We start from the raw sequence: 57,288 nt of genomic DNA on the forward strand, positions 1-57,288 counted from the left end.
ATTACGTTTCATCCGCGTTTCAGATTACTCCTGCGGCTTCCCTGCTCATCATCGTGGCGCCCTGCACTGGCTGCCATTTTCGCCAGTATGCTGTTGCCGGCGTTCATTAAGTGCGAGTGGATGGGATCCGCGACCTGTCAAGTGGCTGGCGGTTGCGGATGGATCCTGCCAGTAACTACGCGATCCCTGCCTACGCTCTAGTCTGGTTCTTGGGCCTCGGAGATATTCCCAACCTACGACATTTCTTGAGCGCGCTCGCCTGACCCTTAATGCTGCAGGCTAGTGCGAATGTATCGGTCATTGTTGCAGCGTTCTTTTTCCATCCACACTCGTCAAGCGGTTACGATGGTCTTCAGTGGCGAGGAAATCGGCCTGGCGCGCGGATTCCTCGTCCCTGAGTTGACCAATGGGTTGGATTTCGCAACGCCAGCCTGCTCAGCGGAATGCTTTGGGCAGTATAACACCGGAGAGTCCTTTCCGTTGGTTATGGTGCCATGGGCACGCCGCACCAATAGTACCGACTGGTGTGTTTTACAACTATGGTCATTACAACGGGTGTTGTGATGGCATGGCTGCGGATGAAATCAGACAGTATCTGGCCGGTTGTTGTGATGCATGCCTTGCACAATGGTTTGATCGGACATTTTGGGATCGTATCACCATTTTTTAAGGGAGGACTTCTTATTTTGCTGTTGAGTTTGGCGCTGCCATGCTCCCTTTCCTATTCGTGCGGCACGGTATTTTGCAGGCGTCCGCTGCAAGTGGAAGATGATGAAAAGAAGTCATTGGGCTAAGGATGTTTCAAAATGTTAAACGTATCCATTAATGTGTATGAAAATTGATCGAACTACTGGATCGTGAAAAGCTGAGTATCGTATCGTCGAACATGAGCCCGAGGGACAGACGGAATGGGTCAGCCAGATTCGCGGAATCATCTGTCTCAGGCAATTAAGTCGCTGGTTGTGTTGGTGAAGATTGGCAAGAAGGAAAGCCGTTATTATTTGGCCAACGTTCCGGGGGATTGCCGCGTGAATTTGAACGCCATCAAGACGCTTTGTAATGGAACGCACGCCATGTTTGCGCCCTCTCAGCGTGTGGCGGAGCTTACGGGCTGTGTATCTGGTGCCATTCCACCTTTTTCATTTCACGAAGATCTGTTCGTGTTGGCAGCCCCGTCTCTTTTTGAAAACGAGGAACTTGTTTTCAATGCGGGCAGACTGGACCGTTCTATTTTATAAATAAAATTCATACTTCGAAATTGCCCGCCATCCCTAATGGCAATTGCTGTAAAAGAAAACAAGGAGACTATTTAATGGCACAACATGAAATTTCCGCTTCAGCGTTGATCCAATCGCCAGCAGAACTGGTCTATGCGATCATTGCTGATTACCATAATGGGCATCCATTGATCCTGCCGAAACCGTATTTTGTTTCAATGCAGGTGGAGCAGGGCGGTATTGGCAGTGGTACGGTGGTTAGTTGGGAAATGAAGTTGATGGGCACGCTGCGGGAATTTCGGGCGGTTATCACCGAGCCGGAGCCCGGTCGTGTTTTAGTTGAGACAAATGATGGCGGCGGCGCTGTTACGAAGTTTGTTGTCGACCCTCGTAATGGTGGTCAGGCCGCAGTTGTGACGATCTCTACGTCAGTGGTCATCCGCGACGGAATCCTGGGCAAATTGGAAGGCTGGATGACTACCCATCTGTTGCACCCGATCTACGTGAAGGAATTAGAGCAATTGAACATGGTTGCTGCAAATGGGAAGATAAAAAAATAACCTCATTCCAGAAGCAACGCGGCCAAAGTGCGCTGCTTCTGGAATCTGCTCTCTTTGACGGTTGGGGGATGCCAGTCGCTTTCTGTCAGTACTCTAAATTTTGAAAAAGAGTCTGTTCGGTCAAAGCATTGTCACAATGCTCGACATGTGACATTTGTCACTTGTTTTTAATCTACCCATTGTCTATACTAGGGTTAACAAATTTGCAAGGTTTTTTAAAGGTTGGCGGGTTGATTTTTCCTGGCAAGTGGGTCGGGGGACAGCATTTACTGGTAAAGAAAAGTAACAGTTTTTTACTTCGATTTTCAAATAGATTTCCAAATTTATTACAAATAACGGATATGACGAGAAAATCGTTATTCGGTTCGAAACTCGTATTTTTCAGGAGCAAGTATGAGCAGCAGAGTGCAGGAGCTTGCAGAGAAAATTAACATGACCTTTGACGAATTCATTGGTGAGATGCGAAAACGAGGGTGCAGCGAGCCGACGGCGATCAAGATATGGAATGGTGTATATGAGGATTTTTCCAAGTTTAGAGACAACGACATGTTCCTCAGTAATTTACGAAAAGCGGCGGATGTTTTACGGGTAACGACAGGTTCACTTTTATCAAAGTAAACGCCCTATTGGAAGATTTGTTTAAGCACGGATGGTACTTTGAAGGTCAAAAATGGAACTTAGACGATATTTCGACATTCTCTGGCGCAGGAAATGGATTGTTCTACTCACCCTTGTTGTAACCATGGCGGCGGTGGTCATCGGTACGAATCAAGTTACACCGATCTATCAAGCCTCCACAACCTTGCGTATTGCCGCTTCTGCGGGCGGGAATTTGAATTACTCCGAGTATGTCTATGCTGCCCAGTTAATGAACACGTACGTAGAGATCGTTACCAGCGGGCCAGTGTTGAACGAACTTGGGACAAAACTAAGCTTGAAAGAACTTCCAGTCATTACTGCTGTGGTGATTCCCAATACTGAGCTAGTAATGATTACGGTCAAGCTCGAACCCAAAAACAGCGGCAAAAGCGGCGAATACTCTGGCGGAGATATTGATCTCCGAAAGCAAGGATTTGTATACAGGCGGCGGCAAAACCTCACAGGAGGTGCTTGGTGAGGAGCTAATTAAGGCGCAGGTGGCCCTCGATCAGACGCGCGATGCATATGCCAGGCTTATTATCCAGACCCCAGCCGCGACGGGTGAGATTGAAACAACCAAACAACTGCTTCAATTGAATCAAAGTAATTACACGACTCTTCTGGGGCAGTTTACACAAGCAAGCCTTCGCGAGGAAATTCGATCAAGCATGATCACCGTGATCGAGCCAGCCGTGGCTCCGCAAACCCCATCTACGCCGCGTGTTTCCTTGAATTACGCCATGGGCTTCGTCGTTGGGTTGGTGGGTGGGTTGGGATTGGCGCTTATCTTTGAAAGTCAGGATACTGCCCTGTACAGGTCAGAGGATATTGAAGCCGTTACTGAATTAAATGCGATTGCAAGGATTCCAAAAGCGAATCGAAAACAATTGGGCAATCTCAGCAGCGATTTTTCCTCTTTTTCCGATGCCTTTGAGAATTTGGCCCTCAATCTCCAACCTGCCAAAGGCCAGCCTCCCAAAAAAGTTCTGCTTGTAATGAGCGCGGAACCCAATCAGGAAAATCGATGATCGCTCATCGTTTGGCGCTTGCGCTTGCAGAACTCAGGAACAAAGTCGTTGCCATTGATTGTGATGTACGCCTGCCGAAGTTGCATTCCCTGTTCGAACTTCCCAATGACCGTGGCCTTACCAATTTGTTGGATGGGGATGCAAAGTTACAGGATGTGTTGCAGGCCAGTTCGGTGGAAGGTGTCAAACTGCTCGCAAGCGGACCGCCATCGGCTCATCCGCCCAAGTTGCTTGGTTCACCTCAAATGGTGAATCTCATCGACGGTTTGAAGCGTGATTTCGATTTTGTTATTCTGGATACGCCTGCAATGTTGGCCGTGGCAGACATAACGGCTGTCATCCCCAATGTTGACAGTGTACTGCTTGTCGCAAGAAGATGCCATACACGCCGTGAGAGTTTGCGATCTGTAAAAAGGTGTTGCCCGGTTTTCGATTTCGCGACAAATCTGTTGACCTGATCGTAAATCAGGCGGAAACCGGCGGCAGGTATGCCGCCTATCGATATCATAAAAAATGGATTCGGCCTCGACCCCAGCTGAAATAAAACCAGCGTAGTTGCTTGAAACCTGTAGGAAGCTGAATGGTCAGGAGTAGACACAAATGCAGAACGATATTCTCTTAAGTTCAATCCAAAAAGCGACCCAAACGCCCTTGGTGTGGCCGCCAATGGCCAGGCTGTTTATTATGCCGTCAAACGCACCATGGATATTGCTATTGCCTTTATATTGCTGGTTCTGTTTTCACCCGTGATGCTGATTGTAGCCGCGTTGATATTTGTTTACTCCCCTGGACCGGTGTTCTTCGTGCAGGAGCGTGTGGGGGCAAAGAGACAGGGGTATGGGCAATATTCCTATTGGAAGAAATACAACTTCCGTTGCTATAAATTCAGAACAATGAAAATCAATGCCGACCCGTCCATCCATCAGGCTTATGTCAAGGCTTTGATCGAGAATAATCTGGAGCAGATGACGGCTTTACAAGGCGCTCCGACACAACCCCGCAAACTCGTAAATGACTCAAGGATTATCCGCCCCGGAAAACTCCTGCGCAAACTAAGCCTGGATGAATTACCTCAATTATGGAACGTTCTGATCGGTGATATGAGCCTGATCGGCCCCAGACCTGCGATCCCTTATGAAGTGGATATGTACCAACCCTGGCATCTTCGTCGTTTGGAGGCGAAGCCAGGCCTCTCGGGGCTTCAGCAGGTTACGGCGCGGTGTGTTGTCGATTTCGACACACAGGTTCAATGGGATATTGATTACGTCGAGAAACAATCGCTTTGGCTGGATTTGATCATCATGTTGAGAACCCCCCTGGCAGTGTTTTCCACATCCGGGGCCTATTAATTTTCAATCAAGGAGGATTTCATGACCGCTGTAAAAGTTGGAATAATTGGATATGGATATTGGGGCCGAACTTGACTCGGAATTTTTATGAGCTTCCCAATGCAGAGCTCACGGCCATTTCAGACCTGAGTGACGAGAGATTGAAGCAGGCTGCCATGAAGTATCCCCATGTAGCCGTCAGACACGATCACCATGAGTTATTCGATCTGGGATTGGATGCAGTTGTGATCGCAACCCCCCCGATAACTCATTACAGCATTGCCAAGGAGTGTCTGGAGCATAACCTGCATGTCTTTGTTGAAAAGCCAATCACGCTCAAAAGCGAACATGCCAGGGAATTAATCGAATTGGCCGATTCCAAGGATTGATTCTGATGGTGGGCCATATCTTCGAGTACAACTCGGCAGTCCACGCGTTGAAGAAATATATTGACAGTGGGGAACTTGGCGATATTTATTACCTGGATACTGCCCGATTAAGTCTGGGCCTGTTCCAGCGCGATTCGAACGTGATCTGGGATCTGGCTCCGCATGACATTTCGATTCTGCTGTATTTGTTGGGGAAAAAGCCGATCTCTGTCAGCGCGCAAGGTACCCCTTGTGTCTTTGAGAATATTTTCGACGTAGCCTACCTGAATATGGTTTTCCCGGGAAATATCCCAGCTTATATTCATGTAAGCTGGCTTGATCCATGCAAGGTGCGGCGCATTACCGTCGTTGGAAGCAAGAAGATGGCAGTTTATAACGATGTCGAAAATGAACAGAAAATAAAGATCTACGATAAGGGTGTTGACCGCCCCGAATACACCAATGGCGGATTCGGTGAATTTCATTGCAACTATCACTCCGGCGACATCACCATTCCAACCATCCGATTCGTTGAGCCCTTGAAGCAGGAGTGCCAGCATTTTATCGATTGTATTGTGAACCACACCAAACCGACCAGCTCCGGGCGCGAAGGCATGGATGTCGTCAAAATTCTGGAGACCGCCCAGCTTTCCATGAGTAACGGCCACGGTCATGAGGTGATCACATGGTAACGCCCGAATTTGCAAGAATTTCTGCAGATGTTAAATTGGGCGCGGATGTAAAGATCTATGCATTTGTGAATTTGTATGGCTGCGAGATCGGCGACGAAAGCAGGGTGGGAACCTTCGTCGAAATCCAAAGGGGGCAAAAATTGGCAGGCGGGTGAAGATCTCCAGCCATACGTTCATTTGCGAGGGTGTAACGATTGAAGATGAAGTCTTCATCGGACATGGGGTGATGTTTATCAACGATAAATATCCCCGCGCCGCAACTGTTTCAGGTCAACCCCAGACCGAGGCCGATTGGGTATGCGTTCCCACCCCTGATCAAGAAGGGGGCTTCAATTGGCAGCAATGCCACAATCTTGTGCGGCGTGACCATTGGCGAACGAGCCATTGTCGGAGCGGGAAGTGTCGTAACTCATGATGTGCCGCCGGATATGGTGGTCGCAGGCAACCCCGCCCGTCCCGTTAAATCTATCATTCCAGAAAGGGAGTAGAAATGAACATTCCGTTGATTGACCTGAAAGCCCATCATCAGGCGCTTCATGCCGAGATCACTTCCGCCATTCAAAACATATTGGAACGCACTGACTTCATTTTGGGTCAGGATGTTGCCAAATTTGAGGAAGAGTTTGCGGCATTTTGCGGCACCAAACATGCAGTGGGCGTGAGCAGCGGCGTTGCCGCTTTGGAATTGAGTCTGCTGGCATTTGGCATTGGTCCCGGAGATGAAGTACTTGTTCCCGCGCATACCTTCACAGCAACTGCGGCTGCGGTCTCTTTTCCGGGGCCAAGCCTGTGTTCGTGGATGTAGACCCGGTCACTTGGACTCTGGATGCGACCAAACTCGAAGAAGCCATCACCCCGAACACAAAAGCGATGATCCCTGTTCATCTCTATGGCCTGCCAGCCGATATGGACCCGATTCGCGCGATCGCCAAAAAACATAATTTGATCATTGTGGAAGATGCCTGTCAGGGGCATGGTGCAACTTACAAAGGAACGCGAACGGGCAATCTGGGGGATGCGGCGGCCTTTAGCTTTTATCCGACGAAGAACCTCGGTGCGTGCGGCGACGCAGGCATGGTCACCACCAACGACGAAAAGGTGGCCGAAGCGGTACGTGCATTGCGCAATTGTGGGCAGCGCGTGAAAAATGTACACGAGTTGCCGCCGTTCAATCACCGCATGGACAGTATGCAGGCGGCCATCCTGCGCGTAAAACTACCGCATCTGGATGATTGGCTTGAGTCGAGGCGCAGTCTGGCTGGGTTGTATAACCAATTGTTGGCGGATACATCTGTTATTACGCCGGTGGAGCCGCATGGGTACAGGCATATTTATCATCTGTATGTCATCCGTGCGCAAGACCGTGATGGTTTACAGGCTATGTTGAAAGAAAATGGAATCGGAACTGCCATTCACTATCCCATCCCTGTTCACCAGCAGCCATTCTATATGAAAAATGGACAGGGGCAAGGCCCCTACCCGGTTGCTGAAAAGATCTGTAGCGAGATCCTTTCCTTACCCATGTACCCCGAACTGACCGAAGAACAAGTTGAAGTGGTTGCATCAACGATCACAAGAGTTTTGGTTCCTACAGCATAAATCATGGGACAGGGGAGTAGGCCATGCATGGATCTACTCCCCTGTCGCCTGAATTTCAGGAATATAGGCAATGGCTAAATCCCGAATTTTAGTCAGCGTACATCGTTTCATGGAAGAAGTACAACGATTTCGGAATTTGGAAAAAGACAGCCAGTTGATCTTTGGCATGGCCCGTGGTCTTGTTTACGATTATTACTCAAGTTCGCGGATCCTCATGACAAAAAGCCTGTTGGTGGATAAAGAGCCGTTGGAACCGATCGCATTCCCATCGAAGGGCTATGAACAATTCATCGTCAATACCCGACTTCTTTTTCCTGAAGCCAAAATCCTGCTTGCCATTCGTGACCCGCTCTCCACGATTTGGTCTATGCAGGCAAGGACTTGGGGTGAATCTCTGACGAGCGCAGGTGCCAGGAGATTTACGCTGGAAGAGTATGCCGAGAATTGGTCTTCGTGTGCGGAGTTGGTCGCGCGACACCAGTTCGAACCTAACACCTACATTGTTCAATTTGGCAGGTTGGTCAATGATCCCATGAACGAATCAAAAAGGATATTTGAATTTCTGCATATTCGCAATGGAATTCCATTTCAACCCCGTCCAACACATTCGGTCGGTTTTACGAAAGAGGATCAGGCGAATATCCTGCGGATTGTCAAGCCTCAGCTCGAGTTGTTGGCATCCAAAGGCATATCCGAATTGTGATCAGGAGCCGCGAAGGAGAAGATGTTAAGACAGCCTGCTTCAAGAATAATTGCCTCCAGCCATATATTTGTCCAGATATTGGCGGCTTGTGGCGCGGGGTTGCTCTTGGGCATCTCTACTGTGATTCTCCCTCAATTCTTTTCGCTGGGGATTCTGATCTCGATTTGTTCAGCCTATGTTGTACTCAAGAGGCCCGAGGTGGCACTCCTGGGAATCTTGGTCACAACATCAAGCATTGTATTTGAAGATTACCTGCCAGTGGTGTCTGTGGGCATTAGCCTGCATATACCGGATATTTTGCTTCTTGGTTTATTGGGGTTAATTGCGGTGCGCTGGATGGTCGAAACACAGTTCAAACTTGTTCGTACCCCGCTGGATGGGTGGCTTTTGCTTTTTTATGGGGTAATGCTATTGTCAGCCTTGATCGCGGTTTTGCAATCATCTGTGGAGGTTGAGCCAGCGAGAAGAGCGATTCGAGTTGTCTCTTATTATTTATCCTTTTTTGTCGTAACCAACCTCATTAGAGAATATCGCCAGTTAAAACTACTGTTGAATGGCCTTCTTGGCCTGGCAATCCTTGTCGCTGCTGCAATGTTTGGGCAGTTTCTGCTGGGGGATTCGGTACAAATTTTGCCGGGGCGTGTGGAGAGTTTGAACACCCAGGGGGTGGCTTACGAAGATATTACCCGCATCCTTCCGCCGGGTGTGTCGATCTTGATTGTTTCCTTTATTACGCTCCTTTGTGTCATGGCTTTTGAAAAACGCAGACCTGCCGGGCTTGCCTTTTTTATTCAATTCAGTTTGCTGGCATCTGCCATTCTGGTAACTTTTCTGCGCAGTTATTGGACGGCATTGATTGTAGCGACCCTTGTCCTTTTCTGGATCGTGGAAAGCAGCGCCCGCCGGAGATTGCTTGGCTGGAGCCTGATTGCTGTTGCATCGACAGCTGTCATTATTCCGCTTCTGTATGGCTATTCTGATTCTCGGGTGAACAGGCTGTTGAACGCCTCATTTGAAAGATTCACCACCGTGATTGATAGCAGCACCTACTCCGGACAGGATGGTTCCTTGAATTGGAGAATGATTGAAAACCAGCATGCCCTTTCCACGATCATTTCAAACCCTCTGATTGGAATTGGCATGGGTGTGAATTACAGACCTTGGGACCCGAGAATCGATGTCATTATCGAAGGCCGCGACTTTCGAGCGTTTATTCACAATGGACATCTCAAGATCATGTTGGATTCGGGGTTGATTGGATATATATGTCTCATGGGCTTGTCGTTCATATTCATGAAGAGGGGATTTAAATACTGGCACAGCATTCCGGATGATAGATTGAAAGCGATTGTGCTGGGCTTTACGCTGTCTCATTTGGTGATCTTGATCGCTGCGTTTGTTAACTCGACTTTTACACAATGGAATTGGGTGCCTGTAATCGGCATGATGATGGGGATCAATGAGGTTGTTTACAGAATGTTTGATCTCGATGGTAACAAGCTTGAGAGAACTTTTTAGCTTTTGAATAAATTTGCAAGGCAACCAGATAGGAGAATGCATGTGCGGTATTGCAGCAGTATGGCAGCGCGATGGACGACCTTGCCGCTCAGCGGATGTTCTGGCAATGCGGGATATCCAGATCCATCGAGGCCCGGACGACGCAGGTATCCATATTGATGGGCCAATTGGTCTGGGACATCGGCGGCTTTCCATTCTGGATCTATCAGCAGCTGGCCACCAACCGATGAGCAATGAAGATGGATCGATTTGGTTGGTGTTTAACGGGGAAATCTATAACTATATTGAACTGGCTTCAACTCTTCGCGAACACGGACATATATTTCGTTCGGCCACTGATAGTGAGGTTATTCTGCATCTTTATGAAGAAGAGGGGCCGCGTTGCTTGCAGTCATTGAATGGTATGTTCGCTTTTGTTCTATGGGATTCACGTACGCAGATAATGTTTGCGGCTCGTGATCGCATCGGCATCAAGCCGCTCTACTACTCCATAACGGATGATCTCTTTGCTTGTGCGTCTGAGGCAAAAGCTGTTCTTGCTCATCCAAACGTACCCACTACTGTTGATTATCAAGGTCTTGCTGATTATTTGTTTGCTGGTTCGCCGCTTGCCCATAAAACACTATTTGAAGGGTTCGACAACTACCGCCTGCCCACATGTTGACCGTGAGCGCTTCTGGCATAACAGTAGCGCGGTATTGGGATGTTGTATATCGTTATCAGAACGGACGCACAAGGGATCAGATCATTGCTGGTGCAAACGACCTTCTTGATGATGCTGTGCGTATCCACTGTCGTAGTGATGCGGCTGTTGGCTGCCATCTTAGCGGCGGACTTGATTCAAGTCTGGTGAGCAGTCTGGCGGTACGCCACCGGGGGAATATAGATGCGTTCTCCATTCGCTTTGGCGAATCTTCATTTTATGACGAGACTGAGTATGCCTGCGCAGTTGCAAAAGCCATTGGTGCCAAGCATCATGTTATCGCACCGGAGTCACAGGATCTCATGGCGCTGCTCGGACCTCTCACCTGGCACCAGGATTTTCCACTTCCCAGCGCTGGGGGATTCTCTTATTTCGCCGTGTCCCGGCTGGCGGCTGATCGTGTGAAAGTAGTATTGACCGGACATGGCGGTGACGAGGTCTTTGGCGGTTATCCGGCACAATTCCAGACTGCGTTTGGAACGACGGAAATGTTCAATCTGTCAAAATTCCCGGCGGCTGAGAAGATGACAGCTTTCCAGCGTTTTGCGCGCCTTGTGAGGCGTCAGGGATTGCCCGGTGTTGTGCGCCGCTTCTTGAAACGCCCCGGTAACCATTCCGATTCGATTGAATCGCGATGGATCGCACTGCATTGCGGCGTCGTTCCATCTCAAAACCCGCTTCTTCATTCGGCGTTGGTGCGTAAGATCGGCGATTACTCACCTGTGAATGATTATCTCCAACCATGGGTGGAAGCCCCCACAGACCAGATATTTGATCGATGCCTGTATCACGACCTGGTTGTCTATCTTCCTCATCTATTAATGAAGGAGGATCGTGCAAGCATGGCGGTATCGCTGGAATCCCGTGTGCCTTTGTTGGATTATCGGATCATAGAGTACATGGCAACATTATTGCCGGAAGATAAGGTGCCCCATCGTGTTCCGAAAGCCATTATGCGTGAAGCAGCAGAGGAATATTTGCCGCCAAACATCATAAGCAGAAATGATAAGACTCCTTTCCCTGTGCCGTTGCGTGAATGGGTTGCCGGGCCGCTTGCCGGGGAGATACGGGCATTGCTGATGTCCGAAGCCTCCATGGATCGCGGCATTTTCGACCCACGAGTTTTAAGCGACCCTTTGCTGTCACCTGGAGAAATGCTTGCCATGTTGAACGTGGAGGTTTGGTTTCGGGTCTTTATCGACCGCGACCCAAACTGGCTGCCTGCCGCACCGGGAGCGGGACGGGCGCCATTTGCGGGCCTTCCATCCCTGCCCGTATGGTAGGGAATGGTTTCATCATTTGATCTGGAATGAAGGATTATTCTTTAAAGGAAGATGGGAATGTCATCAAAGAGCTTTGTGAAAGATCTGGCAGTATATTCACCCTCGCAATTTCTGCCTGCTCTGACTGCTTTTGTCACGACCCCGATCCTGACCAGGTTATTCCTTCCTGCTGAGTACGGTCATTGGGCTGTAGCGGCCAGTATTTCCTCCTTTCTGGTCGCCTTGGCTGTTTCAGGAATGGGAAGCGCTGTGTTGCGCTATTATCCGTCATATAAGGAAAGGTCAGATCTAAAAACTTTTTTGCCACAATCAGCGTTTCCACGGTTATGGTCATAATTGGCGTAACCGGAGTAAGCCTTCTTTTGCTGATTCCGTTGAAGAAATTCCTGCCATCCGCGTTGTATCAGCTTATTCCTCTTATCTTATTGATCTTTATCGCCCAAAGCATTTTTACGGTGTTTATATCGGCGGTCCGTGCTCAGGAATTGGGCGGTTCATTTACAACTTATCAATTATTCGTGAATTATGGAAGTCTCGGGTTTGGACTTTTGCTGGTGCTTGCCTTTGGCCTCAGAATCGATGGGCTCTTGTGGGGGACGTTTCTGGCTTTGATCCTTGTATTGCCCATCCTGATCTCTCGGGTCGTTAGGCTGAATGGCATTCATCCTCAGCATTTTCATTTTGGAGATGCCCTTGAGATATGGCAATACGCCTGGCCGTTGACCTTGGGGAATGTAGCCATGTGGGGATTGCGGGTATCAGACCTCTTTATCATTGGCGCATCCCAGCCAGAACGGGATATTGGGTTGTATACGGTTTCATACAATATCTCTGCCAAGAGTATTGAGCTTTTAGTCACTTTATTTCTCTTGAGTGTATCTCCATTGATTTTTCGTACATGGGAAGTAAATGGCCGGAATGCGACTGAAGATGTATTGACCATGGTCACCCGTACTTACCTGATCCTGTGCCTGCCAGCCGCTGTTGGACTGACCATTCTGGCTCTCCCTTTTGTAATGTTGCTTGCCACCCCGGAATATTACGCAGGATATCGGATCGTTGGGTTCGTGGTCTTTTCCAGTTTCCTGTGGGGTCTGGCCAACATGGCCAATGCAGGCATGGCAATTCAGAAAAAAGCCATCCAGCTTGGCATCAATCAGATCATTGCTGCCGCCATCCATATTGGTTTGCAGCTGTTCCTGGTACCTCGCTTTGGTTATGTGGCTTCTGCAGTTTCCACTTTGATTGGTTATGCCACCCTGCTCACGCTGAACGCGGTATTCTCCCAACCTCATCTGACCTGGCGCTTTCCATTTCGCACATTGATCAATGTTGGAATGGCTTCGATTGCAATGGGTTTGGCCGCATGGGAAACCTACCATTTGTCTGAAGTTGAGAGCCTGCCGTTACCGATATCCATTTTCTTGAGCATTGCAGTTGCGATACCTGTTTATGGGGGCTGTCTATGGTTATTGGATGAAATAAAGGCAGATGAGAAGGATATGTTCCAGCATTTATGGAAAAGAATGACAGGCGGCCAGTATGTTTAATACTGCATCACGTTATACGCGGCGAGTTTGGGAATTGGGCCTCTTGGGCGCATTGCAGCATGCCTGGATGCGTTTTTATCATGAACTTTCATTATGGAGCCAATCTTTTTGGTGGGATTTGATGTCTCGCAAGGGAATGAGTGATGCTGATTTGTTGGCAAACACCACAAGGAAATGGAGTTCGGTGGATGCGCTGCTCGATCATTTGGCCGCCCGCCCATCATCATCTTTTTTGCTGCGACATGAATCGCCGCATGAGACCAACCGACTCCTGCATCGAGATTACCCCGAACATATCTCAGCCATGCTAGCCGCAGCGGATGCCATTTGTCATAATGAACTTTCCTTGCAAGGCCAGGTTTTTCATTTTCCCGGCGGCATTGATTGGAATAGTGATCCTGTGACAGGCCTGCGCTGGCCTCTCTTATATCGAGGTCGTTTCCTTCAATATATGTACTCTGCGAAACGCCCGACAGATATCAGGAAATTCTGGGAACTCAATCGACACCAACATTTTGTCACGCTGGGTATCGCCTATTGGTTGACCGGTGAATCAAAATATGTGCAGGCGTTCAACTCCCAGATCGAAAGCTGGATTCAAAACAATCCTTTACGTCGCGGTGCCAACTGGTGCCTGGGCATAGAGATATCTCTGCGCATGATCGCCTGGACCGTTGCTTTTCAATTCTTTCGAAATTCAGCAGAATTTCGTGAAAAGACTGCTAAAGCTTTTCTGAAGAGTCTATGGCAGCAGGCGGATTTTCTATGCAGTCATTTGCAATCCGCAAGGATGGGCGTTCCAAATAATCAAATGATTGCGGAATTGACAGGCCTAGTGATCGTCGGTACAGCATTCCCTGAATTTCGTGACTCTACTGTGTGGCGTGAAACTGGTTTACGCTTACTTAACGAACAAGCACTGGCACAAATCCATCCAGATGGGGTCAATAAAGAACAGGCAATGGGATATCTCCGTTTCGTCGCTGAGTTGCTGCTTATGGTCGTAGCATACAGCCGTCGGGGCGCTTTACCGAATAATCCCGATTTGGAACATGCGCTCGAAGGGATGTTGGATTATGTGTGCCGCAGCCTAAGCCCGATGGGAACTGTCCCAATGTGGGGTGACTCGGCTTCGGGGCGCGCATTGGGTTTGGGAAAAAATAAAAATTTTTGGGATTTCCGCCCGATCCTTTCAGCGGGCGCGGTCTTGTTTGGCCGACCCGAGTGGAAGTTTGCCGCTGGCCGTTTTGATGAAGAGGCGTTTTGGCTTTTGGGATTCGAAGGCTTGGATTTATGGAATCAACTTGAAGCCTGCCCGCCTGATGGGAATTCACTTGCCTTCACCGATGGAGGTATTTACGTAATTCGCGACTCATGGCTTGCGGATACGGATATGGCGATCCTTCGCGGCGGCATTTATGGGATGGGCGGGGAGGGACACTGTGCCCATTCGCATTGCGATCTGCTCAGTTTCGTTCTATGGGTAAACGGCCAATCTGTGCTTGTAGATTCAGGGACATATACCTATCACGGCCCATGGAGAGATCATTTCCGATTGACGGCTGCTCATAACACGGTCAAGGTGGATGACAGCGAACAGGCACTCGCAGATACTTACTTTAATTGGCGGCAGATCCCCGAAGCGCATTGCGTGAATTGGACTGGGAACCGTATCAAAGCAGCAATGACCTGTGTGGACCATGTTGGATTTACGCGCGATCTTTCTCACCCGCAGCCTGGTACCTGGAATCTGACAGATGAATTCACCGGAAAAGATCCACACAGCCTGGAATGGTTCTTTCATTTTTCTCCCGATCTGGAATTGGAATTGAATGTAGGTGAACACAAACTTACCGTGATCCGCAACGGACAGCCCTTTTTGACCATGCGTTTACCCGAAAATGGACTCCGTTTTCAAGTGAGAGACTCGTGGTATTCGGAACAATATGGCATTAAAAAAAGCAATTATGCATTGTATGCACAGTGGCACGGAATATTGAAAGAAGATGATGGTGTCTGTTTTAACTGGCAATTCCAGCTTGTGGATCAGAAATCCCTGCTGACAGGATAATGATATGTTGCAATCACGTGAAGAGAAAGCCAAAAAGGTGCTCATGGTCGCTCGCGCATTTCCGCCGTTTCTTCCGGTGGGGTATTCGATCCGCGTGATCAAGTTCATTAAATATCTGCCTGCCCTGGGCTGGCAGCCAGTCGTTCTCAGCGTGGATGATCAACAGGAATATGAGACCCTGCCAAAAGTAGGCAGTGAAGCGCTGCTTTCCGAGATCCAGCCAACTGTGAAGATCATTCGCACCATGCCCGGTGAACCATCTCTGCGTTATTTACAGAAGGAAAAAGAATTTGGTGGAAAAAATTTTGCCACACGGCTGCTTGTGAAAATATTCGGTGGCGCCCGTCGTTGGGTATTCAGAAATATTTTCCTGCCAGATCGCATGATCACGTGGCTTCCTTTCGCTGTTGGAAAGGGAAGGCAGGTTGTGAAAGATGAAGGCATTGATGTCATTTTTGCCACATGCCCGCCGCACTCCTCTGCCTTGACGGGTGCGGTACTCAAACTTTTCAGCGGCAAGCCACTCGTTCTCGATTTTCGCGATGATTGGATCGATACACCCTGGCATCTGGCGAAGCCTGCGATGGTTCGCATGATCGAGAAGCTTTTGGAAAAATGGGCCGTGAAGATGGCCGATAAAGTGATTCTGGTCACTGAATGGAGCCGAAAGGCATTTCAGGAACGTTACCCTGCACAGCCTCGCGATAAATTTATTCTTATTTCCAATGGCTGTGACCTTGGCGAGCTGGAAGCATTGAAATCGATTGTGCCGGTCCATCACACTGCCAAATTTACGGTCGTGCATGCGGGGTCACTGAATGTATCTACGGTGTGGGGACGCAGCCCGGCAGGACTCTTTCAGGCGATCCAAAAACTTCTGCGTGAAAACCCGCAGCTGAAAGGCAGCCTTGTCTTCAAATTTGCAGGCGACCTTCCCGACGAATTTCGAAAGCTGGCAGATGAAATGGGATTGACTGATGTGATTCGTGGGCTGGGCCATCTTCCACATGCTGAAGTGCTGCGTATGATCAAATCGGCAGATCTGCTGCTTGCCATGAATTATGAAGGCTGGGCTACGCTGATCCCCGGCAAGATCTATGAATATTGGGCGGTGGGCGGTCCGCCGATCCTTTTGCTTAGCTGCCCCGGCGCCGCTGCTGACTTTGTCTGTGAGCATGCCCTCGGGATTGCCGTGGAGCCCTACGATGCAGATGGGATTCAGCAAGCCATTTTGCAGGTGTATCGCCAAAGCAAAACATCCTCACCTTTGCGGATCAAACCCGATGGCGTTGAAGCCTTTGACCGCAAGACCCTGACCCATCAGCTTGCCCAGGTGCTTTTCACAGTGTCATAAATCGAGACCCTATGCGAATTCTGATGATCGCCAACTACCTGCCCTATCCACAAACTTCCGGTGGACGGATTCGCATTTACAACCTCCTGCGCCGTGTTGCGTGTCGACATGAGGTGTCACTCGCTGCGTTTTTGGAATCCGCAGGGGATGTGGAAGGAATAGCGCATTTGCAGCAATTCTGCGCAAAGGTGGAGACAGCCAATTTCAGCCAGCGCAGTCGCTTGGCAAAAGTCCCTGGCCTGTTGCGATATGCCCTCGAAGGGAAGCCCCCGGAACTCATGCTTCTGCATTCCGAAGAACTCAAGTGCAAGATCAACCAGCTTTGCTCCGAAATGGATTTCGATATTGTGCAGATCGAATCGGTCATGGGGCTGTACCTGGATATGCTTCCGCGCGGCAAACGCTTTAAGAGTGTTGAGATGTTCCAAAACTTTACGTCTCAACAATTTGAACGGGTCTCAAATGTCGAACAGCGTTGGGATAGAAAATTGAGAACGCGGATCAATGCCCTCACCATGGGATATTGGGAACCTCGTTACGCATCGAAATTCGACCGCTGTACGGTTGTATCTGAAATGGATCGGCAATTGTTACAGCGGTCCAATCCGCGCCTGAAAGTGGATGTAATTCCCAATGGCGTGGATGTTGAAAAATATCAGCCGTTGCCTTTGCCATCCGAAAAGGCAATTCCAGCACTTTTGTTCATCGGTCATATGGGTTACCCGCCTTGTGTGGATGCCGTGCTTTATTTTTGCAGTGAGGTCCTTCCGCTCATTCGCCAGCGCGTGAACAATGCCGAATTTTGGATCGTTGGCCGTGATCCTCGCCCCGAGGTCATTGCGCTTGATCGCGACGATGTGCATGTCACAGGCCAGGTGGACGAAGTGATTCCGTATTATCAGCGATGTCCCATTTGTGTTGTACCCCTGCGCGCTGGCGGCGGCACGCGCTTGAAGATACTGGAAGCCATGGCGCTTGGCCGCCCTGTTGTTTCAACCAGCATTGGTTGTGAAGGTCTCAATGTGATCGATGGCAAACATCTTTTGATCGCCGATACCCCTGCTCAATTTGCCGAGAAAACAATACGCCTGCTTCAAGACCGCCAACTCTACCATCATCTTGTCATCAATGGGCGCGAACTGGTTGAGTCTTGTTATGGCTGGGATCAGATCGCCAACAAGTTGATGACTGTGTATGACGAAATGACGGAGGACGAAAGATGAACGTCATCCCGGTCAGCGTCATTGTTTGCACATATAACCGCGCGGCATTTCTGCCGAACGTGATCAGCCAGCTTTGTGCTCAGGATTATCCGAAGGATTCGTTTGAGATCATCATAGTGGATAACCGCTCAAGTGACGATACTCCGCAAACGGTTCAACGCTTCATTCCAACCTGTGGGTTGACTCTGCGCTACGTGAGAGAGGATCGCCCCGGAGTGACGAACGCCCGCAACTGCGGCGCTGCGGAAGCCCGTTATCCGTATCTCGCTTATCTTGATGACGATTGCAGTGTCGGCGTGGATTGGCTGTCTCAGCTTGTATCAGGCTTCGGGTTGGCCGAGCAGGTGTCGGTTGTGGCTGGACGCGTCGCTTTGGATTATGACGGTCAAAAGGTTCCATCCTGGTTGGGGTCAAAATCAGAACGTTGGCTGGCAGATTTCAACTTCCCCGGTTCACAGCCGCGCCTGTTGGAAAATCCAGTGTATGTTTGCGAAGGGAATATGGCGATCACGCACGAAGCGTGGCGGGCGGTGGGTGGTTTTTTGGGAATGGATCAGTTTAGCAGCCCGCACGTGGCTTCACAGGAAATTGTGTATTTGCTCGAACAGGTGAAGCGGCGGGGCGGGAAAGTGGCTTTCATTCCTGCTGCAGTGGCTCATCATCACACGGCCATTCCGACCCAGGGACGAATGTTGATGCGTGCTTACTGGCACGGCGTTTCCGATGGGACTCTGGATTATTTGCTCAGGCGTTTTTCGCGCGTGTCAGCGATCTTTCGTTCTGCTCTTGATGCAGCAGCCATGTTTGTCTTTTTATTTTTGTCTTTCTTTTCTTTGCTTGTCTTCAATAAAGCAGACTCCATGTATCACCTGCTGCGCGCTGCCGCCCGACTTGGCAGGGTGTTGAGCGGGTTGCGTTTGGCTGGCGATTGGCGGCGCGCACGGTTGTGGTTGTTAACTCATGCAGTTCGGTTTTGATGAAATGGAAGATCAATTGGTAAGCGTTGTGATCCTGACCTGGGAACGTAAGGAGGATGTCCTTGCGGCGGTTCGATCTGTCTATGCTCAGGATTATAAAAATGTCGAGGTCATCGTCGTGGACAATGCATCCACAGATGGAACGGTAACTGCGCTGCGTTCCGCTTTTCCAGCGGTCAAGATCATCGTTCAGGAGCGTAATGTCGGCGCGGCGGCGGGGCGTAACCCCGGGATTGCCGCTGCCACTGGCGGGATCATTTTCCTTTTGGATAGCGATGCATCCCTGGGGAAAGACACCCTGAAGAATGTCGTGAGCCGATTTCAAAGCGCACCTAAAGCGGGTGCCATCACCTGCAAAATTCTCAATGCCACCACCTGTGAAATTGACCCTGCCACCTGGATATTTACGGAAAAAGATAAGGCAGATCAGGATGTGGAGTTTTCAAGTTTCAGCCTTTGCGAGTGCGGTACTGCATTCCGCAAAGAGGTTCTTGATGGGACTGGTCCTTTTTGGGATTTGCTATTTTTCGGCAGGGAAGGGGAGGAGTTGGGCTTGCGGGTTTTGAAGGCAGGTTATCAGATATTGTATTCCCCTCACTCAGTTGTCCATCATCGGGCGTCGCCGCTAAAACGCGTGACAGGCGGCAACTGGGAATACTATAACCTCAGGAATTGTTTGTATATCTACCTGATTCATTATCCCTGGTGGATGCTGGCAGGTTTTGTTCCTCTAAAGCTCGGTACGTCATTCCTGCGAGGGTTAAGGCGCGGTTATCTGCGCCAGATATTTCGGGCTCTGGCAGATGTTGGGCGGCAGTTTCCCATTCTCCTTAAAAAGAGAAACCCGATGACCACTGACACCGCGCGTCACTATTTGAAACTTCAGCGTGAACATGGGGTCTTGAGTTGGAATCTGACCTCCTGGCTGAAATATAAAACCTAAACTTTTTGGGAAGCAAATAATTCGGAGATCGAATGATATCCATTAAACCAGGTCAAAGATATGCGGATGTGTTTTTCGTCCTGATCCTCTTGATCATCTTTGGTTTTTCATCCCTGCTTTTTTTGGATCGATTCCCAAAGACCTGGATGGATGAAGCCTGGGATTCAACGACCGCTTACACATTTCAACTGGATGGGACCTTCCGCAACACTTCTCTGGTTGACCCTGCATTCGGGAATCAAGATGTCCACTTTTTGCAGCCGAGGATCTTCTCCAATGTGGTCATGGCTCCCTTCTTTGCATGGCTAGGAGTTGGTAATTTTCAAGGGCGGCTGGCCTCGGTATTTGTGGGCGCTCTCGCAGTTGTCGGGATCTATCTTTTGGCACGCAAGATGGGCGGCCCGATATTTGCCTCTGTCTGCGGCCTGCTTTTGATCTTCGATAACCTGTTTTTTGTCGTTACCAGAACGATCCGCCCAGAAATTTATGTGACCACGATCTCGATCTGGGCTTTGTATTTTATTTTGGGCGGGGAGAACTCATTCTGGAAGTTGTTTACTGGCGGGGTGTTGCTTGGTATTTCCTTATACACCCATCCGAATTCCTTTTTGGTCTTGACCGCGGTTTTTATTGCGGCTCTGTCTCAAGTGAAAATAAAACAATATGGAAAGATTCTCTTTCCCGTGATATTGGGAGTTATCCTCGGATTTCTTCCCTATGCATATTATGTCTGGGATCAGGACGGTGCCAATCAATTCCGTGACTTCTGGCTTCAAATTCAGCACAGGGCTGAAATGCTGAAAGACCCTGGTGCGTTCTTCTCCGGGGCGCTGACCGCTGAGCTGGAAAGATATGGCTCCTATATATTTTTCCCGTACCGTTTGCTGATTTTTCTTATCCAGTTCCTTGCTGTTGGATATGCATTCTACAAATGGACAGATGGGCTTAACAGAGCCATGTTGATCTTTATTTTTGTTCATGTCTTGCTGTTCCCGATCCTGATCAGCGCCAAAACATCGCGTTACTTAACTGTATTGATGCCTGTTGTGATCATTCTTGTGGTGCGGATGGTTTGGGAGATGGCTGGCTGGCCATACGATATCAATTTATCCGGGATGTCTGCCTCCATTATGAAGTTAAACCGATCTGTACTGATTCCTGTTGCGTTGATACTGGTTCTTTTTGCCAACCAGGTAGGCGGGGATGTCTGGGCGGTGTGGAAATCTCGCGATTGCTCCTTTGCCCCGTTTATTTCCCAACTGCGCCTGCTTATCCCATCAGGCGCAAAGGTGTGGGGCCCCATGACATTTTGGTTCGGCTTTTACGACCACCCATACCGCACACAATGGACCGTGAACACGGAAGAAGAGATGAACGATTTTCAACCTGAATATGTAATTCTTTACGACAATGTCGAGATATGGGCCAATCAAACGGGTGTTACCAAACGGCTGGATCCCAATTATGAAAAAATGGAAGCCATCCGCAATTTATTGGTTCAGCTTGCAAAGAGCAGAGGTGTTGTTGCTGGCTCGGTCCCAAACAGTTGTTATGGGAATATCGAAGTCTTCAAATTGACGTGGAAGTAGTGCGTTTTGATCTCGCAAAGGAGCATGGCTTTGAATGAAAAGTTGAACATCCTGATGGTTACACATCATCGTCGATTTAAGTCACGACCCAGGTCACATGCCATGGCAAAGCATTTGGTTCAAAGAGGGCACAAGGTTACGCTGATCGTTATTGCAGACCAGCGCAGGTTTGGCATTGTCAATTCGGAATGGGATGGCGTGCAGGTGATCGAAACCCCTGATCTTTTGTGGGGACAATTGCGCTCGGGTTGGGATCCGTGGGACTTGCTTAATCGGATCTTATATTTGAGTCACAATCACGAGCACTTTGACCTGATCCATTGTTTTGAAACCCGCCCGGCGACAATTTACCCAGCCCTGCTTTACAGCCGACGTCACGATATTCCGCTTGTCACCGATTGGAATGATTGGTGGGGGCGCGGCGGGCTTATCGACGAGGTTCGCCCAGCGTGGTATCGACTCCTATTCGGTACTGTTGAGACTTACTATGAAGAAGCGTTCCGCACACAAGGCGCAGGCCTCACCGTAATATCTTCGGCGTTGGGCAGGCGTGCCGAAGGCTTGGGGGTAAGTCCTGAGCGGATTCTGCATTTGCCCAGCGGTACCTTCCCCGAAATTTTCCGTCCGCGTGAGAAGATGATTTGTCGTGAACGCTTTGGCCTGCCCTTGTCAACACCTGTCATCGGCTTTTCCAGTTTGGATTCCCACCTGGATCTGGGTGTTGTTTTGCGAGCCCTGTCCATCGTAGCCAGACAATACCCGAATGTAAAACTTATTATCACAGGTAAGCCTTCCAATGCGGTCGTTGAACTTGTCAGAACTTATGGCGTGGAGAGCAATGTTCATTTGACCGGCTATTTGCAGGATGAAGAACTTCCCTGGGCGTTGAGTTGCGCAGACTTATTCGTCCTGCCCCTTGCCGATAAAGTTTACAACGTTGGACGCTGGCCCAACAAGATATGCGATTATATGAGTCTTGGAAGACCCACCGTTTCGAATCCTGTTGGAGATATCAAGGGCCTTTTCGAAGATCACAAGATCGGAGTTCTTGCCAGTTGGGATCCTATCGATTTTTCTGAAAAGATACTGTACCTGCTCAAAAACCCTGAGATCGCCTTTAGGCTGGGTGACAATGCCAGAGATGCCGCCGTCACAGTATATGACTGGAAACTACTGGTCTGTCGCCTTGAAGAATTTTATACAACATTGCTTAATGTCCGCTCGCCTTCCCTGATGGAGATATGATGTCCAAAGGATCATCGTCTTCTGTTTATGAAGTGCAAAAGTTTTCCTGGATTTGGATCGTCCTTGTGCTTATGCTGGGCACGCTTCTGAGACTCTACGATCTGGGCACTGAGAGTTACTGGTCTGATGAAATGTACACAGTTTATGAGGTTCAACAAACCATTCCTCAGGTTATTGAATCAGGCAGATTGGACCAGCCGCCGGGGTATTACATTCCGTTTCATTTTTGGGTGCAGATTTTTGGACTGAGCGAAACAGGTACGCGTTCATTCTCAACGTTGGCTGGTGTTGCCTCGATCTTCATTCTCTACCTTGTGGGAAAGGAATTGTTTGGTCGCGAGGTTGGCCTGCTCAGCGCCTTCCTGATGTCGATTTCCGAGTTCCAGATCTATTACTCCCAGACGGCCCGCTTCTACAGTCTTTTTGAATTCACAACACTGCTTTCATTCCTTTTTTTCATTCTATCTCTCCGCAGAAAGCAATATCTCTATTTTATTCTTAACGGAGCGGCGAGCATCTTCATGGTTTATAGCAATGTGTTCGGGCTGTTTGTTCTTGCGGCGCAGAATTTGTTCTTCTTCCTGTATTGGAAAAAATATAAGGAGATGACGGTCGCCTGGCTGGCATGTCAGGCATTGATCGTGCTTGCCATGGCACCGTATTTTTATCCGCTGTTGTTTGGCGCGAGTGGTATGGAGGATGCAGCCGTCTTAAACATCGGGAACATCCCACCGCCATCCCTGCTTCATCCGTTTTATGCGATGTATCGTTTTCTCCTGCCTTTTCGCCGTGAAAGCGGCTGGGACCTTGTCTTTGTAAGTTATGCAATAGCTGGCACGTTGCTGCTGGCAGGTACTTGGTTCTATGCCAGCCGACAGGGAAAAAGCAGCTGGATTGATTCAGCCAGAGGGTCACTCTCCAGTCTTGGTGATGTGACCGAACTTTCGGAAAAACTGACCCTGCTTGGCTTTTGGCTGCTGTTCCCCATTCTGCTGCCGTTCATTGTTTCCATTTTGATGATCCCGATCTACAAGGTTTATTACACCATCAACGCTGCCCCCGCTTTGTATCTATTGCTGGCGTTGATCATGGTCCATGCGCGTAAAGCAGTGCCGTTACTGGTCTCGTTGGGAACAGTGACAATCATGATCGTGCCTGGGCTGGTCTACTTCTATGTGACTGATTTCAACCCGCAAGTTAGGGATGCTGCGAAGTATGTCTATGAATCTCCTGATTCCGGTGATCTTATCGTATACGTCCCTGATGGTGATTTTGGGTTTCAAAATGACATCGAACAAAGATTGTTCGAATGGTATTACGAAGGTGCTCTTCCGGGGTGCAGCATGGTTGGCTGGCTCAAGGATGACGTTTCGATTTCAGGAGCATTGACTCAATGCATCGCGGGTCATGACCGTTTTTGGGTGGTCATTCCTGATAGTCAGACTGAATCTTCCATTCGTTATAAATCGTTTTTTCTAGATCCTGGCCAAGGTGCCATGCAATTGATAAAGGAAGAAAAATTTATCGGGCTTTCAACGTACTTGTTCGAATTAAAAAAATGAGAATCGCAAGGACTTGAAAATGAATTTGCAGAAGAAACATGATGTGATCGAATATGTAAACGCCCCCGGTGTTTTTCAGCGCCAGCTTTGGGTTGATTGGATGAAAGGCATCGCCCTGATATGGATTTTTATTAACCATGCGGTTGAGGCTGTTTTTGGCGGCCCATATCTTGGAAACCCCGGTTCCTGGTGGCCTCCGCTGCAAGAGCGGATTGCCCAATGGATTCCTCTGGATGGTTATGGTGTATGGACTATTCCAGTAAATATCTGGCGATATATCGGCTGGCTGGGAGATCAGGGAGTTAGTCTGTTTCTTGTGGTGAGCGGTTTTGGCCTGACTTGGGGGGTTCTTTCCAAATACAAGGATTCGTTCCCTGTTGACCAATTCTATAAACAGCGTTTGTTCCGCATATTTCCTTTATGGTGGGGCGTTCATATTTTCTTTCTTGTTGCAAGTTATGTGACTGACATAAAGGGATTGGACATGAGTCTGGGCGATCCCAATTTTTATCTCAGCCTGGTTGGTTTTCGTGCGTCCCCCGGCACCTTCTTCTATTTCGCTCCCGCCTGGTGGTATATCGGGCTGCTCATCCAGCTTTACCTGGTCTACCCAATACTTTTGGAAGCCCTTAAACGGATGGGAGCCTTTCAGTTTTTGTTGTTTGGCTCTCTTGCCGCATTTATTGTTCGCGCGGGTGTCATATTCTTTGAGTTCAAAGTCAGTTCGCTTTTGTATGGTGCATTTTTTATCACTCGATTGCCTGAATTTGCTTTTGGGATGGCCTTTGCCTGGTGCCTTCGGAATAACGCCCAACAGGTATACGACTTGATGTCTTCCCGTTGGACAATGTTCATATCCATCGGGTTATATATTTCTGGAACGCTTCTCTCTATCACCTGGGCTGGGATGACCGTTGCACCTTTTATGGTGGGAGTCGGAATCTTTGGCATCCTGTACGGGATATTAGGTAATAAAAAAGAGACTTCTTCCCCTATTGCAGGCGTTTTTACCTGGGTAGGCAGGCATTCATATTCCCTTTATTTGGTACACCATCCGATTCTGGCAATTTTAGTGCCGATCCATGCCTTGGGAGGCACACTTCTTTCGATCCTTGGTTCAATCATTGGTGCCATAGGTTTGGAGAAAATTGTGAATAGGATCGTTGAGCCGCTAACTGCACGACTCAAAAAGTACGATCTGAAAAAGCTGGTGAAATGGACAGCGATGGCGGCAGTTGTCATGTCCATTTGTGCCTTGGGCTTTGAGTTGGCGATACAACGATTCGATCCGCAGGAAGTTATCGTGTGGGGGGAGCAGCCATCTTTGGCTCCTCATGATGATTTTGGCTGGTACTTAAAGCCAAATCAAACCACGCATCTGCGATGGGAATCCTATGATTACTATGTTAAATCCAATGAACTGGGCTTTCCGGGTCCTTCCTATCCCGAGCAAAAAGCTCCCGGCACGATACGCATAATGACTTTTGGAGATGCCTTCACAAGCGCAGAGGGCGTTGACACAGACCAGGCATGGCCCCGCCTGCTTGAATCGGTTTTGATGACACGTTTGCCGAACCGCAAAATTGAGGTCATGGATTTTGCGATTACCGGGTACGGCCCAAATCAATATGCGGAAGTGGCGCAGACTTATATGCCCAAATACCATCCGGATATCGTTATCGTTGGTTTTTACATGAACGATTATCTTGATGTGCTTCAACGTAATGACGATTTCCGGGCACAGATTGGGTTTGGGAAACCATCTGCCACCAGTTGGTATGCAACTCTTCGCCTTTCGCATACCCGCCATTTTTTGCATAAAAGATTTGATGAAATAATGAATCTATTGCGGGAAAAACCCGACCTGGGAGGATATTACAGTGGAGCGGAATTCCTTCTTCGCGAGCAGAAGAAATCGGATGCCGCCGGGCAAAGCGGCGTTGCCGAACGATTTGCTCAAATCAAGGCTATGGCTGATGCGATGGGCGCACGGATGATTGTTTTTATGATCCCGGTACCGGTTCAGGTTTGCGGCCCTGAAGATATTGCGTATTACCCGACAGGGTATGACCTGTCTGATGAATCCATGTTTGATCTGGATAAACCGCAGAGGTGGACGCAGGAAATTGCCAGTGAATTGGATATTGAAACCTATGATTTACGAACGCCGCTTCAATCTGCGCCTGAATGTCCCTATTACCGTAACAACCTTCATTGGACAGTAGGCGGGCATGAGCTTGTGGCCGATTTCATGGCGGAAACATTAATTAAAGACAAAATTCTATCTATGGAGGAGTAAAAGTTGTTGAGAATTATATTGGCTTCCGATTGTATAGTGGCAAGACAAAATATAGAAAGGAGGAACTATGACAAACGATAACGTAAGTATTCACCCCACTGCGGAGGTATCTCCGAAGGCTCAGATCGGCGCGGGGACTCGCATCTGGCATTTGGTTCAGATTCGCGAGGGCGTCCATATTGGCAGGAATTGTATTGTCGGCAAGGATGTGTATGTTGATTTCGATGTGAAGATCGGCGACAACGTGAAGATCCAGAATGGCAGCCTGGTTTATCACGGTGTTACTTTGGAGGACGGTGTGTTCGTCGGCCCACAGGTTTGTTTGACGAATGACCGCAATCCGCGCGCGATCACCCCGGACGGTCAGCTAAAGGGAAATGATGATTGGGTTGTTGGACCCATTCTCGTTAAGTATGGCGCGTCGCTCGGGGCTTGTTCGGTCATCCTGCCGAACGTCACCATCGGCCGTTTTGCGCTGATTGCCGCTGGTGCAGTTGTCACCCGCAATGTGCCCGATCATGGACTTGTTGTGGGCAATCCTGCGCGCCTGACGGGTTACGTCTGCGGCTGTGGCAGAAAAATGGAAAAGAAGGAAGCAGGGTATCACTGCCCGATATGTCATTGGGACTTTACACCACAGGAGAGTTAACATGATTAACATCGCGAAACCTTTGATCGGAAAAGAAGAACAGGATGCGATCCTTGAAGTGATCAATTCAGGAATGATGGTTCAGGGAGCGCGGGTGCGGGAATTTGAGTCTCGTTTTGCGCAGATGTGCGGCGCGGAACATGCGATTGCAACCTCCTCTGGAACGACCGCTTTGCACATTGCGCTGTTGGCGCATGAGATCGGCACGGGGGATGAAGTGATCACTTCGCCGTTCAGTTTTATCGCATCGGCGAATTGTGCGCTGTATGTTGGCGCGCGTCCGATCTTTGCGGATATCGAGCCAGATTACTTCACCATTGATCCCATCCAAATTAGAAAGCGCATTACTCCGCGTACGAAAGCCATTCTGCCCGTTCACCTGTATGGTCAGGCCTGTGATATGGACGCGATCCTTGAGATCGCGCACGAACATAAGCTGGCGATCATCGAGGATGCCTGTCAGGCGCATGGCGCCACATACAAGGGACGTCCCGTCGGTTCGTTTGGCACGGCTTGCTATTCACTGTATGCCACCAAGAACATCACCACCATCGAAGGCGGCATGATCGTGACCAATGATGCGCAGGTGGCGGAACGGGCACGATTGCTTAGAAATCACGGCAGTCCGCGTACGTATGAGCATGTCTCGCTTGGTTACAACATGCGCACCACCGACCTTGCGGCTGCGATCGGACTCGTGCAGCTTGAAAAGCTCAGGCAGTGGAATGATATTCGCCGCGAAAACGCCGCCTATCTCAGTGAGCATCTGGCGAAAATACCGGGCGTGGTTGTGCCAAAGGTGCGCGAAGGCTGCGAACATATCTTCCACCAATACACCATCCGCATCCCGGACCGTGACGCGTCTGCCCAAAAACTGCGGGATGGGGGGGTGGGAGTTGGCATTCACTACCCGACGCCCATTCATCAACAGCCGCTTTACAAAGGGCTTGGCTACCATGACTCTTTGCCCATCGCTGAGACAGCCAGCCGCGAAGTGCTTTCTCTGCCGGTGCATCCCTCACTTACGAAAGACGATCTCGATTGCATTATCGAGACCGTGGCAAAGGTCTTGAACTATGAAACTATCCTTGATCGTCCCATGCTTTAACGAAGCCGAGAACGTGCCGAAGCTCCATGATGAGCTGCTGTCGGTCATTCAATCCATGCTTGAGCGTGGACGGATGAACGCCGACGAGACTCTCGAATCAGTTGAGATGATCTTTGTAGATGACGGCAGCAGTGATGGCACGCGTGCCCGGTTGAAAGAACGATTTTGTGATGTGAAGATTCCCGGGCTGAGTTTTCATTTCCTCAGGCACGAGGTCAACGCGGGTTTGGGAGCGGCGATCCGCACGGGGTTATCCCAGGCCAGTGGTGAGATCCTGATGACCGTGGACAGTGACGGGACCTATCAATTTTCGGAGATCCCCGCCCTGTTGAATTGCCTGACTTCCGGGGTCGATATTGTCACAGCATCGCCGTACCATCCGCAGGGGGGCGTGATCGGTGTTCCGGAGTATCGTCTGCTTTTTAGCAAAGGCTCTTCGATGTTGTATCGAATCCTCGTTGACCGAAGTGTCTACACCTATACCTGCCTGTTCCGCGCCTATCGCGCGCGGGTGGTGCGTGAGGTGAGCTTTGATTCGAACGATTTTCTCGGCGGCACGGAATTGCTGGTCAAAGCCATGCTGAGAGGTTTTCATGCGGTTGATTTTCCATCGGTGCTGCACAAGCGCATGTACGGCGTTTCAAAGGCGCGCATTGCCCGTACCGTTCGTTCGCATCTGAAATTTATGGGATGGGTCTTGCTGCAACGCATGCGCATGACGTTGCACATGCAGGCACAGGGAACGGCTTAAATGATGGACACGATGAACAGGCATTCTGTGAAAGAGGCGATGGGTATGCAAACTGCCATTCTGTATATTTTGGTCAGCGTGTTTTTTAGCACGGTGGGCCAGCTTTTGCTCAAAGGCGGCATGAATAAACTTGGCTCGGTCACCTTGAGCTTGAATGGGCTGATCCCGACCTTGTGGCGTATGGCCATCAACCCCGGCGTTTTCTTTGGGCTGGCGCTGTATCTGGTCGGGACGATCTTCTGGCTGGCGGCCCTTTCCCGTGTAGACCTCAGTTATGCATATCCATTCGCCAGTTTGAGTTACGTGGTCATGCTGCTGGCTTCGTGGATGATGTTCGACGAAAAGATCACCCTCGCCAGAATTGCTGGGACTATCTTCATTTGTATCGGTGTCCTTGTGATCTATCGAAGCTGACTCACCCGTGCCTGATTCTGTTTCGAAGGAATGGATCAGCCAGAAAGAACAACCATGAAGATCGTATCCGTTGTTGGAGCACGCCCCGAATTCATTCAAGCCATGCCTGTCAGCCGGGCGATCAGTGATTCGCATCAGGAAATTCTGGTGCACACCGGCCAGCATTACGACTACAAAATGTCACAGCAGTTCTTTGACGAGCTTGAGATTCCCACGCCACATTACAACCTCGGCGTGGGATCTGGTTCGCAGGCGCGCCAGACCGCTGAGATGATGGTGAACATGGAGGATGTGCTGCTCAAGGAATCACCCGATTATGTGATCGTGCGCGGCGATACCAATTCCACACTGGCCGCTGCTTTGATTGCCAGCAAGCTGGGTATTCCCTTTGCTCATATCGAAGCCGGGGAACGCAGTTTCAACCGCCGCATGCCCGAAGAAATTAATCGCATCGTTGTGGATGCTTTGGCGGATCGTCATTTTTGTGTCAGCCATGCGGCAGTGCGAAATTTACACGCGGAAGGGATTCGAGACAGCGTTTTTCAAGTGGGTGACGTGATGTTGGATGCCTTGCTCTTTGCCCGTCCGCTGGCCCGCACGAAATCAGCGGTGCTTGCGCGGCTTGGAATTCAGCCTCAAAAATATGCGCTGGCCACCATTCACCGTGCGGCCAACACCGATGACCCGCTGCGCTTGAAGTCTATTCTTTCAGCGTTGGACCAAACAGGTGAAACCATCATCCTGCCGATGCATCCACGGACTCGCAAGGCGCTTGAAGCACTCGACCTCCAATTGGCTGATTCCCTGCGAATTATTGACCCGGTCGGTTATTTTGACATGCTTACTCTGGAAGAGAACGCACGCCTGATCGCCACCGACTCGGGCGGTGTGCAGCGCGAGGCATATTACATGGGCATTCCATGCCTCACCCTGCGTGATGAAACTGAGTGGGTGGGCACTGTGGATGTCGGTTGGAACAAACTGGTCGGCGCTGAGCAGCAGGCCATTCTCGAAAACTGGTTCAGCTTTTCGCCTCCAGCAGAGCATCCCTTCATTTACGGAGATGGCACAGCCGCGCAGTTGATCGCTGGAATTCTCAACAACGTCCCGAACGATTAATGGAAGGAAGGTTCACATGAAGGTTGGAATCATTGGCGGTGGAATCATGGGGGTCTGCCTCGGCTATTACCTGTCAGAGCGGGGCGCCGAAGTTGAGATATTCGAAGCCTCTTCCACGATCGGCGGGCTGGCTGGTTCCATCACCCTCGAAGACGGAACCAGGGTCGACCGTTTCTATCATGCTCTTCTTTCCAGCGACAGTCATTTGAGCGGGTTATGCAACCAGCTTGGAATTGCCGATCAACTGCGCTTCAACGAAACACGCATGGGTTTCTTTTATCGCGGCCGCATCCATTCCATGAACAACGTCCTTGAGTTTCTGCGTTTTCCGCCGCTTGGCTGGATCGACCGTTTCCGTCTCGGTCTCACCGTGCTGTATGCCCAATTCGTCAAAGACTGGCACAAGCTCGAAAGCATCAGTGTCGAGAAATGGCTGCTGGCACTGAGCGGCAAGGGTACTTATAAAAACATCTGGCTGCCCATGCTGAAAGCCAAATTCGACGGCGGTTTTGAGAACACTCCTGCCACTTACATTTGGTCGCGCCTTGTGCGAATGAAGTCCACGCGCAGTGGAGCCAACCAAAAGGAACAGTGCGGACATTTGATCGGCGGTTACATGACATTGATCGAAGCGATGACCGCCCGCATCTTGACAACGGGAGGCCTGATCCACCTTCGAAAACCTGTCAGCCGCGTTGACATTGAAGACGGCAGGGCTGTGAAGATCATTACTGGAAATGAATCGCATCGCTTTGATGTCATCGTTTCCACGATCCAGCCGCCCGTCTTTCAACGCATGCTGCCGAATGCCCCGCTTGATTATCGTGAACTGCTTGGAGGCACCCAGTATCTCGGCATTGTCTGTCCGTTGTTGGTTTTGGATCGTCCCCTCAGCGGCTACTGGACCCTCAACCTGACCGATGACAGCCTGCCTTTTACAGGCATCATCGAGACCACATCCTATATCGATCCGCAATATGTGGGCGGACATCATTTGGTGTATCTGCCGAAGTACACCGCGCCTGGCAGCCGCTATCAGGATTTGTGTGATGAGGAGATCAAAGCCCAATGGCTGAGTCATCTTGAGACGATGTTCCCCAGCTTTCAGCGTAGTTGGATCCGTGATTTTCAAGTCCATCGCGAGCGGTATGTGGAGCCCTTGCATGTTTTGAATGGCACGCATCTGATTCCGTCCATCCAGACTCCCATTGAGAATTTGTATCTGGTGTCGAATGCCCAGATATATCCCGCGCTGACCAATGTTGAATCGATCAGCCGCAAGGCGCAGGAAGTTGCCGCGCTGATCCTGAACCCGTAAGGAGGACGTATGCAAACCAATTCAAAACCCTCTGCCAGTCTTTCGCTTGATCTCGATAACCTGTGGTCTTATATGAAGACACACGGCGATGCAGGCTGGGAAAGCTTCCCTTCGTATCTGGATGTGGTGGTGCCGCGCGTTTTGAAATTCCTGAAGGAGCGCAATTTGCAGATCACCTTCTTCGTCGTTGGGCAGGATGCCGCGTTGGAAAAGAATCGCGCCGCGCTAAAATCCCTGACCGAGGCGGGACATGAGATCGGCAATCATTCCTTTAATCATGAGCCATGGCTGCAAAAATACACCATGGAACAAGTTGAAGCGGAGATCGCCCAGGCGGAAGGGGTTATCGAAAAGGTGACCGGGCAAAAGCCGATCGGTTTTCGCGGACCAGGTTTCAGCGTGTCTGACTCGGTCATCGCGATTTTGAATCGCAGGGGATATCTGTATGACGCATCCACCCTGCCAACCTATATTGGTCCGCTGGCACGGTTGTACTATTTTATGACCGCGAAACTCAAAGACGAAGAAATGAGCAAACGCGATAATCTGTTCGGTTCGGTCAAGGATGGGTTTCGTCCGATCCGCGCGCATTTCTGGCGGAGCGAAGATGGGGTTGAGCAAAAGATCATTGAGATCCCGGTCACGACCATGCCGATCTTCAAGATCCCGATCCATGTCAGCTACATCATTTATATCGCCACCTACTCCCCGGCGTTGGCGATGCTCTATTTCAGGATGGCCTTGTGGTTGTGCCGCATTACAGGCACGCAGCCATCCCTGCTTTTGCACCCGCTGGATTTTTTAGGTTGCGACGATATCAAGGAGCTTGCCTTTTTCCCCGCGATGAATCTTTCTCAGGATAAAAAACTCAAACTGGTCGATGAAGTGCTGCATTTATATGCGAGCCATTTCAACGTGATGCCCATGCAAAAACATGCCAATGCGATCAGGGTGTCTTTGTAAAGCAGGGATGTCTTGATGTTATGGCTGCGGAAATTCGTAGGCGCCGATATCGTATTCGGCTCCCTGTGGCCGCAGGATGCCTTCAAAGTCATAACCATTCAGCAGGCCAAGGTTGAAGCCTGCATTGATGAGCGGGGAGTTTTCCATTAAGTGAAAGTCTAAATTTTGCAGATCTGCAAAACCGAAATCACCCTCGCTGACGTTGTGGTCGGCGATCAATTCCGCGGAGAGGGGAGGGCAAGTCCCATTGTTGGCGTTGTAATGGCAGATGCTTCCGTTAGGGCGCGTCCAGCCTGAAAGGGCGTTGTTGCGTATGATGGTGTTTTCCGCGATCAGCGGGTAAATGCGGATCCCATCTGCAAATCCGTGGATCGTGTTGTTATAGACCTGATTGCCATATGAGAGGCAGTTGCGCGGGGTAAAGTAGTATTGATAATCAGGGTGAGCAGGGTCGTTAGGCGGGGAGCAGCGCCTGCGGAGGACCATTCTCTTCATCACATGGCCAGCCGACCATGTCGTCGTATGAAAATATCCCGATCCCCCAGCCTTCTGCGGTGGAGTTTTTATTTGCATGAATCACATTGTTTTGGATGAGGTTGTTGTCCCCGCCCTGAAGATTGATTCCTGAAAACACATCGAAGATATGATTGCCTTCGACGATATTCATGTCTGCCAGGTCCCATTCAAAGAGGATGCCTGAACAGTCTGCCTGACTGTTCAGGCGGCTCAGAATGTTACCACGGACGATGTTGTGATCGCCAAGAATGTTGAGCATCTGACAACCAAATGGGGTGTATAGCTCATCGCTGACCTTATATATCTCGTTGTTCTCGATCACGTTCTCATCGCCGTTGAACTGCATCCCTGATTCGCGGTAATAGTTGTAGAACTCGATTATCGTGAACATACCAGTGGTCGGTGCTGTGTTCCTCAACCCCGCCCCAGTTGTTTTTTAGCGTGAAAATACCGCTGGAGGTTTCGATGAAATCCACCCCGGCCACCTCCCAATGATCGCAATCCGAGGCCACGATCCCCGCGGACTGTTCACCCTCCATTCCCTGCATGACGATTCCTTTTTGGCTTTCAACCCCGCTGGCAAGACGGCGCGGAGTTACATCCGTTCCGATAATTCTGATGTGATCTGCCTTGGGCGTTTGCCAATCTGGCGGATTTTGCGGATTGATCGAACAGGTGAATATGGGGCGGTCATTGGGTTCCGTGGCAAGCATTTTGAAAACCGCCTGCTCGCCCGGGTAATTGGTCAATGTGATCGGTTGGGACGCTGTGCCAGAGTTCTCAAAGTGCCATCCATTCTTGATGCCTTCGTATTCGCCTCCGCGCACGTAGATCAGGTCGCCTGCTTTTGCAACCTCAACCACCTGTTGGATCGTCTGCCATGGCTGGTCCAAGGAACCAGATTGTGAATCGGAACCGCGCGTTCCATCCACATAGTAAATGTTTTCAGGTGTGAAGGTCGGTGTCACCGATGAAATGACAAGCGGTGTGGATGTGTGGGTGGGGACAGGCGGCGTTTGGGTTGGCGTAGGTTTGCCGCATGCCGAAAGGATACATACCCCTATCAATATCACGACCCGTACTGGTGTCATAACAGACTCCTATGGATGTCACCCTGATTTTATCGTCGCAGATTATTCTTTTATTTTACCCCCAACCTTTTCGTTTATGATTGTGTATACCTGATATGGGCGCGAAAAAAGACAAGGAAGCTGGAATTATTGCCGCAGCAACAAAGCAAATTATGAGGTGTGGCCGCCTGTTTTGTCCGCTTTTTGAGGATTTTGCGTTTAATACTGTAGAGTTTCCTTTGCAAAGGGTATCGAATGTCAAATCAAAACATGGGTCGAAAAGATGCGCCTCCCAATTTGGGAGATGCGCTGATACAGGATGCACAGCACGGCGAACCTGCTGCGCTGGCGGCGATTTATGACGCGTACGCGCTCCGCATCCACCGTTACTTTTACAGCCGCGTGGAGAATTCTGCCGATGCCGAAGACCTTGCCGCGCAGACCTTCCTTAGTGTCATTGAGGCTTTGCCGCGCTATCAGCACCGTGGTCAATTCACGGCGTGGATCTTTCAAGTCGCTCGAAGCAAGGCAATGGATTTTTTCCGCCGAAACCACTCAACGGTCCAGCATGATGCGGAGGTAATGGGCGGCGCTTTCGATGACACACTGGAACAGGTCATTCAAGGTCAGGATGTCGAACGACTGCGTCACCTCATCCGCTTTCTGGATGACGACGAGCGCGAATTGCTGCGTCTGCGTTTTGTGGTCGAACTCTCGTATGTTGAGATCGCCGAACTGCTTGGACGAAAAGAAGATGCCGTCAGAAAATCTGTGAACCGCACGCTCGAACGGTTGCACCTGCTGATGGAGGCCAAACATGTCTAAGCCCAATAATTACCCGCCCGAATTCGAAACACAGGTGCGGCAGGCGATGGAAGTGCCCGAACCAAAATCCGAAACACTGGACGCCCTGCGCGAACAGTTCATCGCCCGCGGAATTTCCTCGCTCAAAGCGGACCGTCAGCCTGATCCTGCTCCCAATCCTTTTCGACCCGAAAAGGAATCGAACAAAATGAATCGCAAACTATTTCGCTTTTCCCCGCGCCTTGCATGGGGCGTGGCCCTGCTCATTCTCGCAAGCCTGCTTGTGATTGCATTCTCCTCACCGAATGTGGTGACCGCCCTGCGCCGCCTGCTCGGGTATGTCCCCGGTGTGGGCGTGGTGGAGCAAAGCCCATCCCTGCGCATGTTGTCCGAACCCGTCACCGTGACTCGCGAAAGCGTGACTCTCACCATCGATCAGGCTGTTCTGACCAATGAAAAGACAGTTGTCGTGTATTCCTACGTGACACCTTTGTATGATTCTGATGAAGGCTTTTATATGGAAGGCTCAACTCGCAACCCTGCGCTGGTTTTGCCCGATGGCACCCGACTCGAAATAATAACCGGACGTCAGGTGAGTACGATGGATTGTTCAGAATGTGGTGACATCCGCTATGCGATGGAATTTGCGCCCATCCCCGCTGATGTTAATGAGGCGACCCTTGAAATCCCCAGCCTGGTTGGGATTTATAACGGCCTGACCCCCTTGGACTGGGTCATTGATCTGAAATTTGCGCCCGCCGACCCATCCACCATCATCCCTGTCATCGAATACCAACCCACAGCGACACCGGTCAGTGTGACGAGTGCCTCGACAACACCGATCCCCGAAACCTATGGTGCAACCCTTGTGCTTGATAAATCCGCGTCACTTCCTGATGGATATATTCTGTATGGCAACATCACATGGACCGACCCCATCATCCCACCGTATGGATTGAATGCCACGCTGGCAGGCATCAAGGATGCGAATGGAAATGACATCCCCTTCGAGTATGCCGATGAGGAAGCATACCCAAAGCAGGGAGAATTACGCGGATATTGGGCGTATAAGATACCGCAGATGAATTTCTCTGCACCGCTGACTTTATCTTTCGCGGTGAATGCATGGGTGACTTTGATGGATTCCCCCTCGTTCACTTTCGACCCGGGGCCGAATCCGCAATTGGGGCAGAAATGGGAGATCAATCAGGATGTGGTGGTTATGGATGAAGTTGTCCATGTCCTCTCTGCGGAACAGGCAGGGATAGAGGAAGGATTTTTCATGTTCACCATGCAATCTGATTCGAACATCGTCGGCGCAAACATCATTGACCTCCAGCATCCGCCCATGGGTGGCGGCGGTGGCGGGGGAGGTGTGCCTGTCGTCAATCTGCCTTTCTTTGTTGGTTTTGGCTATCAAGTCCCCGTTCCCACTGGGCCGCTCACAATGACCTTCCAATCGGTGAATGTGCTTCTTCCGGGTGATTGGTCAGTCACCTGGTCGCCTGCTGCGCCGTAAAGTCGGCTATTTACCTTCATCCAATTTGATCAACCCGATCCGCATGGCGGCAAGAACTGCCTGCGCGCGATTGGGTTGTTTCATTTTTTCGAGGATATTCTTGGCATGGCTGCGGACCGTCTCTTCGCTCACGTTCAATTGCCCTGCGATCTGTTTGTAGGTGTTCGGCGATGCCATCCATTCGAGGATCTCGATTTCGCGCGGTGTCAGCGAAATGGAAGGCGCATGATGCGGTTGTATTCGTCCAAGCACTTTCTTCATCACATCAGGATGAAGATATGCCTCACCATGCACCACCGCATGAATGGCACGCACCAATTCACCAGGCTCGATGTTCTTCAACACATAGCCTTCGATCCCCGCCGCAACCAGGTCGAAAACACGGTCGTCCACTTCGGTGCCTGTCAGCATCATCACTTTGATTTTTGGATTTGATTTCCGCAGCGCGAGCGCCATCTCCTGACCGTCCATTTCGGGCATGACCAGATCAACGAGGACGATATCTGGATTTAGATTCTTCGCCGCCTCCAGGCCGATTCGTCCATTTTCCGCTTCGCCTACGACCTCTAAATCTGATTCCAGACGAAGGACCATCGCCAACCCTTTGCGGACCACGGCATGGTCATCTACGATGAGGATGCGAATCGACTCAGGCATGGTGATGGTGTCCGTTGTTGGGGAGTTGAATCATGATACGCGCGCCTGCGTTCGGTTGGGAGTTGATTTCACAGTCACCCCCCATGGCGCGGGCGCGTTCCTGAATTCCATGCAAACCGAAATGCTCGCGATTCTGACTGCGCGAGAGCGCAATAGATGGGTCAAATCCTTTGCCTTCGTCTGAAACCACGAGATAAACTTCATCATCGGTGACGGTCAGGCATAATCTTGCTGATTGGGCACCCGAATGACGCGCGGAATTTGCCAGCGCTTCCTGCGCCATGCGATAAACAGTCCGCCGCATGCCTGAAGATAGGGAATTGAAGTCGCCGTGGTTGTTGAAGATAATGCTGAATGTGCGCGGGCGGCAGCAGCCGCTGACGTAGTTCGTCAGGTCTGCCATGAAGAGTTCGATATTCAAGGCGGAAGGCCATAGATCAAAGATCGAGCGGCGGACTTCGTCGTGGGCAGTGTTAGCGAGGGAGCGTAGGTCGATCAATTCCTTTTTTACGTCATCAGCTTGTTGCGGCAGCATGGTGATGCAGGCATCGAGGGAATAAACAATGCCGAAGAGCGATTGCGCAACCGTGTCGTGAATATCGCGGGCAATGCGGTTGCGCTCGGTTTCGACGGCGAGGCGTCGGGCACGGTCAATGCATAAGATGGTGGTACCAAGCGCCAGGGCGGCTTGATTCGCGACCGTCATCAGTGTGGATTCCTTCTCTTTGGTGAGTCCAGATTCTTCGACAAGCAAAATGCCGACGGGGTGTTCCCTCAAATAAAGCGGCATGACGAACCATTGATTTTGAGCGAGCCAGTTGTTAAGTTGGGGGTCTTGAATAAGGGTTCGGCCTTCGGTGACGAAGCTGCTGCGGTTAAGCAAAGCCTTGATGACTTCGCCGTTTTCCGATTTGAGGGAAAGCGCTTTGGTTTGCGGAAAAGAATCTTCGCGGGGATAGACGAGCCAGCCGCCGATTTCTTCATGCGTTGGGTCTACCATGGCGACAACAGCCTTTGAAAAGCCGAGGTCGGTCACGACTGCGCCAAGCACACGCTCCTGCACTGAAATTAGATCAGGTGCGGCTTGCAGCAAGACCGTGAGGTCGTGAATGATCTCCAGCTGGCGGTGTGCCGCGGAAAGTTCGTCCGTGGCCTGATTGACAGATTTGAGCAATGTAGACGGATACGCAAAGAGAAGGGGGAGAAGCCAGATGCCCGAGAGTTGTGTCGCCATCACGATGGCATCGGATGGTGTCTGTGGATTGTAGGTGTTCGCAAAAATAAATAAAGGCGTAAAGAGCAGCGATGCTGTCAATGCTCCGCGCACCTGAAAAAAGAATGCGCCCGCCAACAATGGGCTGAGCGCATAAAGATAATACGGGCTGTGCGAACCTCCGCTGATTGCAAGGATGAACGCGGAGAATAGCAGGTCAATGCTGAGAAAGATGGGCTTTTCGATCACCATTCTGTTCAGTGGGCGGTTGAAAAGAGCCACAATTCCATTGATGGCTAATGCAAGCGCAAGCACCCATAGCGGATGGATCAATGCGTTCGTATTCCCCAGCATTAACAGGGCGGGTATCAAGGATACCCAGCGAAAGATGACAAGGAATATAAAAACACGGTTCGACCGAAAAATCGATTCGACTCTTGTAATCATAAAAGTTGTAAAATTGATTATATCCGAATTGGCTGTCTCCCCCGTGCGGGGGAGACAAAATCCCTTGTGTGCGGGATGGCGGTTTGTCGGTCAATTCATTATGATTTATGAGTTCCAAAGGAGGCACAAATGACAGATGTAATTAAGGAAGATCAGGTATTGGATTGCTCTGGAATGCTTTGCCCCATGCCAGTGGTGAAGACTTCGAAGGCAATGAAGGAATTGCAATCGGGGCAGATTTTGAAGATGGTCGCGACCGATCCCGGTGCGCCCCCGGATATGGAAGCATGGAGCCGCCAGACTGGCAATGAGTTGCTGCGTTCCATGACCGAAGGTGGCAAGTTCATCTTTTATCTGCGCAAGAAATAGCCTTCATTCAAAAATATCAATAGAGGTACTTATGTCAAAATCTGATCCGAATGCCCCGAAAAGACTTGCCCTTATTGCAAGCAAGGGAACATTGGACTGGGCCTACCCTCCGTTCATTCTTGCCAGTGCGGCTGCTGCGATGGGTTGGGAAGTGGCAATTTTCTTTACCTTTTACGGGTTGACTCTGCTTAAGCCCGAACTTACAGCGGCTGTTTCCCCGCTTGGTAACCCTGCCATGCCGATGAAAATGCCCTTTGGCCCCGAAGGATTTCAAAATATCAACTGGCCCATGCCTAATTTGCTTATGGCAAATGTCCCTGGTTTTGAAAGCGTGGCAACTGGTTTGATGAAACAAACCTTCAAAAACAAAGGTGTTGCTTCCATTGAGGAACTGCGCGAGGCATGTGTGGATATGGATGTCCGCATGATCGGCTGCCAGATGACAATGGATGTCTTCGGCTTCAAGCGCGAAGATTTCATCAAAGAATGCGAGATCGGCGGTGCCGCGACTTTCCTTGAGTACGCAGCAGACGCGGATGTGCAATTGTTCATCTAGGAATTTCTTGTAGGTCACGCATTCAGCGTGACCTATATTAATAAGGAGAGCATGATGGATAAACTTTCCATTCAGACGGAAACAAAAGGAAGCGTTGTAGTTGTCACGATTAGCGGCAGGATCGATTCTGAGACCGCGCCGATGTTGGACGCCGATTTGACCAAAATCATAAGCGGAAATTCAAACCTTGTTTTGGACCTCACAGGTGTGGAGTATATGTCATCGGCGGGGATTCGTGCGGTTGTGAAGGCATCGCAGGCTGTGGAAAAAAGCGGGGGCGCTGTTAAATTAGCCTCTGTGCCTGAGTCTGTTCAATCTCTTTTATACACCGTTGGTTTAAATCAAAAGATTAATACTTATTCAACTGCCAGCGAAGCAGTTGCGAGTTTCTAAATATCAAAGTAGAGGAGAGGGCAGCATGAGCGTTTGGAAGACGAACGACCCGGATACTAAAAAGATTTTGTACGTGCAAACTCACGGGGAAAAAGATCCAGAGCGTACCGCTACGCCGTTCTTTTTGGCGACTGCGGGAGCCGCGATGGATAACGAAGTCTGTATTTATTTCACGATGAACGGTCCGCAGTGTGTGGCGAAGGGAAACGGCGACACGATCATCATTCCGCGCAAGGGCGGCGGCGGCAAGGAATTGAAATTCTTCATCGAACAGGCGCAGGAAATCGGTGTGCGCTTTCTCGTCTGCCAACCTTCGCTCGACCTGCACGGCTACACCATGGACGATATGATCGAAGGCGTCGAAATGATCGGCGGCGCAGCGTTCAACGATATGGCGTGCGATGCCGATGCAGTGATCGGCTTTTAGATTTTAGAGAGTAGAGAATAGGGAGTAGTCAAGAAGCTCTTAATTATCTATTTTCTTTTTCAGGAGGCAGGATGCCTACCACTTCAGAAAACTGGAATCCCGGCAAGGCTGTAGATCGTCACCCCGAAGCGACATACGAGGAAAAGGAACGCCTTTTTCTCGAGGTCAAAAACGATACGCGCTACGAAGATTTCCTGTATGGATGCTACGAATGCGGGATTTGCGTTTCAGCATGCCCTTCGGCGCGCTTCTATGACTTTAGTCCGCGTGTGATCGCGCAGGCCATGGCGCGTGAAGATGTCGAACGCATTTATGACATCATCACCGAAGATATTTGGAATTGCGCGCAATGCTTTTCGTGTGTGCGTTGTCCGCGCCAAAATAACCCCGGGGGCTTGGTTACTATTTTGCGCGAAGTTTCTCTCAAGAACGGTTTGCAAGAATCAAAAGACGCGCTGCAAGGGTACAGCCGCGTTATTTACAAGGTCATGCTCAAAGGCAATCAGGTTTCGCCCGATATGCTCCAACCTGACTTCTTCCCCGATTGGGGTCCGTGGGTGCAGAACTTCTCGCAAAACATGCAGGTCTGGCGCAAAGCCATTCCCATGGACTCCATCCGCGGTGTCACCGACGCAGCCTGGCGCACAGATCGCAAGACACTGCTCGAACTTTATACGATCTGGTTTGAGTCTGGCAATATGGACATCATCAAAGAGCTGGATGAAAGTTTATACGACCTGTTGACCGATGTGATGAACGAAGAATTGGAAGAAGGATAAGAGAAAAGGATGAATTCAGAAGGATGAAAAGAAGAAAGACGAAAGAAACGCTTCATCCCGACCTTTGACTTTGACCTTCGACACTTTATTGGTTCCACTCTGAGAAATGGAGAACCCGATGACCGAATTAACCACCGTTGAACAGATCCTTGAACGAAAATCACATCCCGTTGTGCGTGACGCGTCCATTGCGCCAACCGACGATATGCATGACCGCTTATTGGAACTTGAAGCCAAAGGCGAGATCATTCTGCAAAGAATGACGGGCGATGTTGTAGAGTTCCCAACCAAATACGGGCGCATGAAGAAGATTCCCATTGAACATACATGGCATCACAAATCCTGCGGTCACTGCGGACATATCCCAGGCTACGCTTCGTCCATTCTCTGGCTGCATCGCCAATTCAATCTGGATTACGTCGACCCCACCGATCAAACCTCCTGCACAGGCTGGAACTATTACGCCTCGGGCGCATCCAATGCGGTTGGACAAGCCGCAGTCATGTCTCGCAATTTCGCCGCCGCCTATGAAACGGGATACTTCCCGATGATCCATTGCGGCACGTCATTCGGACATTACAAGGAAATCCGCGAACAACTTGTGCATCACAAAGACTTGCGCGATGAAGTTCGCCGCATTCTCGATAAGATGGGCAAACCGCTTGTCATCCCTGAAGAGATTGTCCATTACAGCGAATGGGTCTACGCCATGCGCGATAGATTCAAGGAACGTCAACTCGTGGACATGAGCGCCATCACAGCAACGGTTCATCCTGCCTGCCATTACTACAAGATCGTCGCCGAAGACGCCATCTACGATCCCGAAATCTACGGCGGACAGCGCACCGCGGTTGTGACCGCCCTGCTCGAAAAACTCGGCGTCAACGTCGCGGACTATTCCACCTGGTTCGATTGCTGCGGATTTGGTTTCCGCCATGTGCTGGTTCAGCGCGACTTCACCCGTTCGTATGCGGTGCTTCGCAAGATCGAGACCATGATCAACGAAGCCAACCCCGATCTAACCGTCACCCACGATACAGGCTGCGTGACCACACTCGATAAAAGTCAATTCGCCGCGAAAGCGCATGACCGCAAAGTGGGTGTCCCCGTTTTGTCTGATGCGCAAGTCGCCGCGTTGGCAATGGGAGCGCATCCCTTCCGCGTGGTGCAATTCCACTGGCACTCGACCGATTGGCGTCCATTCCTTGAGAAACTTAACATCCCCTGGCAAAAATATTGGGACGAGTTCCAGGGCGACCTCGACCAGATCCGCGCTGGTACAAAATCTGGTATCACCTGGCAGGATGCGGATACGCCAATAAAACTACAATCAATATAGTCGCAAGTCGGTTGACGTTTGACACCTGAAACTTGACACTTGACACAGGAGAACCACAAATGACATCTGGAAAAGTATTGATCATCGGCGGCGGACCTTCGGGGCTTGAAGCCGCGCGCTGTGTGGCGGAACTGGGCGGGGAAGCCATACTCATTGAAAAGCGCGAACGTCTCGGCGGCACACCTGACCGCGAGAATTACGCCAAGCTGACCCACCACTGGCGCGACGCGTCTGAAGCGATGGCGGATATGGCGGCGGCTGTCACCAGCAACAAAAATGTGGAAGTGAAGTATCAAGCCGAAGTGAAGTCAATGTCTGGGAGCGCTGGCAACTTCACCGTTGAGATTGAAGCGAACGGCGCAGCCGAATCCCTCAATGTGGGTGCGGTCATCATCGCCACGGGCTTCCAGCATTTCGATCCGGGTCGCGCGACGCAATACTACAACTATTATTCGTTTCCCGATGTCATCACGTTGACCGATCTCGAAAAGATGTTGAAGGAACACAACGTGGTGCGCCCGTCGAACGGCGAAGCGCCGAAGAAGATCGCATTCATTCAATGCGTGGGCTCGCGCGATAGGCAAATTGGAAATGAATATTGTTCGAAAGTTTGCTGCGGCATTGCGAGCAAACAGGCGATCGAATTGCGTCAGCAACTTCCCGATTCAAAAGTGATGATCTTTTACATCGACATGCGCATGTATGGTTATTGGGAAAATGAAATTTACTGGCCCGCGCAGGAAAAATATAAAGTCAATTATGTGAAGGGCGTTGTCAGCGAAGTGCTGCAAAAGGGCGACAAACTTTTAATGCGCGGTGAAGATACAACCATGAGCCGCCCGATGGAAGTGACGATGGATATGGTCGTGCTTTCGGTCGGCATGGAGCCCAGCGCAGGCACGCGCGCGATCTCGCAACTGCTTGGCGTCAAACAAAATCAATACGGCTTCATCGAAGCGGGCGGCGCGGGCGGTCTTGATCCCGTTGCAACATCGCAAGAAGGTATCTTCGTTGCGGGCGCCGCATCTGGTCCTGCCGATCTCGATGACTCGATTGCCAAAGCAGGTCTCGCTGCCGCGCGCGCGCTCGCATCCGTCCGCAAGGTGATGGCGTAACCGACTCTTATGCAGCCACAGCGACAGAGTCACATCGTCAAACAGCGAACGGGACCCGATGATCCCATTCTGCATGAGACCTTGCAGGAAGCGCTCGCGCAAGTTTCTGCACAGGATGTGATTTCCATCGCTGACGAATTATCTGCGCGACATGAACGCATCTTTCTTAATCTGAAAACTGATTCTGCTTCGTTGAAATCTTCCTTCGCTGACGTCGCTTCCGCAGTCACGCACACGCGCGCGAATGCAAAAGTTCTAACCAATTATTTTGCTCATGGTGACTTCAAGATCTTTGATGATCTGTTGAACGGCGAAGACCCAACACCCGTGCGAGTTGCAAAGTTCGTTCAAAAGTTGGACGCGCTCGATACAAGACTCGCAGTGGAACTCGCGTCTGGACTTTTATACAACACATCACCCAAAGACAACTGGCTGTGGACTCGCTGGCTATGGGACCCAACTACGGGAACGGGCATTCTTCCATTATTAGCAGGCAGCACGCACAACCTGCTCGCAGATAATCTCGCAGACGGATACGCCCGCGTGGGTTTGGTCACCGCCATGAATATGAAGTTCGCCGAAGGCACAGGCTTGTGGACGGATGAGTTGATAGCCAATGAAAAACGCGCGCAATTCGCCAACAGCGCTTTTCTGGCATGTGCCTACAATGTATATCTTTACGGCACAACCAGTTGGAGATTAAGCCGAGAGTTTAATAATTTACTTCCTTCTCTGCCGAATATGGCAAGGAAGCTGCTTGGGTTGAAGAAAATAAAAGAAGAAAACAAACCGACGTTTGAAGACGGGGCATTAGCCCCATAAAGCAATGACAGAATAAGCACAAGGAGACCATAATTTATGGCTGGTCCGATCAAAGCAAAGTATGTAGAAAAAGAACATGCCGTAGTGGACGGCGTGGATATTTCGGGTCACTGGAACCGCATGTTCGAACAGCGGGTGATCACCGAGTACACGCCCGAACTGATCGAGAAAATTGCAGACCTGCCGAACGCGGAATCATTTGCGAATTGTTATCAGTGCGCCAAGTGCGTCGCCGTCTGCCCTGTGGATGTGGTCGGGAATTACGGTCCGCGCAAGTTGTATCGCTATGCCCAAACAGGCATGGACTTGACCGAAGCGCCCGAACTGTGGCTTTGCACCACCTGTGCCAACTGTCTGCGCGTGTGCCCCAAAGAAGTGAACATGGTCAAGATCATGCCCGCCGCACGCGAGCAGGCGATTCTTGATGGCAAGTTCGTTCCAGCGGAATTACAGCAGGCATTCGAGAACACCGCCAAGAGCGGCAACCCGCTCGGTCAGCCTCAGCGCAAACGTGACGCGTGGATCCAGTCCGCGGGCGTGCCTGTGCCGATCATCAAAGATTTGGGTCGCAAAGTGAGCGTGCTTTGGTATGTCGGTTCGTATCCTTCGTATCATCCACGCGGCATTGACGCGGCGGCTGCGGCGGCGCGAATCTTCAACGCGCTCGGCATTGACTTCGCCATTCTCGGCAAGGAAGAAAAAGACGACGCCGACTCCCAGCGCCTGGCTGGTGAGAAGGGTCTGTTCGAGATGATGACCGAGCAAAACATCGAGACCTTCAATAAATATGAATGGGACGAGATGGTTGTCACAGGTCCGCATGAGTTGAACGCGTTCAAGAACGTGTACCCGAAGTATGGCTTTGAACGCCCCGTCGTTCACTACAGCACCTTCCTTGCGCGTTACCTTGACCAACTCAAGCCGCTGCTCAAGCACTCCGTCAATAAGAAGATCACCTATCACGATCCCTGCTATCTCGGACGTCACAACGGCGAATACGAAGCACCGCGCAAACTGCTCGAAGCCATCCCTGGCGTGGAGTTGGTTGAAATGCAGCGCAACCGCGAGAACGGTTATTGCTGCGGCGGTGGCGGCGGCGGCATGTGGATGGACTCGTTCACCGCCAAGCACACCACCATGCGCCTCTCCGAAAAACGCGCGATGGAAGCCGCGTCCACGGGCGCGAACGTGCTGGCAGTGGCTTGCCCATTCGAAGTCTCGCGCTTCACGGATGCGGTCAAGTCCACGGGCAATGAGCATGTGGATGTGTTGGATATTTTGGAGTTGTTGGATAGGTCAATGCGTGGTGAGCAGTAGGATCAAGGAAATGGTTTTTACTCATTACGTAATACGTATTGCGTGATGAGTAAAACGTAAAAAGCGCAATAGGAGATTTCTGAATGAACATCGTAGTAGCAATAAAACATATCCCCAGCATTGCCGATGACCTGCCCGTCAAAGGCAATAACGTGGATTTTGACTCGGTGGATTTCGTGCTCAACGAATTCGATGAGCAATCCATTGAGCAGGCTGTACTGGTGAAGGAAGCCGTCGGTGGGACGGTGACCGTGGTCGGGGTGGATATGATCGGGGAGTTGGACGCGGTGCTCCATCTGGCGCTTGCCAAAGGTGCGGATAAAGCCGTCAAGATCACAGGGGATGACCCCGCCGCGGATTCGCACATGCAGGCAAAATGGCTGGCAGAAGCGATCAAAGGCATGTCGCCGAATATCGTCTTCGCGGGGGTGCAGGCTTCGAATGATTTGGATGGTCAGATCGGGCCGATGATCGCGGCCTATCTTGATATGCCATACATTGGCGGAGTCAGTTCTGTGGAAGTTGTGGGCGGCTCAGCCACGATTAATAAAGAATTTGCAGGCGGCGTCGGTGCAAAATATTCTGTCAGTTTGCCGATGGTGGTCGGTGTGCAGGCGTCCGTCAAACCTCCGCGTTATGCGCCTATGAGCAAAGTGAGACAAGTGGCGCAGACGGCAACGATTGACAAGGTTTCGCCGTCAGGTGACGCGGGTTCGGGATTGACCTTCAAGAAAATGGCTCCGCCCGTGGTGACGGGTCATGCCGAGATGATCGAAGGTTCGTCGAAGGAAGTGGCGAAGAAGATCGTGGAATTGTTGAAGAGCAAGGGATTGGCATAGCCAGACGATGGACAACGGACGATAGACGATGGAAGTTCATGGCCAATCGTCAATGGCTATGGTCTTTTGAGGAGAAAACATGAGCAATGACATATTCGTAATCACCGAACACATGGATGGAAAATTTTCCGATGTGTCGTTTGAAATGGTTGGAAAAGCCAAAGAGTTGGCGTCTGCTTTGGGTGGGCAAGCCGTTGCGGTCGTAGTTGGAGGCGGGGTTTCGTCCAATGTATTCGCGTCTGATTCCACGATCCATGTGGATGACGCGGCGTTGTCGAACTTCAATCCTGAAGCGTATGGCAAAGTGATTGAAGCGCTGGTCAAGGAAAAATCTCCGCGGCTGGTGATGTTCGGCTGGACAGCCACTGGCATGGATCTGGCGGCATGGCTTTCAGCAAAACTCGGCGTGCCATGCGCGGCGTATGTGAAAAATATCGGCGCGGATTTGACGATGAGTTGTCAGGCGTACGGCGGCAAGATGAGCGCGGACGTTTCACCCGAAGGCGATATGGCAATTGCGGCTTGCCTCGCAGGCTCGTTCCCCGTGGAAGCGGGACAAGGCTCGACCGCTGCAACGACGATGGCGTCACCTATTGATCTGGGTTCGTTGAAAGTGAAATTTGTGGAAGCCATCAAACCTGCTGGCGGCGATGTGGATATCACCTCGCAAGTCAAACTGGTTTCCATCGGACGCGGTATCGGCGGCAAGGAAAATGTGGAACTCGCCGAAGAACTCGCAGGAAAGATCGGCGCAACGGTATCCTGCTCCCGCCCCGTGGTGGACGCGGGTTGGCTGCCGCGCACTCGTCAGGTTGGCAAGTCGGGTTTGAAGGTCAAGCCGAAGTTGTATCTCATGCTCGGTATCTCTGGCGCGCCTGAACATCTCGAAGGCATGAAGAGCGCCGAGTTGATCATCGCGATCAACACCGATAAGAAAGCGCCGATCTTCAACGTGGCGCATTACGGTGCGACTGCGGATCTGTTTGAAGTTGCGGAAGCAATGCTGGAGTTGTTGTAATCCGTCATTGCGAGGCGGTGCTCTCGGGACCAGAAGCAAAAAGATTTAATTGTTTTCTTGGCGAACAAGCGCGGCTTCGCGGTTCAAAACAGTTTTCGGGAGGGTACGTTGCTCACAACGATTGAAAAAATCATCTTCATTGTGCTGGCAATTACGGCGGCGGGGTTCACATTTCATGGGTTCAAGACCATCATCGACTCGATTCGCAAGGGACGACCTGCGCCTGAGTTGAAGAACATTCCTGCGAGTTTGCTCAACGCAGGCGTGAAGGTTCTGTTCCAGCAGACGATCTTCAAAGCGCGCAAAGTTCTTAGCGCGATTCACATGGGACTGTTCTTCGGTCTCATCACGTATGCTGTCGTCAACCTTGTGGACGTACTCGAAGGACTCGTCCCAGGCTTCGACTTGGTCTATGGCGGCAAGCACATCCCCAACGCGCCGACGGGATTGGTCAACACGTTCAATCTCATCGCCGATGTGATGAGCATGTTCCTGTTGATTGCCATCACGGTCTTTTTGGTGCGCCGCTTCATCGTCAAAGATAAGGCGCTCACCTTCCGCGAGAACGTGCTGCTGAATCCGAAAGTCAAAGCGGGCGGGCAGGCGCGAGACTCGCTCACCGTGGGCGTGTTCGTCATCATGCATGTTGTCGCGCATGTGCTCAGTCAAGCCTATCGCCTCACCGAAGGCGCTGACCCGTTCATGCCCATCGCAAGTTTTCTCAATTCCATTTTTGGCGCGTCTGAAACAGGCGTGCATGTCGCGTGGTGGATCAGTCTCGGCTGGGTGATGTTCATCATTCCCTATCTTTCGCGCAGCAAGCACACGCACTTTTTCATGTCGCCTGTCAATCTCGGTTTGGCGAAACAAAATCCGCGCGGTCAACTCGACCCTGCGATTCCGCTCAAGGTCATCGAAGGTCAAAAGTACGACCCTGGCGCGAAGGTCATTTACGATCTCGCCTGGACGCGCGTGATGGACGCCTACGCCTGCGTGCAATGCAATCGCTGTCAGGATGTCTGCCCTGCGAATTTTCACGGGCGACCGCTCTCCCCTTCGGCATTGGAAGTGAACAAGCGTTATCTTCTCAAGGAAGCGACTTTCGGCTCTCACCCCTGAGAAGTTGCTGCTTCCGCTTACTGAGACAGTCATCTCCCCTGAAGCCGTTTGGTCTTGCACAACCTGCTATGCCTGTGTCCGCGTGTGTCCTGTCGGCAATGAACCGATGGCAGACATCGTGGACATCCGCCGCCGCATGTTGATCGACGGCTACGAAATTGACAGCGGCGTGCAGAACGCGCTTCAATCTCTCGCCACCAACGGCAACTGGATGAGCAAAGGCAAACGTCTGCGCGGACGCTGGGCGAAGGAAATGGAATTCCCCGTCAAGAACGCGACCGAAGAACCCGTTGAACATCTCTGGTTTGTCGGTGATACCGCTTCCTTCGATGAACGCGTCATCCCGAACACCAAAATGGTGGCGCGGCTCTTCAATCAAGGCGGCTTGGACTTCGGCATTATGTACCAGAACGAATCCAATTCTGGTAACGACGTCCGCCGCGTGGGTGAAGAAGGTCTGTTCGAGCAACTCGTCGAGCAGAACATGGCGGCGTTTGGCAAAGCGCAGTTCAAGCAGATCGTCACCACCGACCCGCACTCGTTCAACACGCTCAAGAACGAGTATCCGCAATTTGGCGGGACGTTTGAAGTGAAGCATTACACCGTGACGTTGCTCAAGTTAATTGAAGAAGGCAAACTCACGGTCAAGAATAAGTTATCGAATTACAAAGTCACCTTCCACGACCCGTGCTATCTCGGACGCTACAACGGCGGATTCACCGCTCCGCGCAAGTTGCTTGAACTGCTCGGCGTGGAATTTGTCGAAATGCCGCGCAACTGCGAGAACTCGTTCTGCTGCGGCGCAGGCGGCGGTCAGATCTGGATGGGCAAGGTTGCGCCTGGGGAACGTCCTGCCGAGAACCGAATCAAAGAAGCGTTGACCACCTTCGGCGAAGGCGCAAACGCGAAGACCCAACTCTTCATCGTCACCTGTCCCAAAGACATGATCATGTACTCCGACGCGGTCAAGACCACTGGCAACGAAGGCAAGATCGAAGTCCGCGACATCATTCAGTTGGTGGCGGAAGCCGTCGGTGTGGAAATGCCGCTCGAAGCAGAAGCAGTTGCGGCTTAAGAAAGAAGCGATGTTCACGTGTCCGTATTGTGAGTTTAGCGGTAAGAGGTCAGAAGTCCATAATCATCTGGCTGATAATCATGGTGATACATTGGGCGTGCGCGTGGATGAATTTACGGGTCATACGTTTTTCATTGTGACTTGCCCTGTTTGTAAAGATAGTTATGAGCAGGTGACGAAGAAGGCAAGAAATGATCCGAGTTTTGTGAAAGAATATGAACATGAAATTCGTTTGGTCGTGTTTGATATGTTGCTGTATCACATGCAAGGCGAACATCAATTAGGAGAATAAAATGGCAACAGTTCGTGGATGTAACATTCCTGAAAATCTCTACTACTGGGTGGAGAAACACGCCTGGGCATTGCCCATGGACGATGGCACGGTGAAAATTGGAATCACCGATGTGGCGCAGAATTTGGCGAAGGGCATTGTCAACGCCACGCCGAAGGACGCGGGGCGCACCGTGCAAAAGGGAAAGAGTGCTGGAACGTTGGAAAGCGGAAAATGGGTGGGACCTGTGACATCGCCTGTTACGGGTGAGATCGTGGAAGTGAACGAAGCGATGAAAGGCAATCCGTCGCTCATCAACTCCGACCCGTATGGCGAAGGCTGGTTCGTCAAAGTGAAGCCCACCGATTGGGCTGGCGAAAGCGCGTCGCTGTTGACAGGTGAAGCGGCGGTGGCGGCGTATCAGAAATTTATGGAAGAGCAGAATTTGAATTTCGAGTAAGAAGATCAAGATTAGGGAGCTGGTTTCGATACGCCACTGCCGCCTACTCAACCAGCGGAGTATTCTGAACGAATGATCTTCTACGCCTGTGACATCCCCGAAGACCTGACCTACGACATCGAACGCGATGTGTGGATTCGCTTCGATGGCGAGATCGCCACGCTCGGCATGACCGATGTCGCGCAAACCCGCTGCGGAAAATTCGCGGCGCTCAGTTTTCGGGAAGTCGGAAAAAAAGTCGCGCAAGGCAAGGTTCTGGTGACAATCGAATCCGCCAAGTGGGTGGGACCGTTCCCTGCGCCGTTCTCATGCGAGATCGTAGCAACGAATGAAGAAGCATTTGCAAAGAATATCCTGCTCGCCAACAAAGAACCGTACACCGATGGCTGGCTCGTCAAAGTAAGACCGACGAATCTCGAAGCAGAATCCAGCCACCTGGTCACGGGCGAAGTGGCGGCAGAGAAATACAAGGAAAGAATCAAGGAGTTAAAGGTCAATTGCCTGCGTTGCATTGATTAGTTCAAGTCTTATTGGGTTGGGCCGCGGGGGGGGGGGGGCCCGGGGTGGCCGCGGGGGGTTCCTCTCCGGCGGGCCCCGGTCGTCCCCCCCGGGGGGGGGGGGGGGGGCCCCCGCTTCCCCCCCTTTTTTTGGGGGGGGAGGCGCCCGTTTCGGCGGCCGGATCCCCCGGATTGGGTTTGCCCGCGCTTCCCCGCGCGGCGGGGCCGGCGGGGCCCCCCCCTCCCCCCCGCCGCCCTCCGTTCCCGCCCCCCCCCCCTTTTCCCCAAAAAAAATAAAAAAAAGGGAAGACAAAAAAACCTCATCCAAAATTCGGTTCGTAAATCTTAGTTGAGGAGACATCGAATGTCCAAAAAAATCCGTTTGCTCTACATGGAAGGCGTATCCCCGCTCCGCTCGCAGACTGTCTATCACGCAGTCGGGTACGCAATGAAGGCTGATACACCCAATACCATCATCATGGTCTCGCCAAATGGACCGTATGTGTCTATTGGCTATCATCAAGACATCCAAAAAGAAGTGGACTTGGATTACTGCGAAAAACACAACCTACCCGTCTATCGTCGTGAAGTGGGCGGCGGCGCGGTGTTTTTGGATAATGGTCAGTTATTTACACAATGGATCTTCCACAAGGAAGACTTGCCTGCCACGTTGGAAGAACGATTCAAACTTTACATTGACCCGCTTGTAGCGACCTATCAGGAGCTTGGCATTCCCGCCAACTTGCGTCCGATCAATGACATCCATGTCAATGGCAAGAAGATCGGCGGCACAGGCGCGGCGCAGATGGGCATTGCTGAGATTCTCGTCGGCAGTCTGATGTATACCTTCGACAAGAAAACCATGTCACAGGTGTTGAAAGTCCCCTCCGAGAAAATGCGCGACAAGATTTTCGAATCACTCGAAGCCTACATGACCACAATGTCTGAGCAGCTCGGCTCCACGCCCGACCGCGCCATGGTCAAAGACCTTTATATGAAGAAAGTCTCCGAAGCGTTGGGCATGGAAGTCTACGAAGGCGAATGGACAGCCGAAGAAGAAGCCATGGCGCAGGAGATCGACGCGCGCTTCACTTCCGATGAATGGCTGTATCAGAAGGGTCAACTCAAACAGCAGGGCGTGAAAATCCATCAGGACGTACACATCGTCGAAGCGGCATTCAAGGCACAGGGCGGTTTGATCCGCATCATCGCCCGCTTGCGCGAAGGGCGCATTGACGACGTCACCATCTCTGGCGACTTCACCTTGTTGCCCGTCTTCGCTCTCGGCGCGCTCGAACAATCTCTGCGCGGTGTCGCTGCCACGCCTGAGAATCTCAAATCGAAAATCGAAGAAGCGTATTACCGCCTCAACATTCAATCCCCTGGCGTCACACCCGCCGATTTCACAACGGCGATCATGAATGCGGTCGTTCCTCCACAGGCAGCGTAGGCAAACAAAAAATATGGCATCACTGAAAGACCACTGGAACAAAAAATATACAGACACTCCGATTGCACAACTAGGTTGGTATGAATCAAAATCCCAGCCTTCCCTCCAGTTGATCGAGAATTGCGCGGTTTTGAAGGATGCGATTGTCGTGGATGTCGGTTCAGGCGCATCGGCTCTGATCGCCAACTTACTCGAACTTGGTTATCAGAACCTGTATGCTGTGGATATTAGTGATGTCGCATTAGAGAAAGCAAAAGCTTTGTTGGATCAAGAACAGGCAGCCCGAGTGCATTGGATCGTAGATGACATTACCAATCCATCTGCTGTACTTCAAATTCAAAATGTAAAAATCTGGCATGACAGAGCCGTATTTCATTTCCTCACCGAAGAGCAGGATAGGCAAACATATAAAGCGATATTAGAAAAAACGGTCATGTCTGATGGCTATGTGATCATGGCTGCTTTTGCCCTAAACGGAGCAACCATATGCAGTGGGTTGCCCGTGCAAAGACATAGTGTCGAAAGCCTGCGTGAATTTTTCGGCGATGGCTTCAACCTTATTGAAAGTCTGGACTACACCTTTCATAATCCATCAGGTGATACGCGTCCGTATGTCTATACTCGTTTTCAAAAAATCTAAAAATCCTGAGCCATTGAAAAGGTCTTCAGCCTAATGACAAATTACGGATTTCTTATTGACCAAAGCAAATGCATCGGCTGTCACGCCTGCTCCACGGCGTGCAAGTCCGAGAATCAAGTGCCGCTCGGCGTGAACCGCACATGGGTCAAATATGTGGAAACGGGATCGTTCCCCGATGTGCGCCGCCGCTTTCAGGTGACGCGCTGCAATCACTGTGCCAACCCGCCCTGCGTGCGCATTTGTCCCGTCACTGCAATGTATCAACGCGCAGACGGCATCGTCGAGTTCGACCCAAGCATCTGCATCGGTTGCAAATCCTGCATGCAAGCCTGCCCCTACGACTCGATCTATCTCGACCCCGAGACCAACACCGCCGCAAAATGCACCTTCTGCGCGCATCGTTTGGATGTGGGACTCGAACCCGCCTGCGTGGTGGTCTGCCCCGAACATGCGATCCTCGCTGGAGACTTGAACGACCCCGCTTCAGAAATAAGCCGAAAGTTGTCCACTGCGCAAGTGACCGTTCGCAAGCCTGAGCAGGGGACGGGTCCCAAACTGTTCTACATCAACGGCAACGATTGGTCGCTGCATCCTTCTGCTGCGCCCGCAAGTGACAGTTATGTCTGGGCAGACAAAATCACTGAACAGAATACATCGCCCTATGAACTTCCCGTGTTTCAATCATCAACAAAAAATCCAAATCAGGCACACCGCTTCGTGCGCCGCAGGAACAGGGACGCCCACTCAACGGTCCCATTCAAATTGGCGGACGTGTTGCCGAGCAAATGGTGCAGACTGCCTACAACGCCCAGCACAAGATTCAATGGCATTGGGAACTGCCTTCGTATCTGGTCACCAAAAGCATCGCAGGCGGAATCTTCATGTTGTTGAGTCTCGGCTCGATGTTCGGATCTTTCAACTTTGACTCTGCGACCTTCCTCGCCGCAGGCTTCACCGCGATGGTCTTCATGCTCATCACGACCATCTTGCTCATCAAAGATTTGTCTCAACCCAAACGTTTCTTGAATATTCTGCTCCGCCCGCAATGGAAATCATGGGTGGCGCGCGGCGCGTACATCATGGTCACTTTCACGGCTGTGGCTGGATTGTGGTGGCTGCTCGAAGCGGGCGCATTCTGGAACATCCTCCCTGCGGATTTTGTAGCAGGCATTCGACCCATCGCTGCGTGGATCGTCTTCCCCTTTGCGTTGGGTGTGGTCATCTACACTGCCTTCCTGCTTGGTCAAGCCGAAGGGCGCGACATGTGGCAGAACAATCTGCTGCCCTTCCAATTGCTGTCACAATCTGCAATGGTTGCAAGCGGCGTGTTCTTCATCCTGAATCTCTTCGTCAACTTCCCCGCTGACCTGACTGCTTTGCTGACCGTTCTCTTCCCTGCCAGCATCGCCGTCAACTTGCTGATGACCTTCGCGGGCAAACTCAATTCCTTCCCAACCGACACTGCCATGCTCGCCTCCCGCGAAATGACCCACGGCAAATTCCGCAACCATTACTGGTGGGGCGGCATCGCGCTGGGACATGTCATCCCGCTTCTGCTGATGATCGCCTTCGCGCCCGCGCTGCCTGTTGCTGTCCTTGCCACGCTCGTCGGCTTGTTCTTCTACGAATACGCCTTCGTAATGGCGCCGCAACATATTCCAAATTCGTAAAGCAACTCGGTGGTCGAGACGAAGCAGCGAGCCCACCAGTTCTCAGAAATATTTTGTTAAAAAACAGACGCCTACTCGACCAACCGAGTAAATCAAAAACAAAAATCCTCAAACCTCCGCAGGCACCGCCGTCCCGCAATTCACGGACTCTGACCGCAAGCCCATCAAACTGACCGAAGTCGTCCACCCCGATGGGCGCATCAGCCAGTATCCCCCGTCCGATGTGTGGGATGACTGGGTCGAATGGGACGGCAAGGAATGGCCCAAGAAAGTTGCGCGGCGATACACCCTCGTGCCGACCGTCTGCTTCAACTGCGAATCTGCTTGCGGACTTCTCGCCTACGTGGACAAGGACACCTACGAGATCCGCAAGTTTGAAGGCAACCCCGTCCACCCTGGCAGTCGCGGACGTAACTGCGCCAAGGGACCCGCGACTCATAATCAAGTCTATGACCCCGAGCGGATTTTGTATCCGCTGAAGCGAGTCGGCAAGCGCGGCGAAGGCAAATGGGAGCAAATCTCTTGGGAGCAGGCACTCTCTGAAATCGCGGAGAAAATGCGCGAGAGCAAGAAGCGCCGCCCGAATGGGATCGTCTATCACGTCGGTCGCCCTGGCGAAGACGGATACACCAACCGCATCGTTCAAACCTGGGGTATGGACGGTCACAACAGCCACACCAACATCTGCTCATCGTCTGCGCGTGCGGGCTATAACTTCTGGCTCGGGCAGGATCGTCCCAGCCCAGACTTTGCGAATGCGCGAGTGATCCTGCTGATCTCAAGTCATCTCGAAACGGGGCATTACTTCAACCCGCATGCCCAGCGCATCATCGAAGCCAAAACGGATGGCGCGAAACTCATCACCTTCGACCCGCGCTTGAGCAACACCGCTTCCATGAGCGATGTCTGGCTGCCGACCTACCCTGGCAGCGAAAACACCATTCTGCTTTCGATTGCGAATCATCTGATCCAAAATAATTTGTACAACAAAGACTTCATGCAGAAATGGGTCAACTGGAAGGAAACACTGCAAGCCGTCGCCGATGGAAAGTTGTCAGTAAACAGCGACCAACTTGCGGCGGAGATTCGAAGCGCGTGTTCTTCATCCAGCTTTCAACCTTCAGCCTTCGACCTGTTCGACCGTCTGCTCAAAGACCTCTACGCCGAATACACCTTCGAACGCGCCGCAAAGGAATCGGAAGTGCCGATCGAGCGCATTCAAGAAACGGCGCGACTCGTTGCCAATTGCGAAGGCAAACTTGCCACGCACGTTTGGCGCTCTGCGAGCGTTGGCAATTTGGGCGGATGGCAGGTGGCGCGCTGTCTGCTCTTCCTCAATGTGCTGACGGGCAGTATCGGCAACAAAGGCGGCACGTCGATGACGGGCTGGAATAAGTTCGTGCCCAAGCCGTTCAAGGGCGCGCCCGCTCCCGAAACATGGAACGAACTGCACTACCCCATCGAGTATCCGCTCGCGCATTATGAGATGTCCATCCTTTTGCCGCACATGCTCGAAGAAGGGCGCGGCGACATCGACGTGTATTTCACGCGCGTCTACAACCCGATGTGGGTCAACCCCGATGGCTTCATGTGGCTCAAGGCGCTCAAGGATGAAGACTCGAAAATCAAATGCTATGTTGCGCTCACGCCCACATGGAACGAGACCGCATGGTTCGCAGATTATGTTTTGCCCACGGGTCATGGACCTGAACGTCACGACCTGATGAGTCAGGAAACGCACGCGGGTCAGTGGATCGCATTCCGTCAACCTGTGCGCCGCGTTGCGATGGAACGCGCGGGCATGAAGGTGGATTTCACCTATCAAGCCAACCCTGGCGAAGTGTGGGAAGAGAACGAGTTCTGGATTCAACTTTCCGCGAAGATGGACCCCGATGGTTCGCTCGGCATTCGTCAGTGGTTCGAGTCGCCGTATCGCCCTGGCGAGATCATCACCGTGGATGAATACTATCAATGGATTTTCGAGAACTCCGTGCCTGGTCTGCCCGAAGCCGCCGCAAAAGAAGGATTGACTCCGCTGGCGTACATGCGCAAGTATGGAGTCTTTGAAGTTAAGAAGGAGAATTATTCTCCCTTCGACAAAGACGCTTCACAAGCCAAACTGATTATCAATTG

The 57,288-nt window shown here is 51.1% G+C and carries 59 protein-coding genes and 3 pseudogenes (1 of these 62 only partly in view); 57 read left to right on the forward strand and 5 right to left on the reverse strand.

Annotated features, from left to right (window positions below):
• The first annotated feature begins 288 nt into the window (after positions 1-288).
• The 35 genes and pseudogenes from IPI86_RS14100 (at position 289) to IPI86_RS14270 (ending at position 32,773) form a co-directional block, all read left to right on the forward strand.
• A complete protein-coding gene (locus IPI86_RS14100) occupies positions 289-564 on the forward strand; it encodes a hypothetical protein (protein ID WP_345298649.1) in 276 nt (91 codons plus the stop codon).
• Positions 540-794, forward strand: a complete 255-nt coding sequence (locus IPI86_RS14105; RefSeq protein WP_345298650.1) for a CPBP family intramembrane glutamic endopeptidase — start codon at positions 540-542, stop codon at positions 792-794. Before IPI86_RS14100 ends, IPI86_RS14105 begins: the two co-directional genes overlap by 25 nt.
• Positions 795-908: 114 nt before the next feature.
• Positions 909-1,238, forward strand: coding sequence for a YbaK/EbsC family protein (locus IPI86_RS14110; RefSeq protein ID WP_345298651.1), 330 nt, complete (start codon positions 909-911; stop codon positions 1,236-1,238).
• 74 nt (positions 1,239-1,312) lie between these two features.
• Positions 1,313-1,777, forward strand: a complete 465-nt coding sequence (locus IPI86_RS14115; protein WP_345298652.1) for an SRPBCC family protein — start codon at positions 1,313-1,315, stop codon at positions 1,775-1,777.
• Between the two features lie 393 nt (positions 1,778-2,170).
• The gene (locus IPI86_RS14120; protein ID WP_345298653.1) at positions 2,171-2,395 is read left to right on the forward strand and encodes a hypothetical protein; all 225 of its coding nucleotides are present in this window, start codon (positions 2,171-2,173) and stop codon (positions 2,393-2,395) included.
• A gap of 52 nt (positions 2,396-2,447) precedes the next feature.
• The gene (locus tag IPI86_RS14125; RefSeq protein ID WP_345298654.1) at positions 2,448-2,894 is read left to right on the forward strand and encodes a Wzz/FepE/Etk N-terminal domain-containing protein; all 447 of its coding nucleotides are present in this window, start codon (positions 2,448-2,450) and stop codon (positions 2,892-2,894) included.
• Entirely contained in the window at positions 2,830-3,444 is a 615-nt protein-coding gene (locus IPI86_RS14130) for a GNVR domain-containing protein (protein WP_345298655.1), read from the forward strand. Before IPI86_RS14125 ends, IPI86_RS14130 begins: the two co-directional genes overlap by 65 nt.
• Positions 3,441-3,902 (forward strand): CpsD/CapB family tyrosine-protein kinase, encoded by a 462-nt coding sequence (locus IPI86_RS14135; RefSeq protein ID WP_345298656.1) that lies wholly within the window; start codon positions 3,441-3,443, stop codon positions 3,900-3,902. Before IPI86_RS14130 ends, IPI86_RS14135 begins: the two co-directional genes overlap by 4 nt.
• Positions 3,903-4,100: 198 nt before the next feature.
• Positions 4,101-4,793: a sugar transferase gene (locus tag IPI86_RS14140; RefSeq protein ID WP_345298657.1), complete on the forward strand. Its 693-nt coding sequence runs from the start codon at positions 4,101-4,103 to the stop codon at positions 4,791-4,793.
• A 71-nt stretch (positions 4,794-4,864) separates the two neighbouring features.
• Positions 4,865-5,161, forward strand: coding sequence for a Gfo/Idh/MocA family oxidoreductase (locus tag IPI86_RS14145; protein WP_345298658.1), 297 nt, complete (start codon positions 4,865-4,867; stop codon positions 5,159-5,161).
• A gap of 5 nt (positions 5,162-5,166) precedes the next feature.
• A complete protein-coding gene (locus IPI86_RS14150) occupies positions 5,167-5,832 on the forward strand; it encodes a Gfo/Idh/MocA family oxidoreductase (RefSeq protein WP_345298659.1) in 666 nt (221 codons plus the stop codon).
• Positions 5,826-6,320 (forward strand): annotated as a pseudogene (locus IPI86_RS14155) (acyltransferase). Before IPI86_RS14150 ends, IPI86_RS14155 begins: the two are co-directional and overlap by 7 nt.
• A gap of 2 nt (positions 6,321-6,322) precedes the next feature.
• Positions 6,323-6,637 (forward strand): aminotransferase class I/II-fold pyridoxal phosphate-dependent enzyme, encoded by a 315-nt coding sequence (locus IPI86_RS14160; protein WP_345298660.1) that lies wholly within the window; start codon positions 6,323-6,325, stop codon positions 6,635-6,637.
• Positions 6,622-7,431 carry a DegT/DnrJ/EryC1/StrS family aminotransferase gene (locus IPI86_RS14165; protein WP_345298661.1) on the forward strand — a complete coding sequence of 270 codons (810 nt, stop codon included), beginning with the start codon at positions 6,622-6,624 and terminating at the stop codon, positions 7,429-7,431. Before IPI86_RS14160 ends, IPI86_RS14165 begins: the two co-directional genes overlap by 16 nt.
• Before the next feature lie 70 nt (positions 7,432-7,501).
• The gene (locus IPI86_RS14170) at positions 7,502-8,134 is read left to right on the forward strand and encodes a sulfotransferase (protein ID WP_345298662.1); all 633 of its coding nucleotides are present in this window, start codon (positions 7,502-7,504) and stop codon (positions 8,132-8,134) included.
• 21 nt (positions 8,135-8,155) lie between these two features.
• Positions 8,156-9,652 (forward strand): O-antigen ligase family protein, encoded by a 1,497-nt coding sequence (locus tag IPI86_RS14175; protein ID WP_345298663.1) that lies wholly within the window; start codon positions 8,156-8,158, stop codon positions 9,650-9,652.
• 40 nt (positions 9,653-9,692) lie between these two features.
• A complete protein-coding gene (locus IPI86_RS14180; protein ID WP_345298664.1) occupies positions 9,693-10,316 on the forward strand; it encodes a hypothetical protein in 624 nt (207 codons plus the stop codon).
• On the forward strand, positions 10,310-11,638 hold the full coding sequence (locus IPI86_RS14185; RefSeq protein WP_345298665.1) for an asparagine synthase C-terminal domain-containing protein: 1,329 nt from the start codon (positions 10,310-10,312) through the stop codon (positions 11,636-11,638). The genes IPI86_RS14180 and IPI86_RS14185 overlap by 7 nt, the downstream gene beginning before the upstream one ends.
• Before the next feature lie 362 nt (positions 11,639-12,000).
• Positions 12,001-13,188 (forward strand): polysaccharide biosynthesis C-terminal domain-containing protein, encoded by a 1,188-nt coding sequence (locus tag IPI86_RS14190; RefSeq protein WP_345298666.1) that lies wholly within the window; start codon positions 12,001-12,003, stop codon positions 13,186-13,188.
• Positions 13,181-15,259: an alginate lyase family protein gene (locus IPI86_RS14195; protein ID WP_345298667.1), complete on the forward strand. Its 2,079-nt coding sequence runs from the start codon at positions 13,181-13,183 to the stop codon at positions 15,257-15,259. The genes IPI86_RS14190 and IPI86_RS14195 overlap by 8 nt, the downstream gene beginning before the upstream one ends.
• Positions 15,260-15,263: 4 nt before the next feature.
• The gene (locus tag IPI86_RS14200) at positions 15,264-16,613 is read left to right on the forward strand and encodes a glycosyltransferase family 4 protein (protein ID WP_345298668.1); all 1,350 of its coding nucleotides are present in this window, start codon (positions 15,264-15,266) and stop codon (positions 16,611-16,613) included.
• A gap of 11 nt (positions 16,614-16,624) precedes the next feature.
• The gene (locus tag IPI86_RS14205) at positions 16,625-17,836 is read left to right on the forward strand and encodes a glycosyltransferase family 4 protein (protein WP_345298669.1); all 1,212 of its coding nucleotides are present in this window, start codon (positions 16,625-16,627) and stop codon (positions 17,834-17,836) included.
• Complete coding sequence (locus IPI86_RS14210; protein ID WP_345298670.1) at positions 17,833-18,813, forward strand: glycosyltransferase; 981 nt, start codon at positions 17,833-17,835, stop codon at positions 18,811-18,813. The genes IPI86_RS14205 and IPI86_RS14210 overlap by 4 nt, the downstream gene beginning before the upstream one ends.
• A complete protein-coding gene (locus IPI86_RS14215) occupies positions 18,797-19,756 on the forward strand; it encodes a glycosyltransferase family 2 protein (RefSeq protein ID WP_345298671.1) in 960 nt (319 codons plus the stop codon). Before IPI86_RS14210 ends, IPI86_RS14215 begins: the two co-directional genes overlap by 17 nt.
• Before the next feature lie 32 nt (positions 19,757-19,788).
• Positions 19,789-21,345, forward strand: a complete 1,557-nt coding sequence (locus IPI86_RS14220) for a glycosyltransferase family 39 protein (protein ID WP_345298672.1) — start codon at positions 19,789-19,791, stop codon at positions 21,343-21,345.
• Positions 21,346-21,447: 102 nt separating this feature from the next.
• Positions 21,448-22,590 carry a glycosyltransferase family 4 protein gene (locus IPI86_RS14225; protein WP_345298673.1) on the forward strand — a complete coding sequence of 381 codons (1,143 nt, stop codon included), beginning with the start codon at positions 21,448-21,450 and terminating at the stop codon, positions 22,588-22,590.
• Positions 22,587-24,152 carry a glycosyltransferase family 39 protein gene (locus IPI86_RS14230; RefSeq protein WP_345298674.1) on the forward strand — a complete coding sequence of 522 codons (1,566 nt, stop codon included), beginning with the start codon at positions 22,587-22,589 and terminating at the stop codon, positions 24,150-24,152. The genes IPI86_RS14225 and IPI86_RS14230 overlap by 4 nt, the downstream gene beginning before the upstream one ends.
• Before the next feature lie 19 nt (positions 24,153-24,171).
• Positions 24,172-26,451 carry an acyltransferase family protein gene (locus IPI86_RS14235; protein WP_345298675.1) on the forward strand — a complete coding sequence of 760 codons (2,280 nt, stop codon included), beginning with the start codon at positions 24,172-24,174 and terminating at the stop codon, positions 26,449-26,451.
• Between the two features lie 67 nt (positions 26,452-26,518).
• Positions 26,519-27,100 (forward strand): acyltransferase, encoded by a 582-nt coding sequence (locus tag IPI86_RS14240; RefSeq protein WP_345298676.1) that lies wholly within the window; start codon positions 26,519-26,521, stop codon positions 27,098-27,100.
• Position 27,101: 1 nt separating this feature from the next.
• The gene (locus IPI86_RS14245; RefSeq protein ID WP_345106315.1) at positions 27,102-28,208 is read left to right on the forward strand and encodes a DegT/DnrJ/EryC1/StrS family aminotransferase; all 1,107 of its coding nucleotides are present in this window, start codon (positions 27,102-27,104) and stop codon (positions 28,206-28,208) included.
• A complete protein-coding gene (locus IPI86_RS14250; protein WP_345298677.1) occupies positions 28,177-28,959 on the forward strand; it encodes a glycosyltransferase family 2 protein in 783 nt (260 codons plus the stop codon). Before IPI86_RS14245 ends, IPI86_RS14250 begins: the two co-directional genes overlap by 32 nt.
• A 45-nt stretch (positions 28,960-29,004) precedes the next feature.
• Positions 29,005-29,373, forward strand: a complete 369-nt coding sequence (locus IPI86_RS14255) for an EamA family transporter (protein WP_345298678.1) — start codon at positions 29,005-29,007, stop codon at positions 29,371-29,373.
• Positions 29,374-29,427: 54 nt separating this feature from the next.
• On the forward strand, positions 29,428-30,492 hold the full coding sequence (wecB, locus tag IPI86_RS14260; RefSeq protein ID WP_345298679.1) for a UDP-N-acetylglucosamine 2-epimerase (non-hydrolyzing): 1,065 nt from the start codon (positions 29,428-29,430) through the stop codon (positions 30,490-30,492).
• A gap of 16 nt (positions 30,493-30,508) precedes the next feature.
• Positions 30,509-31,810 (forward strand): NAD(P)/FAD-dependent oxidoreductase, encoded by a 1,302-nt coding sequence (locus IPI86_RS14265; protein ID WP_345298680.1) that lies wholly within the window; start codon positions 30,509-30,511, stop codon positions 31,808-31,810.
• A gap of 9 nt (positions 31,811-31,819) precedes the next feature.
• Positions 31,820-32,773, forward strand: a complete 954-nt coding sequence (locus IPI86_RS14270; protein WP_345298681.1) for a polysaccharide deacetylase family protein — start codon at positions 31,820-31,822, stop codon at positions 32,771-32,773.
• Positions 32,774-32,791: 18 nt separating this feature from the next.
• Here IPI86_RS14270 and IPI86_RS14275 read toward each other — a convergent pair whose 3' ends face one another.
• From IPI86_RS14275 to IPI86_RS14285, 3 genes are read right to left on the reverse strand one after another with little or no spacing between them, the layout of a single operon-like run.
• Positions 32,792-33,268, reverse strand: a complete 477-nt coding sequence (locus tag IPI86_RS14275) for a choice-of-anchor Q domain-containing protein (protein ID WP_345298682.1) — start codon at positions 33,266-33,268, stop codon at positions 32,792-32,794.
• Entirely contained in the window at positions 33,228-33,680 is a 453-nt protein-coding gene (locus IPI86_RS14280; protein WP_345298683.1) for a right-handed parallel beta-helix repeat-containing protein, read from the reverse strand. Before IPI86_RS14280 ends, IPI86_RS14275 begins: the two co-directional genes overlap by 41 nt.
• Positions 33,616-34,380, reverse strand: coding sequence for a hypothetical protein (locus tag IPI86_RS14285; protein ID WP_345298684.1), 765 nt, complete (start codon positions 34,378-34,380; stop codon positions 33,616-33,618). Before IPI86_RS14285 ends, IPI86_RS14280 begins: the two co-directional genes overlap by 65 nt.
• 234 nt (positions 34,381-34,614) lie before the next feature.
• Here IPI86_RS14285 and IPI86_RS14290 point away from each other — a divergent pair, with 234 nt between their 5' ends.
• Entirely contained in the window at positions 34,615-35,184 is a 570-nt protein-coding gene (locus IPI86_RS14290; RefSeq protein WP_345298685.1) for a sigma-70 family RNA polymerase sigma factor, read from the forward strand.
• Positions 35,177-36,682: a hypothetical protein gene (locus tag IPI86_RS14295; RefSeq protein WP_345298686.1), complete on the forward strand. Its 1,506-nt coding sequence runs from the start codon at positions 35,177-35,179 to the stop codon at positions 36,680-36,682. The genes IPI86_RS14290 and IPI86_RS14295 overlap by 8 nt, the downstream gene beginning before the upstream one ends.
• Positions 36,683-36,688: 6 nt before the next feature.
• Here the strand turns inward: IPI86_RS14295 and IPI86_RS14300 are convergent, their stop codons facing one another.
• Both IPI86_RS14300 and IPI86_RS14305 read right to left on the reverse strand, forming a co-directional pair.
• Positions 36,689-37,339 (reverse strand): response regulator transcription factor, encoded by a 651-nt coding sequence (locus tag IPI86_RS14300; protein WP_345298687.1) that lies wholly within the window; start codon positions 37,337-37,339, stop codon positions 36,689-36,691.
• On the reverse strand, positions 37,332-38,924 hold the full coding sequence (locus IPI86_RS14305; RefSeq protein ID WP_345298688.1) for a GAF domain-containing sensor histidine kinase: 1,593 nt from the start codon (positions 38,922-38,924) through the stop codon (positions 37,332-37,334). Before IPI86_RS14305 ends, IPI86_RS14300 begins: the two co-directional genes overlap by 8 nt.
• A 204-nt stretch (positions 38,925-39,128) precedes the next feature.
• On the opposite strand from IPI86_RS14305, the gene IPI86_RS14310 reads away from it, so the two are divergent.
• The 20 genes and pseudogenes from IPI86_RS14310 to IPI86_RS14405 form a co-directional block, all read left to right on the forward strand.
• On the forward strand, positions 39,129-39,368 hold the full coding sequence (locus IPI86_RS14310; RefSeq protein ID WP_345106270.1) for a sulfurtransferase TusA family protein: 240 nt from the start codon (positions 39,129-39,131) through the stop codon (positions 39,366-39,368).
• Between the two features lie 31 nt (positions 39,369-39,399).
• Positions 39,400-39,924, forward strand: coding sequence for a DsrE/DsrF/DrsH-like family protein (locus IPI86_RS14315; protein WP_345106267.1), 525 nt, complete (start codon positions 39,400-39,402; stop codon positions 39,922-39,924).
• A 51-nt stretch (positions 39,925-39,975) separates the two neighbouring features.
• Positions 39,976-40,317 carry an STAS domain-containing protein gene (locus IPI86_RS14320; protein ID WP_345106265.1) on the forward strand — a complete coding sequence of 114 codons (342 nt, stop codon included), beginning with the start codon at positions 39,976-39,978 and terminating at the stop codon, positions 40,315-40,317.
• A gap of 25 nt (positions 40,318-40,342) precedes the next feature.
• A complete protein-coding gene (locus tag IPI86_RS14325; RefSeq protein WP_345106262.1) occupies positions 40,343-40,744 on the forward strand; it encodes a DsrE family protein in 402 nt (133 codons plus the stop codon).
• A gap of 71 nt (positions 40,745-40,815) precedes the next feature.
• Entirely contained in the window at positions 40,816-41,523 is a 708-nt protein-coding gene (locus tag IPI86_RS14330) for a 4Fe-4S dicluster domain-containing protein (RefSeq protein ID WP_345106259.1), read from the forward strand.
• Between the two features lie 118 nt (positions 41,524-41,641).
• A complete protein-coding gene (locus IPI86_RS14335) occupies positions 41,642-42,862 on the forward strand; it encodes a heterodisulfide reductase-related iron-sulfur binding cluster (RefSeq protein ID WP_345298689.1) in 1,221 nt (406 codons plus the stop codon).
• 59 nt (positions 42,863-42,921) lie between these two features.
• Positions 42,922-43,977, forward strand: a complete 1,056-nt coding sequence (locus IPI86_RS14340; RefSeq protein ID WP_345298690.1) for an FAD-dependent oxidoreductase — start codon at positions 42,922-42,924, stop codon at positions 43,975-43,977.
• Positions 43,978-43,986: 9 nt separating this feature from the next.
• A complete protein-coding gene (locus IPI86_RS14345) occupies positions 43,987-44,799 on the forward strand; it encodes a hypothetical protein (RefSeq protein WP_345298691.1) in 813 nt (270 codons plus the stop codon).
• Positions 44,800-44,835: 36 nt separating this feature from the next.
• Positions 44,836-46,116: a (Fe-S)-binding protein gene (locus IPI86_RS14350; protein ID WP_345298692.1), complete on the forward strand. Its 1,281-nt coding sequence runs from the start codon at positions 44,836-44,838 to the stop codon at positions 46,114-46,116.
• 83 nt (positions 46,117-46,199) lie between these two features.
• Positions 46,200-46,955, forward strand: a complete 756-nt coding sequence (locus IPI86_RS14355; protein WP_345298693.1) for an electron transfer flavoprotein subunit beta/FixA family protein — start codon at positions 46,200-46,202, stop codon at positions 46,953-46,955.
• Positions 46,956-47,034: 79 nt separating this feature from the next.
• Positions 47,035-47,973, forward strand: a complete 939-nt coding sequence (locus tag IPI86_RS14360; RefSeq protein WP_345298694.1) for an electron transfer flavoprotein subunit alpha/FixB family protein — start codon at positions 47,035-47,037, stop codon at positions 47,971-47,973.
• 108 nt (positions 47,974-48,081) lie between these two features.
• On the forward strand, positions 48,082-49,092 hold the full coding sequence (locus tag IPI86_RS14365) for a hypothetical protein (RefSeq protein ID WP_345298695.1): 1,011 nt from the start codon (positions 48,082-48,084) through the stop codon (positions 49,090-49,092).
• A gap of 4 nt (positions 49,093-49,096) precedes the next feature.
• Positions 49,097-50,167 (forward strand): (Fe-S)-binding protein, encoded by a 1,071-nt coding sequence (locus tag IPI86_RS14370; protein ID WP_345298696.1) that lies wholly within the window; start codon positions 49,097-49,099, stop codon positions 50,165-50,167.
• Entirely contained in the window at positions 50,157-50,459 is a 303-nt protein-coding gene (locus IPI86_RS14375; RefSeq protein ID WP_345298697.1) for a hypothetical protein, read from the forward strand. The genes IPI86_RS14370 and IPI86_RS14375 overlap by 11 nt, the downstream gene beginning before the upstream one ends.
• A gap of 1 nt (position 50,460) precedes the next feature.
• Positions 50,461-50,898 (forward strand): glycine cleavage system protein GcvH, encoded by a 438-nt coding sequence (gene gcvH / locus IPI86_RS14380; protein ID WP_345298698.1) that lies wholly within the window; start codon positions 50,461-50,463, stop codon positions 50,896-50,898.
• Positions 50,899-50,970: 72 nt separating this feature from the next.
• On the forward strand, positions 50,971-51,417 hold the full coding sequence (locus tag IPI86_RS14385; RefSeq protein WP_345298699.1) for a glycine cleavage system protein H: 447 nt from the start codon (positions 50,971-50,973) through the stop codon (positions 51,415-51,417).
• A gap of 342 nt (positions 51,418-51,759) precedes the next feature.
• Positions 51,760-52,845, forward strand: a complete 1,086-nt coding sequence (locus tag IPI86_RS14390; RefSeq protein WP_345298700.1) for a lipoate--protein ligase family protein — start codon at positions 51,760-51,762, stop codon at positions 52,843-52,845.
• Between the two features lie 13 nt (positions 52,846-52,858).
• A complete protein-coding gene (locus IPI86_RS14395) occupies positions 52,859-53,485 on the forward strand; it encodes a class I SAM-dependent methyltransferase (RefSeq protein ID WP_345298701.1) in 627 nt (208 codons plus the stop codon).
• A 33-nt stretch (positions 53,486-53,518) separates the two neighbouring features.
• Positions 53,519-55,155, forward strand: a pseudogene (locus IPI86_RS14400) (4Fe-4S dicluster domain-containing protein).
• Between the two features lie 169 nt (positions 55,156-55,324).
• Positions 55,325-57,288, forward strand: a pseudogene (locus IPI86_RS14405) (molybdopterin-dependent oxidoreductase) (it continues 887 nt past the right edge of the window).

Source organism: Candidatus Villigracilis affinis (assembly GCF_016705895.1).
GTDB lineage: Bacteria > Chloroflexota > Anaerolineae > Anaerolineales > Villigracilaceae > Villigracilis > Villigracilis affinis.

What these genes read in the sequence shown, in the direction of transcription:
- IPI86_RS14100 (WP_345298649.1), top strand. Translation starts at nt 289, where the DNA reads ATGTATCGGTCATTGTTGCAGCGTTCTTTTTCCATCCACACTCGTCAA.
- IPI86_RS14105 (WP_345298650.1), top strand. Translation starts at nt 540, where the DNA reads ATGGTCATTACAACGGGTGTTGTGATGGCATGGCTGCGGATGAAATCA.
- IPI86_RS14110 (WP_345298651.1), top strand. Translation starts at nt 909, where the DNA reads ATGGGTCAGCCAGATTCGCGGAATCATCTGTCTCAGGCAATTAAGTCG.
- IPI86_RS14115 (WP_345298652.1), top strand. Translation starts at nt 1,313, where the DNA reads ATGGCACAACATGAAATTTCCGCTTCAGCGTTGATCCAATCGCCAGCA.
- IPI86_RS14120 (WP_345298653.1), top strand. Translation starts at nt 2,171, where the DNA reads ATGAGCAGCAGAGTGCAGGAGCTTGCAGAGAAAATTAACATGACCTTT.
- IPI86_RS14125 (WP_345298654.1), top strand. Translation starts at nt 2,448, where the DNA reads ATGGAACTTAGACGATATTTCGACATTCTCTGGCGCAGGAAATGGATT.
- IPI86_RS14135 (WP_345298656.1), top strand. Translation starts at nt 3,441, where the DNA reads ATGATCGCTCATCGTTTGGCGCTTGCGCTTGCAGAACTCAGGAACAAA.
- IPI86_RS14150 (WP_345298659.1), top strand. Translation starts at nt 5,167, where the DNA reads ATGGTGGGCCATATCTTCGAGTACAACTCGGCAGTCCACGCGTTGAAG.
- IPI86_RS14160 (WP_345298660.1), top strand. Translation starts at nt 6,323, where the DNA reads ATGAACATTCCGTTGATTGACCTGAAAGCCCATCATCAGGCGCTTCAT.
- IPI86_RS14170 (WP_345298662.1), top strand. Translation starts at nt 7,502, where the DNA reads ATGGCTAAATCCCGAATTTTAGTCAGCGTACATCGTTTCATGGAAGAA.
- IPI86_RS14175 (WP_345298663.1), top strand. Translation starts at nt 8,156, where the DNA reads ATGTTAAGACAGCCTGCTTCAAGAATAATTGCCTCCAGCCATATATTT.
- IPI86_RS14180 (WP_345298664.1), top strand. Translation starts at nt 9,693, where the DNA reads ATGTGCGGTATTGCAGCAGTATGGCAGCGCGATGGACGACCTTGCCGC.
- IPI86_RS14185 (WP_345298665.1), top strand. Translation starts at nt 10,310, where the DNA reads ATGTTGACCGTGAGCGCTTCTGGCATAACAGTAGCGCGGTATTGGGAT.
- IPI86_RS14195 (WP_345298667.1), top strand. Translation starts at nt 13,181, where the DNA reads ATGTTTAATACTGCATCACGTTATACGCGGCGAGTTTGGGAATTGGGC.
- IPI86_RS14200 (WP_345298668.1), top strand. Translation starts at nt 15,264, where the DNA reads ATGTTGCAATCACGTGAAGAGAAAGCCAAAAAGGTGCTCATGGTCGCT.
- IPI86_RS14205 (WP_345298669.1), top strand. Translation starts at nt 16,625, where the DNA reads ATGCGAATTCTGATGATCGCCAACTACCTGCCCTATCCACAAACTTCC.
- IPI86_RS14210 (WP_345298670.1), top strand. Translation starts at nt 17,833, where the DNA reads ATGAACGTCATCCCGGTCAGCGTCATTGTTTGCACATATAACCGCGCG.
- IPI86_RS14215 (WP_345298671.1), top strand. Translation starts at nt 18,797, where the DNA reads ATGCAGTTCGGTTTTGATGAAATGGAAGATCAATTGGTAAGCGTTGTG.
- IPI86_RS14220 (WP_345298672.1), top strand. Translation starts at nt 19,789, where the DNA reads ATGATATCCATTAAACCAGGTCAAAGATATGCGGATGTGTTTTTCGTC.
- IPI86_RS14225 (WP_345298673.1), top strand. Translation starts at nt 21,448, where the DNA reads ATGGCAAAGCATTTGGTTCAAAGAGGGCACAAGGTTACGCTGATCGTT.
- IPI86_RS14230 (WP_345298674.1), top strand. Translation starts at nt 22,587, where the DNA reads ATGATGTCCAAAGGATCATCGTCTTCTGTTTATGAAGTGCAAAAGTTT.
- IPI86_RS14235 (WP_345298675.1), top strand. Translation starts at nt 24,172, where the DNA reads ATGAATTTGCAGAAGAAACATGATGTGATCGAATATGTAAACGCCCCC.
- IPI86_RS14240 (WP_345298676.1), top strand. Translation starts at nt 26,519, where the DNA reads ATGACAAACGATAACGTAAGTATTCACCCCACTGCGGAGGTATCTCCG.
- IPI86_RS14245 (WP_345106315.1), top strand. Translation starts at nt 27,102, where the DNA reads ATGATTAACATCGCGAAACCTTTGATCGGAAAAGAAGAACAGGATGCG.
- IPI86_RS14250 (WP_345298677.1), top strand. Translation starts at nt 28,177, where the DNA reads ATGAAACTATCCTTGATCGTCCCATGCTTTAACGAAGCCGAGAACGTG.
- IPI86_RS14255 (WP_345298678.1), top strand. Translation starts at nt 29,005, where the DNA reads ATGCAAACTGCCATTCTGTATATTTTGGTCAGCGTGTTTTTTAGCACG.
- wecB (WP_345298679.1), top strand. Translation starts at nt 29,428, where the DNA reads ATGAAGATCGTATCCGTTGTTGGAGCACGCCCCGAATTCATTCAAGCC.
- IPI86_RS14265 (WP_345298680.1), top strand. Translation starts at nt 30,509, where the DNA reads ATGAAGGTTGGAATCATTGGCGGTGGAATCATGGGGGTCTGCCTCGGC.
- IPI86_RS14270 (WP_345298681.1), top strand. Translation starts at nt 31,820, where the DNA reads ATGCAAACCAATTCAAAACCCTCTGCCAGTCTTTCGCTTGATCTCGAT.
- IPI86_RS14275 (WP_345298682.1), bottom strand. Translation starts at nt 33,268, where the DNA reads ATGAAGAGAATGGTCCTCCGCAGGCGCTGCTCCCCGCCTAACGACCCT.
- IPI86_RS14280 (WP_345298683.1), bottom strand. Translation starts at nt 33,680, where the DNA reads ATGTTCACGATAATCGAGTTCTACAACTATTACCGCGAATCAGGGATG.
- IPI86_RS14285 (WP_345298684.1), bottom strand. Translation starts at nt 34,380, where the DNA reads ATGACACCAGTACGGGTCGTGATATTGATAGGGGTATGTATCCTTTCG.
- IPI86_RS14290 (WP_345298685.1), top strand. Translation starts at nt 34,615, where the DNA reads ATGTCAAATCAAAACATGGGTCGAAAAGATGCGCCTCCCAATTTGGGA.
- IPI86_RS14295 (WP_345298686.1), top strand. Translation starts at nt 35,177, where the DNA reads ATGTCTAAGCCCAATAATTACCCGCCCGAATTCGAAACACAGGTGCGG.
- IPI86_RS14300 (WP_345298687.1), bottom strand. Translation starts at nt 37,339, where the DNA reads ATGCCTGAGTCGATTCGCATCCTCATCGTAGATGACCATGCCGTGGTC.
- IPI86_RS14310 (WP_345106270.1), top strand. Translation starts at nt 39,129, where the DNA reads ATGACAGATGTAATTAAGGAAGATCAGGTATTGGATTGCTCTGGAATG.
- IPI86_RS14315 (WP_345106267.1), top strand. Translation starts at nt 39,400, where the DNA reads ATGTCAAAATCTGATCCGAATGCCCCGAAAAGACTTGCCCTTATTGCA.
- IPI86_RS14320 (WP_345106265.1), top strand. Translation starts at nt 39,976, where the DNA reads ATGATGGATAAACTTTCCATTCAGACGGAAACAAAAGGAAGCGTTGTA.
- IPI86_RS14325 (WP_345106262.1), top strand. Translation starts at nt 40,343, where the DNA reads ATGAGCGTTTGGAAGACGAACGACCCGGATACTAAAAAGATTTTGTAC.
- IPI86_RS14330 (WP_345106259.1), top strand. Translation starts at nt 40,816, where the DNA reads ATGCCTACCACTTCAGAAAACTGGAATCCCGGCAAGGCTGTAGATCGT.
- IPI86_RS14335 (WP_345298689.1), top strand. Translation starts at nt 41,642, where the DNA reads ATGACCGAATTAACCACCGTTGAACAGATCCTTGAACGAAAATCACAT.
- IPI86_RS14340 (WP_345298690.1), top strand. Translation starts at nt 42,922, where the DNA reads ATGACATCTGGAAAAGTATTGATCATCGGCGGCGGACCTTCGGGGCTT.
- IPI86_RS14345 (WP_345298691.1), top strand. Translation starts at nt 43,987, where the DNA reads ATGCAGCCACAGCGACAGAGTCACATCGTCAAACAGCGAACGGGACCC.
- IPI86_RS14350 (WP_345298692.1), top strand. Translation starts at nt 44,836, where the DNA reads ATGGCTGGTCCGATCAAAGCAAAGTATGTAGAAAAAGAACATGCCGTA.
- IPI86_RS14355 (WP_345298693.1), top strand. Translation starts at nt 46,200, where the DNA reads ATGAACATCGTAGTAGCAATAAAACATATCCCCAGCATTGCCGATGAC.
- IPI86_RS14360 (WP_345298694.1), top strand. Translation starts at nt 47,035, where the DNA reads ATGAGCAATGACATATTCGTAATCACCGAACACATGGATGGAAAATTT.
- gcvH (WP_345298698.1), top strand. Translation starts at nt 50,461, where the DNA reads ATGGCAACAGTTCGTGGATGTAACATTCCTGAAAATCTCTACTACTGG.
- IPI86_RS14385 (WP_345298699.1), top strand. Translation starts at nt 50,971, where the DNA reads ATGATCTTCTACGCCTGTGACATCCCCGAAGACCTGACCTACGACATC.
- IPI86_RS14390 (WP_345298700.1), top strand. Translation starts at nt 51,760, where the DNA reads ATGTCCAAAAAAATCCGTTTGCTCTACATGGAAGGCGTATCCCCGCTC.
- IPI86_RS14395 (WP_345298701.1), top strand. Translation starts at nt 52,859, where the DNA reads ATGGCATCACTGAAAGACCACTGGAACAAAAAATATACAGACACTCCG.